50 protein-coding genes, 3 tRNA genes and 1 pseudogene (1 of these 54 cut by a window edge) are annotated in these 57,226 nt (G+C 70.9%); 38 read left to right on the top strand and 16 right to left on the bottom strand.

What is annotated here, in order from left to right; translation table 11 throughout:
* Positions 1-4,230: the 5' portion of an nSTAND1 domain-containing NTPase gene (locus tag ACLBXX_RS17495; protein WP_447659068.1), read on the bottom strand. It extends 6 nt beyond the left edge of the window; only the first 4,230 of its 4,236 coding nucleotides appear in the window; its start codon is at positions 4,228-4,230; the stop codon falls past the left edge of the window.
* Positions 4,231-4,239: 9 nt separating this feature from the next.
* On the opposite strand from ACLBXX_RS17495, the gene ACLBXX_RS17490 reads away from it, so the two are divergent.
* The 8 genes from ACLBXX_RS17490 (at position 4,240) to serA (ending at position 12,433) form a co-directional block, all read left to right on the top strand.
* Positions 4,240-4,635, top strand: coding sequence for a hypothetical protein (locus tag ACLBXX_RS17490; protein ID WP_447659067.1), 396 nt, complete (start codon positions 4,240-4,242; stop codon positions 4,633-4,635).
* An 82-nt stretch (positions 4,636-4,717) separates the two neighbouring features.
* Positions 4,718-5,434: a copper homeostasis protein CutC gene (locus tag ACLBXX_RS17485; RefSeq protein ID WP_447659066.1), complete on the top strand. Its 717-nt coding sequence runs from the start codon at positions 4,718-4,720 to the stop codon at positions 5,432-5,434.
* Positions 5,435-5,513: 79 nt separating this feature from the next.
* Complete coding sequence (locus tag ACLBXX_RS17480) at positions 5,514-7,448, top strand: lamin tail domain-containing protein (RefSeq protein WP_447659065.1); 1,935 nt, start codon at positions 5,514-5,516, stop codon at positions 7,446-7,448.
* Positions 7,449-7,472: 24 nt separating this feature from the next.
* Positions 7,473-8,762, top strand: coding sequence for a metallophosphoesterase (locus ACLBXX_RS17475; protein WP_447659064.1), 1,290 nt, complete (start codon positions 7,473-7,475; stop codon positions 8,760-8,762).
* 80 nt (positions 8,763-8,842) lie between these two features.
* The gene (locus tag ACLBXX_RS17470; RefSeq protein ID WP_387136789.1) at positions 8,843-9,697 is read left to right on the top strand and encodes a peptidoglycan-binding domain-containing protein; all 855 of its coding nucleotides are present in this window, start codon (positions 8,843-8,845) and stop codon (positions 9,695-9,697) included.
* 75 nt (positions 9,698-9,772) lie between these two features.
* Positions 9,773-10,318, top strand: coding sequence for a DNA polymerase III subunit gamma/tau (locus tag ACLBXX_RS17465; protein WP_447659063.1), 546 nt, complete (start codon positions 9,773-9,775; stop codon positions 10,316-10,318).
* On the top strand, positions 10,315-10,689 hold the full coding sequence (locus ACLBXX_RS17460; RefSeq protein WP_447659062.1) for a bacitracin resistance protein: 375 nt from the start codon (positions 10,315-10,317) through the stop codon (positions 10,687-10,689). Before ACLBXX_RS17465 ends, ACLBXX_RS17460 begins: the two co-directional genes overlap by 4 nt.
* A 139-nt stretch (positions 10,690-10,828) precedes the next feature.
* Complete coding sequence (gene serA, locus ACLBXX_RS17455) at positions 10,829-12,433, top strand: phosphoglycerate dehydrogenase (protein ID WP_447659061.1); 1,605 nt, start codon at positions 10,829-10,831, stop codon at positions 12,431-12,433.
* A gap of 77 nt (positions 12,434-12,510) precedes the next feature.
* Here serA and ACLBXX_RS17450 read toward each other — a convergent pair whose 3' ends face one another.
* Complete coding sequence (locus ACLBXX_RS17450) at positions 12,511-13,056, bottom strand: TetR/AcrR family transcriptional regulator (protein ID WP_387136796.1); 546 nt, start codon at positions 13,054-13,056, stop codon at positions 12,511-12,513.
* 63 nt (positions 13,057-13,119) lie between these two features.
* On the opposite strand from ACLBXX_RS17450, the gene ACLBXX_RS17445 reads away from it, so the two are divergent.
* The 5 genes from ACLBXX_RS17445 to ACLBXX_RS17425 all read left to right on the top strand — a co-directional run bounded on the left by ACLBXX_RS17445 (position 13,120) and on the right by ACLBXX_RS17425 (position 19,065).
* Complete coding sequence (locus ACLBXX_RS17445; protein WP_375871953.1) at positions 13,120-14,661, top strand: MFS transporter; 1,542 nt, start codon at positions 13,120-13,122, stop codon at positions 14,659-14,661.
* A gap of 7 nt (positions 14,662-14,668) precedes the next feature.
* Positions 14,669-15,721 (top strand): 3-isopropylmalate dehydrogenase, encoded by a 1,053-nt coding sequence (locus tag ACLBXX_RS17440; RefSeq protein WP_447659060.1) that lies wholly within the window; start codon positions 14,669-14,671, stop codon positions 15,719-15,721.
* 61 nt (positions 15,722-15,782) lie between these two features.
* Entirely contained in the window at positions 15,783-16,889 is a 1,107-nt protein-coding gene (locus ACLBXX_RS17435; RefSeq protein ID WP_447659059.1) for a branched-chain amino acid aminotransferase, read from the top strand.
* Between the two features lie 114 nt (positions 16,890-17,003).
* A complete protein-coding gene (locus tag ACLBXX_RS17430) occupies positions 17,004-17,771 on the top strand; it encodes a fumarylacetoacetate hydrolase family protein (RefSeq protein WP_310291338.1) in 768 nt (255 codons plus the stop codon).
* Entirely contained in the window at positions 17,764-19,065 is a 1,302-nt protein-coding gene (locus ACLBXX_RS17425) for an MFS transporter (protein WP_447659058.1), read from the top strand. Before ACLBXX_RS17430 ends, ACLBXX_RS17425 begins: the two co-directional genes overlap by 8 nt.
* A 16-nt stretch (positions 19,066-19,081) precedes the next feature.
* Here the strand turns inward: ACLBXX_RS17425 and ACLBXX_RS17420 are convergent, their stop codons facing one another.
* From ACLBXX_RS17420 to ACLBXX_RS17405, 4 genes are all read right to left on the bottom strand, one after another.
* Entirely contained in the window at positions 19,082-20,341 is a 1,260-nt protein-coding gene (locus ACLBXX_RS17420) for an alanine racemase (protein WP_447659057.1), read from the bottom strand.
* Positions 20,341-20,727, bottom strand: a complete 387-nt coding sequence (locus ACLBXX_RS17415) for a RidA family protein (protein WP_387136810.1) — start codon at positions 20,725-20,727, stop codon at positions 20,341-20,343. The genes ACLBXX_RS17420 and ACLBXX_RS17415 overlap by 1 nt, the downstream gene beginning before the upstream one ends.
* Positions 20,724-22,343: an N-acyl-D-amino-acid deacylase family protein gene (locus ACLBXX_RS17410; RefSeq protein ID WP_447659056.1), complete on the bottom strand. Its 1,620-nt coding sequence runs from the start codon at positions 22,341-22,343 to the stop codon at positions 20,724-20,726. The genes ACLBXX_RS17415 and ACLBXX_RS17410 overlap by 4 nt, the downstream gene beginning before the upstream one ends.
* 78 nt (positions 22,344-22,421) lie before the next feature.
* Positions 22,422-23,489, bottom strand: a complete 1,068-nt coding sequence (locus ACLBXX_RS17405) for an aminotransferase class V-fold PLP-dependent enzyme (RefSeq protein WP_447659055.1) — start codon at positions 23,487-23,489, stop codon at positions 22,422-22,424.
* An 81-nt stretch (positions 23,490-23,570) separates the two neighbouring features.
* Here ACLBXX_RS17405 and ACLBXX_RS17400 point away from each other — a divergent pair, with 81 nt between their 5' ends.
* The 3 genes from ACLBXX_RS17400 (at position 23,571) to ACLBXX_RS17390 (ending at position 26,224) form a co-directional block, all read left to right on the top strand.
* On the top strand, positions 23,571-24,542 hold the full coding sequence (locus tag ACLBXX_RS17400) for a LysR family transcriptional regulator (RefSeq protein ID WP_447659054.1): 972 nt from the start codon (positions 23,571-23,573) through the stop codon (positions 24,540-24,542).
* 11 nt (positions 24,543-24,553) lie between these two features.
* Positions 24,554-26,083, top strand: coding sequence for a glutamate--tRNA ligase (gene gltX, locus ACLBXX_RS17395; RefSeq protein WP_447659053.1), 1,530 nt, complete (start codon positions 24,554-24,556; stop codon positions 26,081-26,083).
* 69 nt (positions 26,084-26,152) lie between these two features.
* A tRNA-Gln gene (locus tag ACLBXX_RS17390) sits at positions 26,153-26,224 on the top strand.
* A 63-nt stretch (positions 26,225-26,287) separates the two neighbouring features.
* Here the strand turns inward: ACLBXX_RS17390 and ACLBXX_RS17385 are convergent.
* Positions 26,288-27,208 (bottom strand): aminoglycoside phosphotransferase family protein, encoded by a 921-nt coding sequence (locus ACLBXX_RS17385; RefSeq protein WP_447659052.1) that lies wholly within the window; start codon positions 27,206-27,208, stop codon positions 26,288-26,290.
* A 74-nt stretch (positions 27,209-27,282) separates the two neighbouring features.
* Between ACLBXX_RS17385 and ACLBXX_RS17380 the strand changes: the two genes are divergently transcribed.
* The 4 genes from ACLBXX_RS17380 (at position 27,283) to ACLBXX_RS17365 (ending at position 31,447) form a co-directional block, all read left to right on the top strand.
* Positions 27,283-28,062: a DeoR/GlpR family DNA-binding transcription regulator gene (locus ACLBXX_RS17380; protein WP_447659051.1), complete on the top strand. Its 780-nt coding sequence runs from the start codon at positions 27,283-27,285 to the stop codon at positions 28,060-28,062.
* Positions 28,059-29,000, top strand: a complete 942-nt coding sequence (gene pfkB / locus ACLBXX_RS17375) for a 1-phosphofructokinase (RefSeq protein WP_447659050.1) — start codon at positions 28,059-28,061, stop codon at positions 28,998-29,000. Before ACLBXX_RS17380 ends, pfkB begins: the two co-directional genes overlap by 4 nt.
* A gap of 38 nt (positions 29,001-29,038) precedes the next feature.
* Complete coding sequence (locus ACLBXX_RS17370; RefSeq protein WP_447659049.1) at positions 29,039-31,114, top strand: PTS fructose transporter subunit IIABC; 2,076 nt, start codon at positions 29,039-29,041, stop codon at positions 31,112-31,114.
* Between the two features lie 63 nt (positions 31,115-31,177).
* On the top strand, positions 31,178-31,447 hold the full coding sequence (locus ACLBXX_RS17365; RefSeq protein WP_045297931.1) for an HPr family phosphocarrier protein: 270 nt from the start codon (positions 31,178-31,180) through the stop codon (positions 31,445-31,447).
* Positions 31,448-31,537: 90 nt separating this feature from the next.
* On the opposite strand, the gene ACLBXX_RS17360 is transcribed toward ACLBXX_RS17365, so the two are convergent.
* Entirely contained in the window at positions 31,538-32,176 is a 639-nt protein-coding gene (locus ACLBXX_RS17360; protein ID WP_310291308.1) for an MBL fold metallo-hydrolase, read from the bottom strand.
* 118 nt (positions 32,177-32,294) lie between these two features.
* Between ACLBXX_RS17360 and ACLBXX_RS17355 the strand changes: the two genes are divergently transcribed.
* Together ACLBXX_RS17355 and ACLBXX_RS17350 are read left to right on the top strand one after the other, a co-directional pair.
* A tRNA-Glu gene (locus tag ACLBXX_RS17355) sits at positions 32,295-32,370 on the top strand.
* 42 nt (positions 32,371-32,412) lie between these two features.
* A tRNA-Glu gene (locus ACLBXX_RS17350) sits at positions 32,413-32,485 on the top strand.
* Between the two features lie 77 nt (positions 32,486-32,562).
* Here ACLBXX_RS17350 and ACLBXX_RS17345 read toward each other — a convergent pair.
* Both ACLBXX_RS17345 and ACLBXX_RS17340 read right to left on the bottom strand, forming a co-directional pair.
* A complete protein-coding gene (locus ACLBXX_RS17345) occupies positions 32,563-33,741 on the bottom strand; it encodes a DUF4349 domain-containing protein (RefSeq protein ID WP_447659048.1) in 1,179 nt (392 codons plus the stop codon).
* The gene (locus ACLBXX_RS17340; RefSeq protein ID WP_310291304.1) at positions 33,738-34,295 is read right to left on the bottom strand and encodes an RNA polymerase sigma factor; all 558 of its coding nucleotides are present in this window, start codon (positions 34,293-34,295) and stop codon (positions 33,738-33,740) included. Before ACLBXX_RS17340 ends, ACLBXX_RS17345 begins: the two co-directional genes overlap by 4 nt.
* A gap of 245 nt (positions 34,296-34,540) precedes the next feature.
* On the opposite strand from ACLBXX_RS17340, the gene ACLBXX_RS17335 reads away from it, so the two are divergent.
* From ACLBXX_RS17335 to ACLBXX_RS17305, 7 genes are all read left to right on the top strand, one after another.
* The gene (locus tag ACLBXX_RS17335; protein ID WP_447659047.1) at positions 34,541-35,614 is read left to right on the top strand and encodes a TerC family protein; all 1,074 of its coding nucleotides are present in this window, start codon (positions 34,541-34,543) and stop codon (positions 35,612-35,614) included.
* A gap of 264 nt (positions 35,615-35,878) precedes the next feature.
* Positions 35,879-37,351 carry a 3-isopropylmalate dehydratase large subunit gene (leuC, locus tag ACLBXX_RS17330; protein WP_387136838.1) on the top strand — a complete coding sequence of 491 codons (1,473 nt, stop codon included), beginning with the start codon at positions 35,879-35,881 and terminating at the stop codon, positions 37,349-37,351.
* A gap of 1 nt (position 37,352) precedes the next feature.
* A complete protein-coding gene (leuD, locus tag ACLBXX_RS17325) occupies positions 37,353-37,949 on the top strand; it encodes a 3-isopropylmalate dehydratase small subunit (RefSeq protein WP_387136840.1) in 597 nt (198 codons plus the stop codon).
* Between the two features lie 74 nt (positions 37,950-38,023).
* On the top strand, positions 38,024-39,406 hold the full coding sequence (gene murA, locus ACLBXX_RS17320; protein ID WP_387136842.1) for a UDP-N-acetylglucosamine 1-carboxyvinyltransferase: 1,383 nt from the start codon (positions 38,024-38,026) through the stop codon (positions 39,404-39,406).
* A 4-nt stretch (positions 39,407-39,410) separates the two neighbouring features.
* The gene (locus ACLBXX_RS17315; RefSeq protein WP_387136844.1) at positions 39,411-40,175 is read left to right on the top strand and encodes a lysophospholipid acyltransferase family protein; all 765 of its coding nucleotides are present in this window, start codon (positions 39,411-39,413) and stop codon (positions 40,173-40,175) included.
* Positions 40,165-41,301 carry an NAD(P)H-dependent glycerol-3-phosphate dehydrogenase gene (locus ACLBXX_RS17310; protein WP_447659046.1) on the top strand — a complete coding sequence of 379 codons (1,137 nt, stop codon included), beginning with the start codon at positions 40,165-40,167 and terminating at the stop codon, positions 41,299-41,301. The genes ACLBXX_RS17315 and ACLBXX_RS17310 overlap by 11 nt, the downstream gene beginning before the upstream one ends.
* The gene (locus ACLBXX_RS17305) at positions 41,201-42,316 is read left to right on the top strand and encodes a D-alanine--D-alanine ligase family protein (RefSeq protein ID WP_447659045.1); all 1,116 of its coding nucleotides are present in this window, start codon (positions 41,201-41,203) and stop codon (positions 42,314-42,316) included. Before ACLBXX_RS17310 ends, ACLBXX_RS17305 begins: the two co-directional genes overlap by 101 nt.
* A gap of 9 nt (positions 42,317-42,325) precedes the next feature.
* Here the strand turns inward: ACLBXX_RS17305 and ACLBXX_RS17300 are convergent, their stop codons facing one another.
* On the bottom strand, positions 42,326-42,823 hold the full coding sequence (locus ACLBXX_RS17300; protein WP_387136850.1) for a DUF3515 family protein: 498 nt from the start codon (positions 42,821-42,823) through the stop codon (positions 42,326-42,328).
* A gap of 72 nt (positions 42,824-42,895) precedes the next feature.
* Between ACLBXX_RS17300 and thiL the strand changes: the two genes are divergently transcribed.
* Complete coding sequence (thiL, locus tag ACLBXX_RS17295; protein WP_447659071.1) at positions 42,896-43,876, top strand: thiamine-phosphate kinase; 981 nt, start codon at positions 42,896-42,898, stop codon at positions 43,874-43,876.
* Between the two features lie 37 nt (positions 43,877-43,913).
* On the opposite strand, the gene rsmD is transcribed toward thiL, so the two are convergent.
* Positions 43,914-44,477, bottom strand: coding sequence for a 16S rRNA (guanine(966)-N(2))-methyltransferase RsmD (gene rsmD / locus ACLBXX_RS17290; RefSeq protein WP_447659044.1), 564 nt, complete (start codon positions 44,475-44,477; stop codon positions 43,914-43,916).
* 91 nt (positions 44,478-44,568) lie between these two features.
* Between rsmD and ACLBXX_RS17285 the strand changes: the two genes are divergently transcribed.
* Genes ACLBXX_RS17285 through mutM form a run of 7 tightly spaced genes read left to right on the top strand, consistent with a single transcriptional unit; the run spans position 44,569 to position 50,378 of the window.
* Complete coding sequence (locus ACLBXX_RS17285; protein ID WP_447659043.1) at positions 44,569-45,156, top strand: hypothetical protein; 588 nt, start codon at positions 44,569-44,571, stop codon at positions 45,154-45,156.
* 38 nt (positions 45,157-45,194) lie between these two features.
* Positions 45,195-47,357, top strand: coding sequence for an ATP-dependent DNA helicase RecG (locus ACLBXX_RS17280; RefSeq protein WP_447659042.1), 2,163 nt, complete (start codon positions 45,195-45,197; stop codon positions 47,355-47,357).
* 41 nt (positions 47,358-47,398) lie between these two features.
* On the top strand, positions 47,399-47,896 hold the full coding sequence (gene coaD / locus ACLBXX_RS17275; RefSeq protein ID WP_387136858.1) for a pantetheine-phosphate adenylyltransferase: 498 nt from the start codon (positions 47,399-47,401) through the stop codon (positions 47,894-47,896).
* Between the two features lie 41 nt (positions 47,897-47,937).
* Entirely contained in the window at positions 47,938-48,474 is a 537-nt protein-coding gene (locus ACLBXX_RS17270) for a YceD family protein (RefSeq protein WP_447659070.1), read from the top strand.
* Positions 48,475-48,507: 33 nt separating this feature from the next.
* Positions 48,508-48,717 (top strand): 50S ribosomal protein L32, encoded by a 210-nt coding sequence (rpmF, locus tag ACLBXX_RS17265; RefSeq protein ID WP_310291267.1) that lies wholly within the window; start codon positions 48,508-48,510, stop codon positions 48,715-48,717.
* A gap of 19 nt (positions 48,718-48,736) precedes the next feature.
* A complete protein-coding gene (rnc, locus tag ACLBXX_RS17260) occupies positions 48,737-49,438 on the top strand; it encodes a ribonuclease III (protein ID WP_387136861.1) in 702 nt (233 codons plus the stop codon).
* Complete coding sequence (gene mutM, locus ACLBXX_RS17255) at positions 49,431-50,378, top strand: bifunctional DNA-formamidopyrimidine glycosylase/DNA-(apurinic or apyrimidinic site) lyase (protein WP_447659041.1); 948 nt, start codon at positions 49,431-49,433, stop codon at positions 50,376-50,378. The genes rnc and mutM overlap by 8 nt, the downstream gene beginning before the upstream one ends.
* Positions 50,379-50,402: 24 nt before the next feature.
* On the opposite strand, the gene ACLBXX_RS17250 is transcribed toward mutM, so the two are convergent.
* The 3 genes from ACLBXX_RS17250 to ACLBXX_RS17240 all read right to left on the bottom strand — a co-directional run bounded on the left by ACLBXX_RS17250 (position 50,403) and on the right by ACLBXX_RS17240 (position 52,916).
* Entirely contained in the window at positions 50,403-51,503 is a 1,101-nt protein-coding gene (locus ACLBXX_RS17250; RefSeq protein ID WP_447659040.1) for a GNAT family N-acetyltransferase, read from the bottom strand.
* On the bottom strand, positions 51,496-52,578 hold the full coding sequence (locus ACLBXX_RS17245; protein ID WP_447659039.1) for a GNAT family N-acetyltransferase: 1,083 nt from the start codon (positions 52,576-52,578) through the stop codon (positions 51,496-51,498). The genes ACLBXX_RS17250 and ACLBXX_RS17245 overlap by 8 nt, the downstream gene beginning before the upstream one ends.
* Positions 52,579-52,661: 83 nt before the next feature.
* A complete protein-coding gene (locus ACLBXX_RS17240) occupies positions 52,662-52,916 on the bottom strand; it encodes a hypothetical protein (protein WP_310291252.1) in 255 nt (84 codons plus the stop codon).
* A 492-nt stretch (positions 52,917-53,408) separates the two neighbouring features.
* On the opposite strand from ACLBXX_RS17240, the gene smc reads away from it, so the two are divergent.
* Positions 53,409-56,957 (top strand): chromosome segregation protein SMC, encoded by a 3,549-nt coding sequence (smc, locus tag ACLBXX_RS17235; RefSeq protein ID WP_447659038.1) that lies wholly within the window; start codon positions 53,409-53,411, stop codon positions 56,955-56,957.
* Between the two features lie 137 nt (positions 56,958-57,094).
* Here the strand turns inward: smc and ACLBXX_RS17230 are convergent.
* Positions 57,095-57,226: pseudogene (locus tag ACLBXX_RS17230) on the bottom strand (IS481 family transposase); the annotation flags it as partial.

Below are 57,226 nucleotides of genomic sequence, written 5' to 3'. Positions count from 1 at the left end.
TCCGTCGGTCGTCGCCGCGAGCGCGGCGCAGGTCTCGACCTGCTCCTCGCCCGGGAAGTACGTGGACCATTCGTCCGGGGTCAGCTCGCGTCCGGCCAGCGCGCACGCGTCGGCGGCCTGCTGCGCGGTGCGCAGGTCCCAGATCCGGATACCGCTGCGGAGCGCCTCGATGAGGCGTTCGCCGTCCGCCGTGAGAAAGCCGCCCGCGACGCGGGTCGCGTCCGCAGCACCGTCGACCGGACCCGCGAGGGCGATGTTCCCGGGCAGGTCGTACAGCGTGAGCGTGTTGTTGTACCCGACGTTGAGGAGCGTGCGACCGTCCATGCTGACGGCGATCCGATTGCCGCCGCCCGCCGCCCGGGCGAGCGCCACGACCGGCTCGAGGGTGCGGAGGTCGTAGATCCGTGCGTCGTCCTCCGCGACGCCGACCATGCGGTCGTCGTCGACGGCGAGGCTGCCCTCCAGTCCGAAGAGACCGCGTGCGATGAGGTCGCCGGTCGCGATATCGAAGACCCCTGTCTCGTAAACGGCGCGCGTCGTGTTCCACCAGCTGAGCACTACGCGAGTGGCGTCGGGAGTCTCGCTGACGGACTTCACCTCCGAGAAGCCTTCGGGGATCGTCAGGATGGGGCCGAGGGCCTCGCCCGTCGACGGATCGAAGGCGACGACGCCGTCCGGCCATGCTGCGAAGGCCGGCGCCGGCCAGCCGCCCGGGTAGACGTTGACCGAGTCGGGCAGACCGGGGATGCGGAGCGGGATCTCGTCGCCTGTCGACACCCTCTCGAGCGTCGGGCGACCCCATTGCTTCACATACCGTGCATACAGGGGACCGGGCTCGCGCTCGGCGAAGCGGGCGACGACGCCGCTGCCGAGAGGGACGATGCGCGCCGACTCCTCGCCGACGGGGACGTCGCGATCAATGTCCCAGAGCTGCATCGGTCCACCGCCCGACGGCTGCGTCACGACGAGAGAGCCTCCGGCCTCCGGGCCTTCGAGCAGTTCGCGTCCTTTCGCGACGACGTCCGCGCCCGCCCCGCCCCCGTCGATCCGCCAGCGCAGCCAGACCGCCGGGACCGTGGGGAAGGCGAGCAGGGACTCGTCGTCGATGATCTCGAAGAAGGCCTTGCGGTTGTACTGGACCGGGGCCGCCGCGCCCGTCGGCTCGCCGGTGTCGAGATCGATGAGCGAGAGTCCTCCGTACGATCCGCAGGCGACCGTGTCGGGACTCGCCAGATGCAGCGACACGCAGTTCTTCGTCGGGTCCCCGAATCGGCTCCACGCGACGGATCCGTCCGGGTCGATGCGCGCGTAGCCATCCCACCCGGCGGTCACCAGGCCACCCCGGCCATCGGTGATGACCGCCTCGCTCGACCGGTCGTCGTCGAACGGAATCGTCCGTGCGACGGCGAGCGAGTGCTGGTCGTACACGCGGATCTCGGTGCCCGCGCCGACGGCGACGAGGCGGTCGTCGAGCACCGCGGGGCTCGCCCAGTACGTGACCTGATCTATCGACGGCTGAGGGGCGGGTGCCCAGCCGCTCGATGTCCTCACGGCGCCCGTCGTGGCGTCGATCGCCATGAGTTCGCCGGTGGAGGCGTCGGCCATGAACACCTGGCGCCCGGTCGCGTCCCACGCGGCGGGGGTGGTCAATATCGTGTGGATCACGTCGACCTCGGACCGAGATCGTCCCGTCTCCAGGTCGATCATCGAGAGGCTTGTCCAGCAGCACGGGCCGTCGACGCTCGGATCGGGGTAGACGAACAGGGCTATCGCCGCGGTGGATCCGTCCGGGCTCACCGAGACGGCGCGCTCCGATGAGCCCTCCACTGCAGGCAGCACCGTGTTCAGGGTGCGCACGGACTCTCCGGTCGTGAGGTCGACGATGTCGACGGTGGATGCTGTGGGATCGCCGAGAGCCGCCGACACCCGCAGCGCGGTGTCTGTGCCCGGGATGACGTCCAGCCATGGCACCGACGCGTCGTCGCCGTGGTGGACGGCGACGACTCCTCCGCCGTTCGTCACGACGCCCCACAGCGCCGACCGCGTGCGCGCGTCGTCGGGCCAGCGGCGATACACCTCGGCAGCAAGCAGCGCCGCCGTCTCCCGATCGTTGTCCTGCAGGGAGAGCGAGGTCGCCACGAGCGCCTCGACACTCGCGTTCTCGGCGGCGACCTGCGCCTCTCTGCCCCGCGCCACGGCGAGGCTTCCGCCGACGACTGCCGCCACGAGCAGCACACCCGCGCCACCCACGGCCCACCTCAGCCGCCGGTTGTTCCGCTTCTCGCGTGCGGCGCGCTCGCCGAGCTCGCGCACCTCGTCCTGCTCCCGCTCCGCCGACGCGTCGAGCAGCTCTCGCTCCACGGTGGTGAGGTCGGGCCGCGTCTCGTCCCGCCAGTCCAGCGCGGCCTGCAGTCGTGCGCCACGCAGGAGATCCTCCTCGCGCCGGCCGGACCCGTTCCACAGCTCCGCCGCGGTCGCGACAGCAGACACGAGGCGCGCTCCCTCGGCGTCCTCCTCGAGCCAGCCGTCCAACCGCGGCCATGCCGTCGCGACGGCCTCGTGCGCCACCGTCACCTCGTCGCTGTCGGTGGCGAGCAGGCGCGCCGTGACGAGGCGGTCGAGCACCCGGCGGCGTGCGGGGTCGGCGATCAGCGGCCCCAGCTGTGCGCTGCGCCGCACGGACGCGCCGTCCGCACCGCGGTGCACGAGCCGCAGCATGAGGGAGCGACATGCGTCGGCATCCTCGGGATCGAGCGAGCGGTAGAGGCTCTCGGCCGACTGCGCGATGGCGCCGACGATTCCGCCGGAGGCCTCGTACCCGGCGACCGTCAGGGTCGCGCCCTCCCGCCGGATCCAGGTCTCCACCAGTGCGTGCGAGACATGCGGCAGGGTGGCGCGACGGTCGTCGGCGTCCCTCACGATCACTTCCACGAGTCCGGGCTCGAGCCGGAGGCCAGCACGGGTGGCCGGGCACTCGATTGCCTCCCGCAGCCCCTCGAGCGTGAGTGGCCCGATTGCGTAGACGCCGCGGCCGATCAGCGTGCCGATGTGAGGGAGCCCTGTCGCGTGGTCGAGGAAGTCGCTGCGGAGCGTCATGACCACCGCTGACCCGGAAGCGAGGACGCCGGCGATCAGCGTGCACAGTTCGTCCCGCTCCTGCGCCGGAAGCTGGAACACGGCTTCTGATTGGTCGACGACGACGAGGTCGGCGGCGCCGCGCTTCTCGATCCTTCCGCGCAGCCGAGGCGCGGCTTCGCGTCCCGCTGTGACGACGGCCACTCGGCGGCCTTCCGAGGCGTGCGGGAGCAGTCCCGCGAACACCAGTGACGACTTCCCCGAACCGGACGCACCCACCACCGCGGTGAGCGTTCCTGGCCGCACGCGCTGCAGGAGCGCATCGATGTCGCCCTCTCGCCCGAAGAATTCGTCGGCGTCGGCGATCGAGAAGGCCGCAAGGCCCCGGTACGGACAGGCGTCGCTCACACGATACAGCGCCTTGACGAGGGTGAGCGACGGATCCTGCTGCAGCATCGACGCCTCGAGCTCGCGCAGCCGCTGCCCGACGTCGATGCCCAGCTCGTCCGCGAGCCGCGTGCGCGCGGCGCGCACGGTGGCGAGCGCCTCCGCCTGGCGCCCGGCGCGATAGTTCGCGATCGCGAGGATCGCCCAGCGATCCTCGCGGAGCGGAGCGGCGCGCACGAGGCGCTCCGCGTCGGCGATGACGGCGCGATGCTCGCCCTCCGCCAGCCGCGCTTCGAGCAGCTCCTCCTGGGCGCTGTCGCGGATCTCGATGAGGCGCTCGGCCTCCACCGCCGCCGGCTCCCAGTCCGCGAGTTCGACGTACGGCTCGCCGCGCCACAGCTCGAGCGCCCGCCGATACGCGTCGACCGCGCGATCGTGCTCGTCGTGCAGCGCGTGCTGCCGCGCACCCGAGACGAGCCGCTCGAACTCGAACGCGTCGATCGTCGCGGGGTCGATCCCGAGGGTGTACTCGGAGCCCCGCGTCACGATCGTTGCGCTTCCGAGCCCGGCGCGGATGCGCGCGACGCAGGTCTTGACCTGCTGCGACCACGTGCGCGGCGGATCCTCGCCCCAGCACGCCTCCGCGAGGTCGCCCGGCGCGACAGTGCGTCCCGCTCGCACGATGAGTGCGGCGAGCACCACCCGCTCCCGCGGGCTCAGGGTCTGCTCGGTCCCCGTGTCGAGCGGCCCCAGAACCCTGATGGCCATGGATGCAGTGTGATCTCCGCGGAAACGAGCGTCAACGGCATCCGTTCCCACCAGTACCGGACCAGTACCGTGCGCAGCCGAGTCCGATACCGGATACGGCGACGCTGTGTTCACGGCCTGGCGTATCACGGCGCCGCGACCGCCACTCACATCACACAACCCTCGCCAACCCGGGCGAGCTTCATGAAAGGAACGGCCATGGACGGGAGCACCCTGACCTTCACGGCCGACCGGCTCGATCGCGAGCGGGCGGCCGCCCTGGATCGCGAGAACGAGATTCTCCGCAGCATCGCCGACCGCGGCGCGACGATCACGCCGGAAAGCCCGGCGTCGCATGTCGTCTCCGGCATCGGCGTGTGGTTCCGGCACCTCTTCGCGAGGCCGCGGCAGCTGCGATTCTCTTGAATCCGTCGAGACCCGCCGCCCGGGAGCGCGGCGGGTCTCACCATGTCTGCGGCCAGGCGCACCGCCGGACTAGGCTCACGGCATGTCCGCACCGCGCCCCGTCGAGATCGCCGTCCAAGACCCCGCCGGGGCCCGCTCCGCGATCGCGGCCGGGGCCGCGAGGCTCGAGCTGTGCCAGGCCCTCGACGTCGGCGGGCTGACGCCGTCGCTCGCGACGCTCGAAGCCGTGCTCGCGGCCGTCGACCCCAGGATGGTGAACGTGCTCGTGCGCCCTCGCGGAGGCGGCTTCGTCTACGACCCCGAGGAGGTCGCGCTCGTCGCGGCTGACATCCGCGCGTGCGTGGATCGCGGCGCGGGCGGCGTGGTCGTCGGCGCGCTGACCTCCGAGGGCGGCCTCGACGTCGACACGCTGCGTCGATGGCGGGATGCTGCGGGCCCAGCGACGCTCGTGTTCCACCGCGCCGTCGACGCCGCGGCCGACCCGTCGGCCGTCTTCGACGCGCTGGTGGCCGAGGGCGTCGACCGCGTGCTCACCTCGGGCGGTGCGCCGCGTTCGATCGACGGCCTCGCCATGCTGGCGGCGTTCGCGGAGCGCTCGGGAACTGTCGAGGTGATGGCGGGCGGGGGCGTGCACCCGGCCGATATCCCGGCGCTGTTCGCGGCCGGGGTCGATGCGGTGCACCTCTCGGCGCGCGCCCGCGCGGGCCACGGTGCCCCATCCGGGCCGGGCGGCGGCTCGCCCGGCCACGATGTCACCGACCCTGCGGTCGTGGCGGAGGCCGTCGCCGCCGCCGGCTGAGGGAAGCGTCCCGCGGCCGTACACCGGATGATCGCCGCCGCGCCCGTGCCGGTTCACCTCGCCGGGTCACCGTCGAGGCGTGCGCGCCACGAAACGTGTGACCACATTCCTTGCGGCATCCGTGCTCCTCGTCGGGATCGCGGCCTCGGTCGGCGGTCCCGCCGGTGCGGCGGAATCGCCCCGAATCGCCACGTCGACGGGCGCGGTGTCGCTCGTCGAGGTCGCACCGGCAGGGGTCCGGGGCTCGGCTTCCGGGTTCTTCGAGCTCGAGAATCCCGGTGATCGCCCGGTCGATCTCACGGGGTACGCGGTCTTCCGCTGCGACGACGAGGGCCTGCGGTCTCGCCCGTCGGATGCCGAGGCGGATCTGGCGGGAGTCATCCTCGGGGCAGGGGAGCGGCGGGCGTTCCCGACGGCCCGTCTCTCGGAGCGCGGGTACGGACTGATCGTCATCGCCCCGTCCGGCGAGACCGTCGACGCTCTCGCGGTGTACTCGGACGATCCCGCGCCGACGACGTCGGAATGCGGTGGAGGCGTCGAGCTGCCGGTGACCACCGCGGCGGCGCTCGGCGAGAGCTGGCAGCGGGCCGGTTCGTCCGACGACGGGCGCTGGGTGCGCGCCGTCGCGACTCCGGGTGAGCCGAACGGGCTGGCGATCGCCGCCGACGAGCCGGTGCGGGTGTCCGAGATCGCCGCGGCAGGCCCGGCCGGGCGCGGCGACGACTTCGTCGAGCTCGTCAACGACGGCCCGGGGGTCGTGGATCTCGGCGGCTGGCGGCTCTACCGCTGCACCGCCACCGGCGCCGCGCCGACCGAGGCGCTCCAGCACGTGTTCGCGGAGAGCACGGCGCTGCGGCCAGGAGAGCGCCTGGTGATCGGGAGTCCCGGATTCGCGCAGAACGCGGACATCCGCGTCGAGACGTCGCTGGCCGACCTCGTGCACGGCGTGCTCCTCGTCGATGCCGACGGACGCCGGGTCGACGGAGTCGGGGTGTCTTCGCGCGAGGACACCGCCTGTCAGACCGGACGCGACAAGCTGCCCTCGACGCTGGACTACCGCACGGGAGAGAGCTGGCAGCGGCAGGCCAACGGCGGCTTCGCGATCGCGAGCCGCACGCCGGGCACCCCGAATGCGGAGCGATCGTCCGCGGCGACCTCCTCCATCGCGACGGCGTTCGCGTACGACGACCGACCGGGGGTGGCGGTGAGCGAGATCGCGACCGACCCCGAGATCGACGGGATGTCTCGGAGCAACTTCGTCGAGCTCGCGAACTTCGGTGCACGCGAGGTCGACATCTCGGGCTGGACGCTGATCGCGTGCGGTGCCGACGGCTTCCGCCGGTTCGACGACCTCGCCGTCGTGGGCCCGGGCACGGTGCTGGGTCCCGACGACACGTGGACGGCCGCCCTCGAAGGAACACCGGCGGCCGGCGCGGCCGACGCGGCGTACGCCGAGCCGCTCGAGCTTGCGGGCGCGGGGGTGTGGGTGCAGGACGCCGAAGGGCGCCGCGTCGACAGTGTCGGCATCTTCCACCGCAACGAGATGGACAGCAGCGTGGACGTCCCCAGCCCCTGCACGAAGGGACTCGCGCTGTCGACCTTCGCCGTCGACCGGCTGCGCGGCGAGACGATGCAGCGCGCCGCGTTCACCGGCGATGACGCGAGCGACTTCGTCCCCGCCGCGGCGACCCCGGGTGTGCTGGCCGCGCACCGCGCGCCGTCCGCGGACGACCTGATCGAGCGCGCACTCGACGGCGCCCGATCGGACGCGGCCGATGCGGCCACGGGCCAGGCCGCCGCCCTCGCGGTCGCGTCGCAGGACGATGACGGCACCCCGCTGGAGGTGCTGGCAGCCCACGCCGGTTCCTGGCCCTCGCCGCTCACGAGCAGGACCGCGCCGGGCGAGCAGGAGGTCTCTGCCGCAGAACTCACGGCGCGCGACGACGGGTACGACCTGCCATACGTGCGGATGCGCGTGCGGCTGCCCGACGACGGCGGCACCATCTCGTGGTAGGGCCGCACCGTCGGGCGGGCCGAGGTGCGGCTGTCGGTCTGGTCTCCCGCCGCCGGCGCCACGGGCCGGGCGGGATGGCGCGCCCTCGACGAAGCCGCCGGCGCGGTGACGGCAGCGGATGCCGCAGCCACCGCATCGGTACGGCTCGAGGGAGTCGTGCGGGGCGAAGAGGTCGTCGGCGGCACGGTCGACCTGCTGGTGCAGGTGGTGCCGAGGACAGAGTCGGCCGCGGCCGACGCGGACGGGCTCGCCGACCCCGCTGACTACGACGTGGCGCTCGGGCACCTCACCGACACCCAGTACTACTCGGAGACGTACCCCGAGGTGTACGCGGGAGAGGTGGCGTGGCTGGCGGAGAACGCCGACGCGCGAAAGCTCGCCTTCGTCACCCACACGGGCGATCTCATCCAGAACTGGGTCGATCCGGGCCAGACGGAAGAGCGTGCCCGCCGCGAGTACGAGGTGGCATCGCGGCTGCAAGGCGTGCTGGATGCGAAAGGAATCGCGAACAGCGTGCTTCCGGGCAACCACGACAACAAGCGCGGCGTGAGCAACGACCTCTTCAACGAGTACTTCGGGCCGGAGCGATATCGCGACCAGCCGTGGTTCGGCGGCTCGCTGACCGCGGACGACAACAGCGCGAACTGGTCGTCGTTCGCGGCGGGTGGCGCGCGGTTCGTGATGATCTCGCTGCCGTACGCGTACGGCGAGCGCGAGATCGCCTGGGCGCAGGACGTCGTCGCCGCCCACCGGGACGCGAACATCGTCATCTCGACGCACGAGCATCTGACGCCGGCGACCGCCACCGACGACGCGGAGCGTTCGACCACCTCGCGGTGGGTCTCGCACGGCGACCTGCTGTGGGAGCGGGTCGCCGCACCGAACCGCAACGTCGTGCTCGTGCTGTCGGGACACTTCCACGGGCTCGGCGCGATCGTCACCGAGAACGCCGGCGGGATCCCCGGGCACACCGTGCTCGAGGCGCTCGCCGACTATCAGGAGTTCCGCACGCCGACGGGGGAGCGGGCGACGGGCTTCCAGCGGCTGCTCCAGGTCGATCTGGCCGCGGGACTGCTCGCGGTCGACACGTTCTCCGTGCCGCTCGGCGCCACGGCGAGTCATCCGTACGACTACACGCAGTTCCTTCCCGACGACGGCGACGACGCGACGCCGGCGAACGAACGGCCCTGGCGCATCCTTGCGCAGGGACTCCAGCACCGCTACACCGAAGAGGACGACGCGTTCGCGGTGCCGCTGGCGCTGCAGTACGCGAAGGCGGTGGAGACGGATGCCGTCTCCCTCGTGCGGGACTGAGGTATCAGCGCGCTCCGGGGACGCCTCGGAAGCGTGAGGGGCGGCACGCCCCGCAATCGATCGAGAACTGAGGAGCCGTCATGAACGTCGAACCGTGGAGCACCGTCGGACCGGGATCATCGGCCGCGATCGTCCCCGGCATCCAATACCTCCTGCGAGCGCACGGCCATGCTGTCGTCGTCGACGGCGACTACGGGCCCGCGACCGCGGCCGCGGTCTCCGCCGTCCAGACCGCGCAGGGCGTGCCCGCCGACGGCATCGTCGGGCCCGTCACCTGGCCCAAGCTCGTCATCGCGGTGCAGCAGGGGTCGACCGGCGACGCCGTGCGAGCCGTTCAGCAGTTCGGGCTCGTGCGATCGCCGGGGGAGGACCCGCTGGTCGTGGACGGGGACTTCGGCCCCATCACGAAGGAGCGGGTCGAGTTCTTCCAGGAGTCGTGGGGCCTCACTCTCGACGGCGTCGCCGGCCGCGAGACCTGGTCGTTCTTCAGCACGTTCATGCCGGGCGACCGGCCGTGGGCGCTCGTGAAGCAGGGGTCGTCGCAGGCGACGAACTGGCGCGTCCTCGCCGCGCAGCATCTGCTGCGTGCGCATGGCGCGACCATCGCGGCCGACGGTGCGTTCGGGCCTCAGAGCGGCCAGGCCGTCAAGACCTTCCAGCAGACGCTGCGCGCCGTCGAGATCTCGACCACTCTCGGGCAGCTGGACTGGCCGAGCCTCATCATCACCGTGAAGCAGGGCGACGGCCCGGGCGGGGCTAAGGGCGAGGCCGTGCGCGGCGTACAGACGCTCCTCGCCGGACTCACGGTCGACGGCGACTTCGGTCCGGCCACCGACGCCGCGGTCCGTGAGTTCCAGCAGCTCTTCGCGCCGCCGGCAGACGGGATCGTAGGCCCGGTCACGTGGCACACCCTGATGCTGCGGCTCTTCGACTGAGCGACGCGAGCCCGGGTGCCGCGCCCATCGCGGGTGGCACCCGGGCCTGCCGAGTCGCGGCACTACGCTGAGAATGTGACGACCGGACGCGACGACGACGCCCTCAGCTGGGACGGCGACGACGATCCCACGCTCGACCACGGCGCGGCCGCAGAGCCGGAGGACGAGCGCGATACGCCGCCCTCGTCGACGCCGCCGGAGCTCCCGAAGGGCTTCACCGCCGTGGGCAGGGGCAGCGAGACGCTGGGCGGCGCCGACGCGCCGGCGGTGGAACCGGCTCCCGAGAGGTCATCCGAGGCGCCTGCCGTCACTGCCGACCGCCAGCCGATGGGCAACGGCGCGCTGATCGCGTTCGGTGTGCTCGGCGGCGTGTACGCGCTATATGCGATCGGCTGGCTCATCGGCGGCCTGCGCCTGCAGGGGAGGGCTCAGTACCTCGTGACCGACGTGATGTACCAGGGAAGCCTGTGGCTCGCCGTGCTGGCCCCCCTGCTCTGGTTCGCCACCACCCTGCTGCTGACCCGCGCCTCGCGCGCGTGGCTGCGGTTCACGTGGCTCGCGGCCGGAGTCGTGCTGCTGCTGCCCTGGCCGTTCGTGATGATCGGGGCGATCGGACAATGAGCGAGAACGCGATGGATGCTGCGCCCTCGGCCGCGAAGCGCGGCAAGACGCCCACCTGGCTCGTGGCGACGATCTCGGGCGCCGTGGGCCTGTTCTACGCCTACGCGGTCTGGAACGCGATCGGCAACCTGGTGATCACGCTGCAGACGTTCGGGGGCGCGGGCGTCTCCCTCAACGCCCTCGGCTGGTTCATCTGGATCTTCGCTGCTGTCTTCCCGCTGCTGGTGTGGGGCGGGGCGTTCGCGATCGGCCACCGGCGGGCACCGCACGAGCTCCTCCTCGTGATGCTCACCGGCCTCGCGCTGGTGGCGGTGTTCTGGCTGAACGTCGTCGCGTACACGACGCTGAACTCGGCGTCCTTCCTGGGCTGAGCCTGTCGCCGGCCGTCACACGGTCGGGCGCCTCGCCGCGCGGGCGGTAGGCTGGCACAGGCCTCGCCCCCCGACGGCGTGCGGCGCGGCATCCGGTTCTGCTCCGCGCGTTCGCGCACCGCCCCACTAAGGAACACCCGTGCCGAAGCCTGTCGTCCTGATCGCCGAAGAGCTCTCTCCCGCCACGATCGATGCCCTGGGTCCCGACTTCGACGTGCGCAACGTCGACGGCACCGACCGCCCCGCCCTCCTGTCGGCCCTCGCCGACGCCAACGCGGTGCTCATCCGCTCGGCGACGAAGATCGACGCCGAGGCGATCGCCGCGGCGCCCGTCCTCAAGGTCGTCGCCCGCGCCGGCGTCGGGCTCGACAACGTCGACATCAAGACGGCCACCACCGCCGGCGTCATGGTCGTGAACGCGCCGACCTCCAACATCATCTCGGCGGCGGAGCTCACGGTCGGCCACATCCTGAGCCTCGCGCGTCGCATCCCCGCCGCGCACGCCTCGCTCTCGGGCGGTGCGTGGAAGCGCAGCTCGTACACCGGCACCGAGCTCTTCGAGAAGACGGTCGGCATCATCGGCCTCGGCCGCATCGGCGCCCTGATCACGGCCCGCCTCCAGGCGTTCGACGTGCGCGTCATCGCGTACGACCCCTACGTCACGAGCGCCCGTGCCCAGCAGCTCGGCGTGCAGCTGGTCACGCTCGACGAGCTGCTCGAGCAGAGCGACTTCGTCACGATCCACATGCCGAAGACCCCCGAGACCACGGGCATGATCGGCGCCGAGCAGTTCAAGATCATGAAGCCGACCGCGTACGTGGTCAACGTCGCGCGCGGCGGCCTCATCGATGAAGAGGCGCTCCACGCGGCCCTCACCGCGGGCGAGATCGCAGGCGCCGGGCTCGACGTCTTCACATCGGAGCCCCCGGCGGAGGGCGGGAGTGCCGCGGCTCTGCTCGACCTCCCCAACGTCGTGGTCACCCCGCACCTCGGCGCCTCCACCGAAGAAGCACAGGAGAAGGCGGGCGTCTCGGTCGCGAAGTCCGTGCGCCTCGCGCTCGGCGGCGAGCTGGTTCCGGACGCCGTGAACGTCGCGGGCGGCGTCATTGACCCGTACGTGCGTCCCGGCATCCCGCTCGTCGAGAAGCTCGGCCAGATCTTCTCGGCGCTCGCCCGATCGCCGCTCACGAGCCTCGACGTCGAGGTGCACGGCGAGCTGCAGGGCTACGACGTCAGCGTTCTCAAGCTCGCTGCGCTCAAGGGCGTCTTCACGAACATCGTCAGCGAGACCGTGTCGTACGTGAACGCTCCGCTGCTCGCCGAGCAGCGCGGTGTGGAGGTGCGCCTGCTCGTCGACGACGACAGCCCCGAGTACCGCAACGTCATCACGCTGCGCGGCGCGCTGTCGGACGGCTCGCAGCTCGCGATCTCGGGCACGCTCACCGGCCCGAAGCAGGTCGAGAAGCTGGTCGGCATCAACGACTACGCGATCGAGCTGCCGATCGAGACGAACCACGTCGTCATGCTCTACACCGATCGGCCCGGCATCGTCGCGATCTACGGCCAGAAGTTCGGCGAGGCGGGGATCAACATCGCCGGCATGCAGATCGCGCGCCAGACGGCCGGCGGGCAGGCGCTGTCGGTCCTCACGGTCGACTCGCCGGTGCCCGACGCCCTGCTCGACGAGGTGAGCACCGCGATCCAGGCCGACCTGTTCCGCCAGATCGAGATCACCGAGTCCTGATTCCGCGACGGATGCCGCGTCCCTGAGCCCTCACGAGTGCTCGGTGGCGCGGCATTCGTGCGCCGTGACCCCGCGCGTCAGGGGCGCGCGGCGCGTTCCACGAGCGCGACCAGCGCGTCGAGCGCCTCGCCGCGGGGGACCGGGCCGGGGATGGAGCCGCCCGCGAGGGCGTTGTTGAAGTAGAGGCCGTCGCTCACGAGCATCACGAGATCGAGCGCGGTGGCGTCCTTCGTGTGGGGCCGAAGCACGGCGGCCCAGTCGTCTCTGATGTGCCGCAGCGCGTCGCTCGCCGTCGCGTCGCCTCCCTGTGCGAGTCGTGATGTCGCGAGGATCGCGCGGTCGATCGGGTCGTTCGCCATCACCGACGTGTGCAGGAAGTAGGCGATCGGGCCCTCCGGCGCGGACGACATCAGATCGACGTCCGCCTGCACGAGCGCTCGCAGCCGTTCGATGAGCGCGGCTTCGAGAGCCTCCTTCGTGCCGAAGTGGTAGAGCAGGCCGCCCTTGGAGACCCCCGCGGCCTTCGCGGTGGCGTCCATCGTGGCCGCACGCTCGCCCTCCTCGATGAGGATCTGCTCGAAGGCATCGAGCACCTTCTCGCGGGCGAGGGGAGGGCGACTCATGGCCTCGATGGTATCGACAGGTGTCGGCGCATCCTGTTACTATACCGGCTGGACGGTATAGAAATGATGACTCTCACTCAAGAACTCTCGCTCGCCGACGCCCAGGGCCGGAAGGTCGGCTGGCGCGGCTGGGCGGCGCTGGTCGTGCTCATGCTCCCGGTGCTGCTCGTGTCGGTCGACAACACGGTGCTGAGCTTCGCGCTGCCGTCGATCGCCCTCGAACTCGGGCCCTCGAGCGCCCAGCAGCTGTGGATCATCGACGCGTATCCGCTCGTGCTCGCGGGCCTGCTCGTCACGATGGGCACGCTCGGCGACCGATTCGGACGACGACGGATGCTGCTCATCGGCGCGACCGGCTTCGCCGCCGTGTCCGTGCTCGCGGCTTTCGCGCCGAGCGCCGCGTGGCTCATCGCAGCCCGCGCGGCGATGGGCGTGTTCGGCGCGATGCTGATGCCGTCGACGCTCTCGCTGCTGCGCAGCATCTTCACCGACCGCGATCAGCGGCGCCTCGCGATCGCGGTCTGGGCATCGATGTTCTCCGCGGGAGCAGCGCTCGGCCCGATCGTGGGCGGACTGCTTCTCGAGCACTTCTCGTGGGGCTCGGTGTTCCTCATGTCGGTGCCCGTGCTGATCCCTCTTCTGGTGCTCGCGCCACTGCTCGTGCCCGAGAGCCGCGACCCGAAGCCCGGCCGCATCGACCCGCTCAGCATCGCGCTGTCGATGGCGACGATGATCCCGGTCGTCTACGGCATCAAGGAACTCGCGGTGCACGGGTTCACCGTCGCCGCGTGGCTGCCGATGCTCGTCGGACTCGGCTTCGGCGTGCTCTTCGTACGACGCCAGCTCCGCGCCAAGACCCCGATGCTCGACATGCGGCTGTTCGGCCTCGGCACGTTCAGCGGTGCGCTGCTGGTGAACCTCCTCAGCGTGATAGCGCTGGTCGGCTTCCTCTTCTTCGTCGCGCAGCATCTGCAGCTCATCGTCGGGCTGTCGCCGATGCAGGCCGGTCTCGCACTCGTCCCAGGCCTCGCGATGATGATCCTGGCGGGCCTCGCGGTCGTGCCGATCTCGAAGAAGTGGCCTGCGCGGATCGTCGTCCCGGTCGCGCTGGTGTTCTCGGTCGCGGGCTACATCGCGGTGGCGTTCGCGACCGGGCCCGACAGCATCGGCACGCTGGTGGCGGCGTTCATCTCGCTCGGCATCGGAATCGGCGCGGCCGAGACCGTGTCGAACGAGCTCGTGCTCTCGAGCGCACCACCAGCCAAGGCGGGCGCCGCGAGCGCCGTCTCCGAGACCGCGTACGAGCTCGGTGCTGTTCTCGGCACGACCGTGCTGGGCGGCATCCTGACGGCTCTCTACCGCACGAATCTCGTCGTCCCGGACGGTGTTCCGGATGCTGCGGCCGCGGCGGCGTCCGAGACCCTGGCGGGTGCGGTGCACGCGGCCGACCAGATCGGTGGAGCGTCCGGCGAGGCGCTCTTCGAGGCGGCGGCCACGGCGTTCGACGCCGGCGTCACGGTCACTGCGCTGATCGGTGCGGCCCTCGTGGTCGTCGCGGGGGTCATCGCGGCCACTACCCTGGGAGGGTCCCGCCAGAAGTCGTAGGAGCACCATGTCGCGTGTCGTGAAGCTGGCCGTCATCCCGGGTGACGGCATCGGTCCGGAGGTCATCGCCGAAGCGGAGAAGGTGCTCGACGCCGCGACCGCGGGCAGCAGCATCCGTTTCGAGAAGACGCGGTACTCGCTGGGGGCCGCCCGCTTCCTCGAGACCGGCGACACGCTCACGGACGACGACCTCGACGCGATCAAGACGCACGATGCGATCCTCCTCGGCGCTGTCGGGGGAGTGCCCGGCGACCCGCGGCTGAAGCACGCGAACATCGAGCGCGGGCTGCTGCTCAAGCTGCGGTTCGAGCTCGACCACTACGTCAACCTGCGTCCGTCGAAGCTGTACCCGGGCGTGCCGGGGCCGCTGGCCGAGCCGGGCGACATCGACTTCGTCGTGGTCCGCGAGGGCACCGAGGGGCCGTACGTCGGCAACGGCGGCTCGATCCGCACCGGCACGCCGCACGAGGTCGCCAACGAGACCTCGGTGAATACCGCCTTCGGTGTCGAGCGGGTGGTGCGCTACGCGTTCGACCTGGCGGAGCGCCGCTCGAAGCGCGTGACTCTCGTGCACAAGACGAACGTGCTCGTGCACGCCGGGGGCATCTGGAAGCGTCTGGTCGACGAGGTGGCGCGGGAGCACCCCGACGTCGCCGTAGACTATCTGCACGTCGACGCGGCAACCATCTTCCTGGTCACGAACCCGGGCCGTTTCGACGTGATCGTCACCGACAACCTCTTCGGCGACATCCTCACTGACCTGGCCGGCGCCGTGACCGGTGGCATCGGCCTCTCAGCCTCGGGCAACATCAACCCCGACGGCGCGTTCCCCTCGATGTTCGAGCCCGTGCACGGATCGGCGCCCGACATCGCAGGACAGCAGAAGGCCGATCCCACGGCCGCAATCCTCTCCGTCTCGCTCCTGCTCGATCACCTCGGGCTGACCGACGAGGCACAGCGCGTCGCCACGGCTGTCGAAGAGGACATCGCGAACCGGGGCACCGCAGCGCGCACCACCGCCCAGATCGGCGACGCCATCGCCGGCCGGCTCCCGGCGTAACCTGGAACCGGCAAGCGCCTCTCCATCCAGCGGCTCGACCGCACGAAAGCACAGGCTCGTCATGACCCTCATCGATTCCGATCCCGACACCGGACTCGCGCCTCTCGAGTTCACCGTCAACCGCAACCTCCAGGCGAAGAGCGCCGAGCAGCGGGAGCAGATCCTCGCCAACCCCGGCTTCGGCACGAGCTTCACCGACCACATGGTCGACATCTGCTGGTCGGTCGGCGGCGGATGGCACCGACCGCGCGTCCAGCCGTACGGCCCGCTCTCGCTCGATCCCGCGGCGGCGGTGCTGCATTACGGCCAGGAGATCTTCGAGGGCATCAAGGCCTACCGCCACGCGGACGGCTCGGTCCACACCTTCCGTCCCGATCAGAACGGCCGCCGGCTGCAGCGCTCCGCCCGTCGCCTCGCGCTGCCCGAACTGCCGGTCACGTACTTCATCCAGTCGCTGCGCGAGCTCATCGCCGTCGATGGCGCGTGGGTGCCGTCGGGCGATGACCAGAGCCTGTACCTGCGCCCCTTCATGTTCGCCAAGGAGGCGTTCCTGGGCGTCCGTCCCGCGCACAAGGTCGGCTATTACGTCATCGCCTCGCCCGCCGGCGCCTACTTCAAGGGCGGTGTGCAGCCGGTGTCGATCTGGCTCAGCGAGGACTACGCCCGCGCCGGCAAGGGCGGCACGGGTGCGGCCAAGACGGGCGGCAACTACGCCGCGAGCCTGCTGCCGCAGTCCGAGGCGTACGAGAACGAGTGCGACCAGGTCGTCTTCCTCGACCAGGACCGCAACGTCGAGGAGCTCGGCGGCATGAACGTCGTGTTCGTCTACAAGGACGGCACGATCGTCACTCCGCAGTCCGACTCGATCCTCGAGGGCATCACGCGCGACTCGATCCTGCAGCTCGCCGCCGACCGCGGCCACAAGGTCGAGGGTCGTGCGGTGTCGTTCGACGAGTGGCGTCAGGGTGTGGCATCCGGCGACATCGTCGAGGTGTTCGCCTGCGGCACGGCCGCCGTGGTCACCCCGATCGGCGTGCTCAAGGGCAAGGACTTCCTCGACGAGCAGCCGACCGGCTCGCTCGCCCTCTCGCTGCGCGAGGAGCTCACCGACATCCAGTACGGCCGCCGCGAAGACAAGCACAACTGGCTCGTGCGCCTCGACAGCTGAGCGGCGCTCACACCGAACCTTCTGGAGCGGACGGATGCTGCGGCATCCGTCCGCTCCGTCGTTGCGGTCCACGCCACCGGGGCCGGCGACGGCGCTTCTCGCTAGGCTGAGCGGGTGAGGATCGCGCGCTTCAGCCACAACGACGCCATCAGATTCGGAATCGTCGACGAGGGCGAGCTGGTCGTCCTCGCGGGCGACCCGATGTTCGCCGGCTACGAGACGACGGGGGAGCGCGTGCCGCTCGCCGATGTCGCGCTGCTGGCGCCCGTGATCCCCCGCTCCAAGATCGTGGCGGTCGGCCGCAACTACCGCGACCACGCTGCCGAGCTGGGCAACGACGTGCCGACGTCGCCGATGCTGTTCTTCAAGCCGAACACGTCGGTGATCGGCCCCGGCGACGCGGTGGTGCTGCCAAAGGGGTCGGATTTCATCAGCTTCGAGGGCGAGCTCGCCGCCGTCATCGGCCGCATCGCCAAGAACGTCTCGGCCGAGAACGCGCTCGACTACGTCTTCGGCTACACGATCGCGAACGACCTCACGGCGCGCGATTGGCAGAAGTCGGACGGCCAGTGGGCGCGCGCCAAGGGCTTCGACACGTCCTGCCCGCTGGGTCCGGCGATCGAGACCGACTTCGACGTGAACGGCCCCGCGGTCATCACGACCCGTCTCAACGGCGAGGTCCGCCAGCAGGGTCCGATCAGCGACATGATCTTCTCGCTCGCCGATGTCATCGCCTTCGCCTCGGCCGCCTTCACACTGCTGCCGGGCGACGTCATCCTCACGGGCACCCCCGCCGGCGTCGGCCAGATCAGCGCGGGTGACACCGTCGAGGTCGAGATCACCGGGCTCGGGACGCTCCGCAATCCCGCCCGCGATGCCTGAGACCGGATCAGAACCGGCGGTCGACATCGCGCCGACCGCTCACGAGGTCGCGCGCGTCCAGCGACGCACCGTGTGGGTCCTTTCGGGCGGGCAGGTGCTCGGCGGGCTCGCGTTCGGTGCGACGCTGTCGCTGGGCGCGGTGCTCGCGGCCGAGCTGTCCGGCGAAGACGCGTTCTCGGGGCTGGCGGCGGCCGCCGTCACCTTCGGCACGGCGCTGACGGCGGTGCCGCTCGCGGCGATCGCCCGCCGCCGCGGACGCAGGCTGTCACTCACCACGGGTATGGCCGTCGCACTCATCGGCGTCGGCCTCGTGATCTTCGCCGTCGCTCTGCGATCGTTCCCGGTCCTGCTCGCCGGATTCCTCATCATCGGCTCAGGGCAGGCCGCGAACCTGCAGTCCCGCTTCGCCGCGGCGGATCTCGCGACGGATGCGTCCCGCGGCCGTGATCTGTCGATCGTGGTGTGGGCGACCACCGTGGGAGCGGTCCTCGGCCCGAACCTCACCGGTCCCGGCGAACTGATCGGCGGCGCCATCGGGATGCCGCCGCTGACGGGTGCGTACCTGTTCACCATCGTCGCGCAGGGGCTCGCCATCGTCCTCTATCTGGTCGCGATGCGACCCGACCCGCTGCTGCTCGCGCAGCGCGTCGTGGCCTCCGCGAAGGCGGCGAGCCGGGCGATCGCCAAGGCCGACCGGCCCGTGGCCGCGCGCTATGCGATCTTCGCGGTCGCCGCGGCCCACGGCACCATGGTCTCGGTCATGGCCATGACCCCCGTGCACCTGGCGCACCTGACCCACGGGGCGACGGAGGCCGCGACCCTGTCGATCATCGGTCTCACGATCAGCCTGCACATCGCCGGCATGTACGTGCTTTCGCCGGTCTTCGGCATCCTCGCCGACAAGGTCGGGCGCGTCCCGACGATCCTCGTGGGTCAGGCGCTGCTCGCCGCCGCGCTGCTGACGGCATCGTTCGGCCAAGCCTCGACGACGGCGGTCACCGTCGCGCTGGTGCTGCTCGGGCTCGGGTGGAGCGCGTCGACCGTCGCAGGCTCGACACTGCTGACCGAGTCGTCGTCGGAGGAGCTGCGCACCAGGCGGCAGGGGATCAGCGACTTCACGATGAGCATCGTCGGCGGTGTCGGCGCGATCACCGCCGGCGCGCTGCTCGGCTGGATCGGCTACGGCGGGCTCGCGCTCGTCGTGATGGTGCTCGTCGCCGCCTCGGTGGTGCTCTCCCCGCTGGGCTGGCGGGCGTCGACCACGCGGGCTCCGGAGGCCGCGTCGGGCGCCTGACGGCCCGACGGGCCCCTCAGAACCGCGTCTCGACGAGGTCGGTCACGATCGCCGCCTCGAGATCCTCCACCGAGTCGACCACCGGCACGAGCCGCCACTTGTCGAGCATCGTGCACGGGTGCGAGAGTCCGAACACCACGAGATCGCCCACGGACAGCGGCGAATCGCGCCCGGTGCGCACGAAGCCGTGCTGATCGCTGAGCTTGGTGGTCTCGGCGCCGGTCAGCGGCATCCGCTCACCGTCACTCGTGATCGCGTACAGCGGCGTCGGCAGTCCCTCGTCGTACGGGAAGTCGCGCTTGCCGGCATCGACGATCGCCGTGTCGGCGTCCTGTCGAGATACGACTCGTGCGACCCCGCGCGCCGCGGGGCGCAGTCCCGCGCCCTCGAACGGCGAGTTCTGGCGGTAGTAGCCGTGGTCGTGCACGAGGTACGCCCCCGAGCGCAGGACGAAACGCGCGCGGTCGCCCCCGACGGCTGCGGCGGCGAACGCCGTCCCGACGACATCCGGGTAGGCGCTGCCGCCGGCCGATACCAGCACGTCGCCGTCGTCGTAGAGCTCGGCCACTGCGTCGTGGACCGCGAGCAGCTCGTCGATGTACGCCCTCGCCGACGCCAGTGCTTCCTCGCCGCGCCCGTGCGCGACGGAGCCCTCGTACCCGGTGACGCCGGCGAGGCGCACGGCCCGCGAGGCCGCCGCGCGTTCGGCCACCGCGACCGCCGCCTCGAGCGATCGGGCGCCCGTGCGGCCACCGGGACGGCCCACATCCACGAGAACCTCGAGCGGACGCTCCACCGGCTCGCCGAGGGCACGCTCGATCGCCTCGATCCCGGCGACGTCGTCGACCCAGCTCCAGATCCTCCTGCCGGTCGCGACGGCGTCGGCGGTCCACCGGATCGCCTCCGGCTGCACGAGCTGGTTGGCGAGCATGATCGCCGGGATGCCGGCATCCACCGCGACGCGCAGCTGCGAGGGGTTCGCCACGGTGATGCCGGTGGCTCCCGCATCGAGCTGCCGATGCCACAGCTGCGGCGCCATCGTGGTCTTGCCGTGCGGCATGAGCTCGAGCCCACGCGCGGCCACCCAGCCGGCCAGGAACGCGATGTTGTCGTCGAGCATGCGGTCGTCGAGCACGACGAGGGGCGTCCACAGGTCGGCGAGCCGTGGCCCGCGCGCCAGGAATTCGGCGACGGTCAGGCCCACGGCATCCGACGGCAGCCCCTTGTCGGCCCCGTCGAGCACGCGATCGGCGACGCCGCCCTGTGGGGCTGACATCACTCGCCAGGGAGGACCGCGACGACGTCGATCTCGACGAGGATGTCGTACAGGTCCGAGCCGACCGTGGTGCGCACCGGATAGGGCTCGGTGAAGAACTCGGCGTAGGCGCGGTTGTACTCGGCGAAGTCGCGCTTGAGGTGCTGCAGGTGCGCCGTCACCTTCACGACGTCGTCGAACGAAGCGCCCTTGGCGGCGAGCACGCTGCCGACGTTGCGCAGCACCTGCTGCGTCTGCTCATAGACGCCGCCCGGCACGACCTCGCCCGTCGCGGGGTCCTGCGGGCCGAACCCGGCGGTGAACAGCATGCCCGCGGCAGCGACGCCGTGGCTGTAGGGCCCGGCGGGCTTCGGAGCGTTCTCGATGAGGACGGCTTGCTTGGTCATGGGTTTCCTTTCGAGGGGGAGGATGAGGGGACAGGGGAGCGGCGGAGTCCGCGCCCGGCGAGGGCGCCGGTGAGCTGTCCGCCACGCAGGACGTGCGTGCCGTTGACGAACACGTCGTCGATGCCGCGCGCGGGCTGCTGGGGGTCGTCGTAGGTGGCGGCATCCGCGGCGGTCGCCGGGTCCACGATGGCGATATCCGCCGCAGCGCCAGGACGCAGGATGCCGCGATCGGCCAGTCCGAACCGCTCGGCGGTGCGCGCGGACAGGTGGACGGCGGCACCCTCCCACGTGAAGGAGCGGCCGACGTAGGTGCCCAGGAACCGGCCGAACGCGCCCCACGCGCGGGGGTGCGGCACTGCCCCGATGAAGATGCCGTCGGAGCTGCCGGTGTGCCCGGGGTGCGCGAACAGCTGTGCCAGGTTCTCGACCGGGCGCTCGTCTCGCACCGCCATGACCGCGTTGACCTCCATGCGCCCGGCGACGAGAAGGTCGAGCGTCGCCTCTTCGACCGAGCTCTGCCGACGATCGGCGATCTCGGCGAGTGTCCGTCCGGGCGCCCAGGCCCAGTCCTTCGCGGGCGTGTGGCCGACGCGGATCATCGAGGGCCAGTCGGGTCCGAGACTCGGCTTGTGCGCGACGGTGGGGAACCACTCGTCGCGCAGCCGCGCGCGCTGGGCGGGATCCGACAGTCGGGTGATCGCCTCGTCGACGTCCAGCGCGCTGTACTCCGGCGGAAGCACCGCCATAGAGACCAGCGTGCAGCCTCGGGTGTACGGGTACATGTCGAAAGAGAGATCGGCTCCGGAGGCTGCGGCCTCCGCCAGCAGCAGCCCGGCGTCGTCGGCGTCGACGTGAAGGTGCGAGACGTGTCCGCGGACGCCGTCGTGCGCGTCACCCGCCGCGCAGATGGCGACGACCTCTTCGAGGCCGGCCGCGGTGTTGGTCTCGTAGCCGCCCCGCATGTGCGTCACGTAGAGCCCGCCCACCGCGGCCAGAGGAGCGCACAGATGTGCGAGCTCGTCCGTGTCGGCGAAGATGCCGGGCACGTAGTCGAGCCCGGTCGACAGCCCGAGCGCGCCGGCGTCGAGACCGTCGGCCACGAGTCGCTGCATCCGGGTCAGCTGCGCAGCATCCGCTCGTCCCGTCGCCATGCCCATGACCTCGTGACGCACGGTGCCGGCAGGTACGAGGTAGCCGACGTTGAGGGGCGTGGTCTTGTCGTAGGTGCGGAGCAGCTCCGCGACGCCGCCGCCCGCGTAGGTCGGGTGCGCGCCGTTGATCGCCGCGAAGTACCGGCTCGCCCAGATGCCGTCCCCGGGGGCGTACGAGACGCCGTCCTGCCCGCAGATGACGGTCGTGACTCCCTGGCGCAGCAGCGCGAGCTGCACGTCCGACCGGAAGACGGCTCCGTCGGCGTGCGTGTGCGCGTCGACGAAGCCCGGCATCACGAGGCGTCCGCAGCAGTCGACGACGTCATCGCCTTCTCGCGCCGGGATGTCGCCGATCACGCCGATCCGATCGCCGGCGATCTCGACGTCCGCCTCGCGGGAGTCGCCTCCCGTGCCGTCGACCACTCTGCCGCCGCGCAGCACCGTGCGGTCGGGGTGGGCGGTCATGCGGCCTCCGTCGTGCGGGGCCCGGCTGACCCGCGTTGGCAGTCTACGCAGTCGCCCGGATGCCCCGAGGGCGAGCTGTCAATGACCCAGCGCCGCGAGGGCGAGGTCGACGTCGTCGGCGTCGTTGAACACGTGGAACGCGACGCGCGCGCGGCCCGATCGACCGGATGCGGTGATCCCCGCCGCCGTCAGCCGCCCGAGATCGCACCCCTCGGCGTCGTCCCACGTGACGATCGCCGACGCGTGCTCCGGCTGTGCGAGGCCGAGGCTCGTGCGGAACGCCGCAGCGAGGCCGGTCGCATGCTCATGTAGCTCCGCGGGCTCCAGCGACGCGAAGAGCTCGAGTGCCGGGGCGGCGCCGATGAAGGCCTGCCACGCCGGCGACACGTCGAAGCGGCGGGCGTCGGGTGCGAGCTCGACGTCCGTGCCGTAGCACGACGACCAGGGGTCGTCCCCGGCGTACCAGCCGGCGTTGAGCGGCGTCATGCGCGCCCCCAGACGGTCCGACACCGTCAGGAACGACACGCCCCGCGGTGCGCACAGCCACTTGTACGCGTGGCACACGACGGCGTCGAAGACGGATGCCTCGACGCGAAGCCACCCGACGGCCTGGGTCGCGTCGCACAGCGTGAGGGCGTCGTGCGCGGCCGCTGCGGCGGCGATCGCCGCGGCATCCGCCACCTCCCCGGTCGCCGACTGCACCACGGAGAAGGCGACGAGCGCCGTGGTCGGACGCACGTGCGCGGCCAGGTCGGCCAGCGGTGCGGTGCGCACGACGAGCTCGCGGCCGGAGTGGACGAACGGCAGCACGAGCGACGAGAACTCGCCCTCGGGCACGAGGACCTCGGCGCCGTGCGGGAGCGCGGAGGCCACCATTCCCGCCGCAACCGAGGTCTGCGAGCCGATGGCCACCCGTTCGGCCCCGACGCCCACGAGCGAGGCGAACAGCGCCCGTGAGCGCTCCACCGCCGCGCAGTAGGCGGCGAGGTCGGGACGGCCCGATGTGGAGGCGTCGAGGTCCGCCAGCACGGCGCGGCGCGTCGCCCGGCTCGGCAGGCCCACCGTGCACGCCGCGAGGTAATCGCGGCCGCCGGCGAACTCACGCCGTGCGGCGTCGAGGGCGGAGGAAGGAGCGATCGCGGGCATGCATCCAGAGTGACGGTGGCGATTGCTCACGTCTACGGCAGGTGTTCCATGCTGGACATAACAGACGCTTATGATTCAGGCATGACCGATGCGTGGGACGACGACCCGGGCTTCGACGCGCGCGAACTGCGCGTGGTGAAGGCGATCGCGGATGAAGGATCCATCACGGGCGCCGCGCTCGCCCTGGGTTACAGTCAGCCCGCGGTGAGCCAGCAGCTCAAGCGCCTCGAGCAGCGCCTCGGGGTCGCCATCGTCGAACGCGTCGGTCGCAGCGTCCGCCTCACCGATGCCGGCCGCATCCTCGCGCGGCACGCTCCCGCCGTGACGACGGCATTGGATGCTGCTGCCGGCGAGCTCGCCGAGCTCCGCGGTCTCCGCGCCGCGCGTGTGCGCCTCGTCGGCTTCCCGTCCGCCTCGCCCACGATCGTGCCGCGCCTGCTCGCGGACCTCGCGCAGCGGCATCCGGGAATCTCCCTCACCTACGTCGAGGCGGAGCCGCCGGAGGCCGTCGAGGCGGTGCGCGAGGACCGCACCGACATCGCCCTCACCTTCAGCTACCCGGGCGACCGCGACGACCCGCACGGCTCGAGCGCCCGCGGCCTCGCCGTGCAGACGGTCGGCGCCGACGAGCTTCTCGCGGTGCTTCCCGCTGAGCACCCGGCGGCGACCGCGGAGGTCATCGACGTCGCGACCCTTGCCGACGACGACTGGATCGCCGGGTGCCCGCGCTGCCGGGGTCACCTGCTCGAGCTGTGCGGGCGCGCAGGGTTCGCCCCGCGCATCGCGTTCGAGACCGACAACTTCGTCGCCGTCGAGGGGCTCGTCGCGCAGGGGATCGGCGTCGCGACGCTGCCCCGGATGGCGGTCGAGTCGTTCCCGCAGCTGCCGGGGGTGGCGGTGGTGCCGCTGCCGGCGGGGGAGCAGCGCCGCATCCACACCGTGACGGCGCGCGGCGCGGACCGCGTTCCCGCGGTGCGCGCGACGCTGGACGCCCTCGCACGGCTCATCGCCCAGCCCCTGGCCGAGCCTGGTTCCGCGGCATCCCGCAACTAGACTCAGGGGTGATGTCTTCTTCGCCTGATCCCCGCACCACGACCGCCACCGGCACCGACGTCCGCGTCCGGTTCTGCCCCTCGCCGACCGGTCTTCCGCACGTCGGTCTCATCCGCACGGTGCTGTTCAACTGGGCGTACGCGCGTCACACCGGCGGCAAGCTCGTGTTCCGCATCGAAGACACCGACGCCGCGCGCGACAGCGAGGAGAGCTACCAGCAGCTCCTGGACGCCCTGCGCTGGCTCAAGATCGACTGGGACGAGGGGGTCGAGCTCGGCGGCCCGCACGCCCCGTACCGCCAGTCTCAGCGCCACCACATCTACCGCGAGGTGCTCGACAAGCTCATCGCCGCCGGAGCCGTCTACGAGAGCTACTCGACCGCGGAGGAGATCGACGCCCGCAACGAGGCGAACGGCCGCGCGAAGCAGCTCGGTTACGACAACTACGACCGCGACCTCACCGACGAGCAGAAGGCGGCCTTCCGCGGCGAGGGCCGCGAGCCCGCCTGGCGCCTGCGCGTGCCCGACGAGGACCTCACCTACGTCGACCTGATCCGCGGCGAGGTGACCTTCCCCGCCGGGTCGTTCCCCGACTTCGTGCTCGTGCGTGCCGGCGGCGTGCCGCTGTACCCGTTCGTGAACCCCGTCGACGACGCGCTCATGGGCATCACCCACGTCATCCGCGGCGAGGATCTCATGCCCTCGACCGCCCGTCAGCTCGCGCTGTACAGCGCACTGGTCGATGCCGGTGTCACGACGTTCGTCCCGCGCTTCGCGCACATGCCCCTCGTGCTCGGCGAGGAGGGCAACAGGAAGCTCTCCAAGCGCGACCCGAAGGCCGACCTCTTCCTGCAGCGCGACAAGGGCTTCATCCACGAGGGGCTGCTCAACTACCTGGCGCTCCTCGGCTGGTCGATCGGCCCCGACCGCGACGTCTTCTCGCTCGAGGAGCTCGTGGCGGCGTTCGACATCGTCGACGTCAACCCGAACCCGGCGCGCTTCGACCAGAAGAAGGCGGAGTCGATCAACGGCGACCACATCCGGATGCTGCAGCCCGGAGACTTCGCCGATCGCCTGGTGCCGTACCTGGCCGCTGCCGGAGTGGTCGCCGAGAACCCGACGCCGGCGCAGGAAGCCATGCTCGTCGCTGCCGCCCCGCTGGTGCAGGAGCGCATGCAGCTGCTCGGCGACGCGCCGGGCCTGCTCGGCTTCCTCTTCTCCGACGCGGTCACGTACCAGGACGACGCCCTCGCCTCCCTGCCGGCGAACGCCAACGAGGTGCTTGTCGCCTCGGTCGGCGCCCTCGAGCTCGTGCCCGACACCGAGTTCACCGCCGCCGCGGTGCAGGACGCCCTCGCCGGCGCCCTGATCTCGCCCGTGGAGGAGGGTGGCCTCGGCCTCAAGCCCCGCGTCGCCTACGGCCCCCTCCGCGTCGCGCTGAGCGGCCGCCGGGTGTCGCCGCCGCTGTTCGAGTCGATGGAGCTGCTCGGCAAATCCGAGTCGATCCGCCGCCTCGGAGCACTGCTCGACGCGCGCGGGTGACGGCTCGGTTTGGAGCACGTGCCCGCGTCGCGTAGACTCATTCCTCGGCACCGCTTCGGCTGAAAGCCTTGGGGTATGGTGTAATTGGCAACACGGCTGATTCTGGTTCAGTTGTTCTTGGTTCGAGTCCAGGTACCCCAGCAAGACGAGAAAACCCCCGCTGAGCGGGGGTTTTCGTTTTCCTGGACAGTGGATGCCGCGGCCTCAGGCGTCTGCGAGGACCGCGGCGGCAGCATCCCGTCCCAGCGCGAAGTAGGCGGGGTTGTCGTCGCTGTGGGCGAGCAGCATGAGCACGACGGCGGCAGCCCAGGCGCGCGCCCGGACCCAGACGTCGGCGTCGTAGTTTGAGCCCGCTGCGGCGATGAACCGCGCGCGCCCCGCGGCGTCGAAGGCCAGCCAGGCGACCGCCAGGTCGTAGGCGGGGTCGCCCGCGGTGACGTCGCCGAAGTCGATGATCGCGGCGAGAGTGCCGTGGCGTGTGACGAGGTTGCCCGGGTGCAGGTCGCCGTGGATCCACACCGGCGTGCGATCCCACGGCTCCGCCGCGAGTCCGGCCTCCCACAGTCGGTGCACGGCATCCGCAGTGGGGTCGTCGAGGATGCCGCCGGCGCGCAGCGTCCGCAGTCGCTCTTCGACGGCGTCCGTGCGCGCGGCGAGGGGGACACCGCGGAACGGATTGACCGGATGATCGTCGGGGGCGTCCGCGTGCAGAGCTGCGAGCGCACGAGCGAGCGTGTCGGCCCACTCGCCGCGCTCGGCGAGCGGCTGGTCGAGAGCCGAGACGCCGTCGATCCACGGCACGACGGACCATGCCCACGGGTAGCCGTGGCCCGCCACACCGTCGACCACGGGCGCCGGAACGCGCAGGCCGACCGGTGCGAGCCGCTCGGCCACGCCCGGCAGCACCGCCTGCTCGTGCAGGACGAGGGGTGCGGCGAGAGCGCGTCGGGGGAGTCGCACGGCGTACTCGTCGCCGAGCCGCCACACCTCGCTGTCCCAGCCCTCGGCGACCTTGCGGAGGGGCAGGCCGGTGGCGTCGGGGATGATCGCGCCCGCCTGGCCGCCGAGCAGCCGGCGGATGAGTGCGATGTCGATCGAGATCTCGGCGGCGGGCTTGTCGGGCACCGTACGAAGATACTCTCTTGCGATTATGTGGGAATGTGTTGTAATGTGTGGGAATCCAACGGAGGGTTTCCCACATGTACGCGACGGAGCGCCACGAGCAGATCGAGCTCCTGCTGGCCGCACAGAGCCGCGTGAGCGTCGTCGAGCTCGCCGAGCGCTTCGACGTCACGACCGAGACCATCCGCCGCGATCTCGACCACCTCGAGTCGGCCGGCGCGCTGCGCCGGGTTCACGGGGGAGCGGTGAGCCGGGAGCGGGCCAGCACGCGCGAGCCCTCGCTCGCCGAGCGGCTCGAGCACCACGGCGGCGCCAAGGCCGCCATCGGTCAGCGCGCCCTGGACGCCCTCGGCGCCGACTTCACCGGATCCGTCTTCCTCGATGCCGGCACGACCACGGCGGCCGTGGCCTCAGCGCTGATCCCGCGCCTCTCCACCGCGCGGATCGAGGTCGTGACGCACTCGCTGACCCTCGGCAACACGCTGGCCGGCGTCCCGGGCGCCTCGCTCTCGCTCGTCGGGGGTCGCGTGCGCGGACTCACCGCCGCGGCCGTGGGCGCCGACACGGTCCGCGCCATCGGCGCCCTGCGTCCCGACGTCGCCTTCGTCGGCACCAACGGCGTGTCCGCGACCTTCGGTCTCAGCACGCCCGACCCCGACGAGGCGGCTGTCAAGCGCGCGATCGTCGAGTCGGCGCGTCGTGTGATCGTCGTGGCCGACGCCGAGAAGCTCGGCGCGGAGCTGCTCGTCGGCTTCGCGCCGCTGTCCGACATCGACGTGCTGGTGACGGATGCCGCACCCGACGCAGAACTCGCGTCCGCGCTCGCGGACGCCGACGTGGAGGTCTGGCTCGCATGATCGTGACGCTCACCGCCAACCCGTCCCTCGACCGCACCGTGATGCTTCCCGCCCCTCTGCAGGTCGGGGACGTGCAGAGCGCGGCCTCCACACGGGAGGATGCCGGCGGCAAGGGGATCAACGTCGCCCGCGCCATTGCGGCTGCAGGCGAGGACTGCAGCGCGGTGCTGCCGCTCGCACCGGGTGATCCGTTCGACGCGGCCCTCCGCGCGGCCGAGGTCGACGCAGAGCGCGTTCCGATCCGCGGAAACGTGCGCGCCAACATCGCGATCACCGACCCGGCCGGGGTCACCACGAAGCTGAACCTGCCCGGCGCGGAGCTCTCGCCCGACGAGGTCTCCGCGGTGATCGATGCGGTGGTGGCAGCATCCGTCGGCGCACGTTGGCTGGTGCTGGCAGGCTCGTTGCCTCCCGGGGTAGCTGATGACTTCTACGTGCGCGTGATCGCCGCCGTTCGCCGGGCGCACGGCGAGAACGCCCCGCTCATCGCGGTCGACACCTCCGGCCCGGCGCTCACGGCCGTCGTCGCCGACGGCGCGCCAGATCTCATCAAGCCGAACGACGAGGAGCTCGCCGAGCTCGCCGGCGTCGCCATCGACGGCGCCGACCCGCGGGCGGTGCTCGACGTCGCGCGCGTTCTCGTCCCCGCACGCGTGCGGGCTGCGCTCATCACCCTCGGCTCCCGCGGTGCCGTGCTCGTCGACGCCGAGGGCGCCTGGGCGGCCACGCCGCCGCCGATCCAGGTCGTGAGCACGGTCGGCGCGGGCGACAGCTCGCTCGCGGGATACGTGCTCGCTGCGACCCGCGGTGCCGACAACGGCGAGCGGTTGCGCCTGGCCGTTCGGTACGGGTCGGCCGCCGCATCCCTTCCCGGCACGAAGGCGCCAGCTCCCGCAGACCTTCCCACCGGCGACGTGCCCGTCACACGTCTCGACTGACACCCACCCACCCCACCCCACGACCGCAGGAGGTCACCGTGTCCGACACCATCACCCCAGGCCTGGTGAGCCTCGACGTCCCCCTGGGCGCCGACAAGGCCGCCGTCATCCGGTCCCTCGCCGCACGCGTGGTCGCGCAGGGTCGCGCGACCGACGCCGAAGCGCTCTACGCCGACGCGTGGGCCCGTGAGGAGAAGGACGAGACCGGGCTTCCCGGCGGCATCGCCATCCCGCACGCCAAGAGCGCCGCGGTGACGACCCCGTCCCTCGCCTTCGCGCGACTGAACCCGGGCGTCGACTTCGGAGCGCCGGACGGCGCCGCCGATCTCGTGTTCCTCATCGCCGCCCCCGCGGACGCCGCCGAGGCGCACCTCGCGGTGCTCTCGAAGCTCGCCCGCAGCCTCATGCAGGAGGACTTCACCTCGGGCTTGCGCGCCGCCTCGTCCGACGACGACGTCGTGGGGTCGGGGCGGGGGCCCGCGGGGGGGGGGGGGGCGGCGCCGCCCCCCGCCGCGCCTGCGGCCGCCGCGGCACCCAGTGCCGCATCGGGCCTCGTCGTCGACGGCCGCCCGGCACGCGTCGTCGCGGTCACGGCCTGCGCGACCGGCATCGCGCACACGTTCATGGCCGCCGACGCCCTCACCGCGGCCGGCAAGAAGGCCGGCATCGACCTCGTCGTCGAGCCGCAGGGCTCGAGCGGGTATCAGGCGCTTCCGTCCGACGTCATCCGCAACGCCGACGCCGTGATCTTCGCCACCGACGTCGACGTGCGCGAGTCGCAGCGGTTCGCCGGCAAGCCGGTCGTGCGGTCGGGCGTCAAGCGCGGCATCGAGCAGCCTGACCAGCTGATCTCGGAGGCCGTCGCCGCCGCGAACGACCCGTCCGCCACGCGGGTGGGGGGAGAGGCGGGCGCCGCTGCGGCGGGCCCCCCCGGGGGGGGGGGGGGAGAGGCGCCCGCCGCTGCGGCGGCCCCCGCAGAGACGATGTCGTGGGGTGCCCGCATCCAGCGGATCCTCCTCACCGGCGTCAGCTACATGATCCCGTTCGTCGCGGGCGGCGGTCTGCTGATCGCCCTCGGCTTCCTCATCGGCGGTGTCAACGTCAACGCCGACGACGCGGCATTCACGGTTATCAAGGACAACGCGCTGTGGGCGCTGCCGGAGGGCGGGCTCGCGCAGTACTTCGGGTCGGTGTTCTTCGTGATCGGCGTGACGTCGATGGGCTTCCTGGTGTCGGCGCTGGCCGGCTACATCGCCTTCGCGATCGCGGACCGCCCCGGCATCGCCCCCGGCTTCGTCGCCGGCGCGATCGCAGCCCTGATGGGCGCCGGCTTCATCGGCGGCATCATCGGTGGTCTGCTCGCGGGCTACGTCGCGTGGTGGATCGGGCGATTCAACGCCCCGCGTTGGCTGCGCGGACTCATGCCTGTCGTGATCATCCCGCTCGTGGCGTCGATCGTGGCCTCCGGGCTCATGATCCTGTTCCTCGGCCGGCCCATCGCGACCCTGATGGTCGGGCTGAACGACTGGCTCACCGGCCTCGCCGCGACGGGCGCGATCATCCTCGTCGGCGTGATCCTGGGTCTCATGATGTGCTTCGACCTGGGCGGTCCGGTCAACAAGGTCGCCTACGCGTTCGCGGTCGCGGGCTTGGCGTCCGCGTCGGCGGAGAACACCACGCCGTACCTGATCATGGCCGCGGTCATGACCGCCGGCATGGTCCCCCCGCTCGCGATGGCGCTCGCGTCCACAGTGCTGGCGCGAAACATGTTCCCCCCGGTCGAGCGTGAGAACGGCAAGGCGGCCTGGCTGCTCGGCGCGGCGTTCATCAGCGAGGGCGCGATCCCGTTCGCCGCGGCGGACCCGCTCCGCGTCATCCCGGCGATGATGGCGGGTGGCGCGGTCACCGGCGCGCTCAGCATGGCGTTCGCCGTCCAATCGCTGGCGCCTCACGGCGGCATCTTCGTCCTCTTCGCGATCAACCCGATCTGGGGGTTCCTGATCGCCCTGGCCGCGGGCACGGTCGTCTCGGCCCTCACGGTGATCGCCCTCAAGAAGTGGATCGCCCCGAAGGAGCTCGAAGAGGCCGAAGCGCGCGTACCCGTGGCGGCCTGAGGTCGTCGTCCGCCAGAATCGGAATCGTCGACCGCCGAGGTCCGACACAGACAGGAGAGAACCATGGCAGAACGTCAGGCCACCATCGCCAGCAGTTCGGGACTCCACGCCCGCCCCGCGAAGCTCTTCGTGCAGGCCGTGCAGGCGCAGCCCGTCCCGGTCACGATCGCGGTCGAGGGCGGTGCCGACCTCAACGCCGGCAGCATCCTGTCGCTGATGGGCCTCGGTGCCTCGCAGGGGACCGTCGTGACCCTCAAGGCCGACGGCGACGGCGCGGAAGAGGCGCTGGACGCCCTGGTCGCTCTGCTCGAGACGGACCTCGACGCACAGTAAGCACCGAAGAATGTGACGACGGATGCCGCGGGTCGAAGCCGCTGCGGCATCCGTCGTCCGCGTTCTGCGGCGTCTTCCGGCGCTCCCGGTTCAGATGTCGGTGCTGTCCCCGGGGTTCAGTGCGAGGAGCTCCCCGCCGTCCTGCTCGGCCGCCCAGCCCAGGCGCGCGCGGCCCATGTCGCGGCCCGCGACCGACAGCGTCATGTCGTGCGTGCCGAAGACGCGCCGCGGGGCGACGGCGAGCACGAAGTCCATCGCCTCGCCGATCTTGAGCCATGGGGCGCCGACCGGAGACGCCAGCAGCTTCACCGCTCGTCCCTTCGGGACGGCGTACGAGTCTCCGGGGTAGTAGAACTCGTCGTTCACGAGCACTCCCACGTTGTCGACGACCGGGATCGACTCGTGGATCACCGCGTGCCGGCCGCCGAAGAACTCGAGGCGGAACGGCTCGACCTCGACGACGTCGCCCGGATGGACGATCGTCACGTTGTAACCCTCGGCCGCCTTCGATACGCCCTCGGGGGCGAAGATCGGCGTCCCCGGGAACGTCTGGAGGATGCGGTCCAGGTGGTCCGGTGTCCAGTGGTCGGGGTGCTCGTGCGTGATGACGATCGCGACGACGCCCTCGAGGTCTCCGAGCGGGGCCGTGAACGACCCCGGGTCGATGACGACCGTGCTGCCGGTGTCGACGAGGGTCAGGGTGGCGTGCTCGAACTTCGTGACTCGCATGCGTCGAGTCAAGCGCTACGGCGTCGTCGGAGCAAGCGATGAGGGGGCGGCGCGCCTGTGCCCGCGTCGATTTGGAGAGGGGTTGTGGCCCGTGGCATAATCGAACGGTTGCCTGAACGGCCCCATCGTATAGCGGCCTAGTACGCCGCCCTCTCACGGCGGTAACGCGGGTTCGAATCCCGCTGGGGTCACCAGTCAGGCAACAACGTCGCAACCTCGGTTGCGGCGCGCTGTACGGCCCCATCGTATAGCGGCCTAGTACGCCGCCCTCTCACGGCGGTAACGCGGGTTCGAATCCCGCTGGGGTCACACGCGTGACAGAGCCCCCGAGTCCACCAGGACCCGGGGGCTCTTCGCTGTACCGGCACACGCCGGCGCCGCAGTGCTCAGCGCGGCTGGTCGGCTTCGACCGACGAGGGAGGCGGGGTCGCAGCACCCGTCCGCCGACGCCGACGCCCGCGCACGAGTCGCACGATGCCCCACACCACGAGGGCGATCACGGCCGCCACGGCGAGCCAGGGCAGGAGGAAGCCGAGCGCCACCACGATGCCGTTGAGCGTGGCGACGAGGCCGTTCCAGCCGGCGGCGAGGCCGTCGCCGAACCCGGCGGGATCGGCGGTCACCGGCTCGACCTCGGGCACGACCGTGACAGACAGCGTCGACATGGCGACCTGGTCGTCGAGCATCTCGAGCTGCTGCTGGTAGGACTCCAGCGTCGCCTGGCGTTCCGAGAGCGCGGACTCCGCGGCGATGAGATCGGCGACGCTCTGCGCCTGTGCCATCAGCTCGGTGAGGCGGTCCACAGACGCCTGTGCCGCATCGATGCGGGCCTCGAGATCCACCGTCTGCTCGGTGACGTCCTGACGGGACAGGTTGGTCGCCGTCACCTCGCCCACGTCGCCGAGCTCGTCGACGACGCTCTGCAGCTGGTCGGCGGGGACGCGGACGGTGATCCACGCGCCGTCCGTCGGATACGGGTAGGGCATGGTGTCGTAGACGATGCCGCCGTCGCTGGGACTCACCGGGTACACCGTGCCGTCGCTTCCGACGCTCATCGACTCGACATAGCCGCTGTGGGCGACTGCCGAGTTGGCGATGGTCCGCGCGGCCACGTCGACCTCCTCGGCGGTGACCGTCGCAGAGGCCGTGGTGATGATGTCGCGATCAGCGGCCGCCGAGCCGGCGGCGGTGTCGCCGGCTGCTCCCGGGGCGACCGTGAGCGGTGCGGATTCGCGCGTGTCGGCACCCGAGGAGTCCGTCGTGTTCGCGCCGGGCCCGGAGTCGGCGGGCGCGACGGGCGCGACGGCGTATTCGTCGCCGACGCCGCCCCCTGAGGGACTGACCAATGAGCCCACCGACGGGGCGATGACGGCCGCGACGGCGATCACCGCGGCTGCCGCGCCGCCGGCGATCCAGAGGCGTCCTCGTCGCGTGCGCCGTGCGGACAGGCGTGCCCGCTCGTGCGCGATGTCGGCGAAGAGAGCGTCCTCGATCTCGTCGATGCGCTCGCTGCTGAGCTCGGGGAGGGATGCGGGGGTCTCGGGACCCGGGGGCTGCGTGCTCATGTGCTCTCCTTCACAACGGTCCGCAGTCGGGTGCGGATGCGGGAGAGACGGTTGCGGACGACGCCGTGCGCGACACCGAGCTCGTCGGCGGCCGCCTGGTACGCGTACCCTTCGGTCGCGCACAGCCGGAAGATCGCCCGATCGAGCTCGCCGAGTCCGGCGACCTCGTGCAGGATCGCCTCCGCCAGGCGGTCGTCGATCACCTGCTGCTCGACGTCGACCGTGGACGGCAGGGTCTCGTCGGCCGCGGCCCCGGTGTGCTCGCGGTCGCGCCGCTGCCGGCGGATGCGGTTCGCGGACTGGAACCGGCAGATCGTCGCGAGCCAGGGCAGGAGCGAATCGCCGACCAGGTCGAGGTCGGGGAGCTTGCGCCAGGCGACGAGGAACGTCTCCTGGGTGACCTCCTCGGCGTCCGCCGGGTTGCCGACGAGCCCGTGCGCCAGCCAGTAGACCGGGCGCACGTACGCCCGGTACAGCGTGCGGAAGGCGTGCTCGCTCCCGCCCGCAGCCAGCACCACGAGTTCGGCGTCGCCCGGCACGTCGTCGTCGGCCATCCCCATCCTCCGAATTGTCTCTCACCGTGTCAGTGTCCGCATCGCCTGGATCGTCTCACGGGCGCTGATCGCAGCCCGCCGAGCCTGTATTCTGTTGCGAGCGAGAGGGAGTATCCCGACACCGCGCATCCGTCATCACGGGTCCCGACACTGCGACCCCGGGTGCGCGCCGCAGGCGGTCAGCCGGCGGGGGAGAGACTTTCGGATTCCGCCGACCCCTCTCACGTCCCTTCGAAAGGCCCTCCATGGACCTCGAACTCCCGCTGTGGTTCGAAATCGGATCACTCGTGATCCTCACCCTGATCCTGCTCGCGGATCTGCTGCTCATCCTCAAGCGGCCCCACATCCCCTCGACGCGTGAGTCCACGCTCTGGGTCGTCTTCTACGTGACCCTCGCGCTCATCTTCGCGGGCATCATGTGGATCGTCGCCGGGCCCGAGTACGCCGGCCAGTTCGTCGCCGGCTGGCTCACGGAATACAGCCTGTCGATCGACAACCTCTTCGTCTTCGTGCTGATCATGAGCCAGTTCGCGGTTCCGCGGCGCTATCAGCAGGAAGTCCTGATGGTGGGGATCATCATCGCCCTCGTGCTGCGCGGCATCTTCATCATGGTCGGCGCCGCCGTCATCGAGGAGTTCAGCTGGGTCTTCTACATCTTCGGCGCGTTCCTCGTGTGGACGGCGTGGCGCCAGGCCTTCCCGGGCGGCGACCACGACTCCGACGTGAAGCAGGAGAACTTCGTCGTGCGCATGCTGCGCCGCACGATCGACATCAGCGACCACTACGACGGCGCGAAGATCCGCACGGTCGTGGACGGCAAGAAGATGTGGACGCCGATGATCATCGTGTTCGCGGCGATCGGCGTGACCGACCTGCTGTTCGCGATCGACTCGATCCCCGCGATCTTCGGCATCACCCAGAGCGCGTTCATCGTGTTCACGGCGAACATCTTCGCGCTCATGGGCCTCCGCCAGCTCTACTTCCTCCTCGGCGACCTCCTCGATCGCCTCCGCTACCTGCACTACGGCATCGCGTTCATCCTGGCCTTCATCGGTCTGAAGCTCGTCTTCCACGCCATGCACGTCAACGAGCTTCCGTTCATCAACGGCGGCGAGCCGATCGAATGGGCGCCCGAGATCTCGACGTGGATGTCGCTCGGCGTCATCATCATCTCGATGCTGGTCGCGACGGTGGCGAGCCTCGTCGCGTCCGCGCGTGAGAAGAAGATGCCGAACGCGGATGCTGCCGCCGCCGTCGTGGCGGACGAGAAGGGCACCCCTCCCACGGTCGATCAGCCCCGTTCGGACGACGCTCGCTGATCTCCTTCCTCAGCCGTATCCCTCGGGCCGCCGACCGCCGTCGGCGGCCCGAGGCGCGGGAGGCGCGGGAGGCGCGGGGGAGACGGCAGATGACGGCGGCGGCACGGGTGCCCGTTTCGGCGGTGGTAGCCTGGGCACGTGCGGATCGCTCGCCTTCTCCTTAGCGGCCGCGACGAGTCCTAGTCCCCAGGCCTCCCTCGTCGCGGAGTTCGTCGCGGGCCCCACCCCTTTCGGGCGCAGTCCCACAGAGGAGAACGACTAGCAATGAGCACGACCGATGCATCCGGCATTCCCGACCGTCCCCGTACCCTCGCCGAGAAGGTGTGGGACGATCACGTCGTCGTCCGCGGCGAAGACGGTCAGCCGGACCTGATCTACATCGACCTGCACCTGGTGCACGAGGTCACCAGCCCCCAGGCCTTCGACGGTCTGCGGGCGGAGGGCCGCCCGGTGCGGCGCCTCGACCTGACGATCGCGACCGAGGACCACAACACCCCGACGCTCGACATCGACAAGCCGATCGCCGACCTCACGAGCCGCACCCAGATCGAGACGCTGCGGCGCAACGCCGCCGAGTTCGGCGTGCGCCTGCACTCGCTCGGCGACAAGGAGCAGGGCATCGTCCACGTCGTCGGACCGCAGCTGGGTCTGACCATGCCGGGCATCACGGTGGTCTGCGGAGACTCGCACACCTCCACGCACGGCGCGTTCGGCGCGATGGCGTTCGGCATCGGCACCAGCGAGGTCGAGCATGTCCTCGCGACGCAGACGCTCCCGCTCAAGCCCTTCAAGACCATGGCCATCACGGTCGAGGGCGAGCTGAAGCCCGGCGTCACCGCCAAGGACATCGTGCTGGCGATCATCGCCAAGATCGGTGCGAACGGCGGGCAGGGCTACGTGCTCGAGTTCCGCGGCAGCGCCATCCGGTCCCTCTCCATGGAGGGCCGCATGACGATCTGCAACATGTCGATCGAGGCCGGCGCCCGCGCCGGAATGGTCGCGCCCGACGAGACCACCTTCGCGTACGTGAAGGGCCGTGAGCACGCGCCGACCGGCCAGGACTGGGACGACGCCGTCGCCTACTGGCGGACGCTCCCCAGCGATGAGGGCGCGGTGTACGACGCCGAGGTGTTCCTCGACGCCGCCGAGCTCGAGCCGTTCGTGACGTGGGGCACCAATCCGGGCCAGGGCGTCTCGCTGAGCGCGTCCGTCCCGTCGCCGGAAGACTTCGCCGACCCCAACGAGCGCGCCGCCGCAGAGCGTGCGCTCGAATACATGGATCTCGTTCCCGGCACCCCGCTCAAAGAGGTGCCCGTCGACGCCGTGTTCATGGGGTCGTGCACGAACAGCCGCATCGAGGACCTCCGTGCGTTCGCGTCGGTCATCGAAGGTCGCAAGAAGGCGGACGGTGTCCGTGTCATGGTCGTCCCGGGCTCGGCCCGGGTCCGCCTCGAGGCCGAGGCCGAGGGCCTCGACAAGGTCATCGAGGACTTCGGCGCGGAGTGGCGCTTCGCCGGCTGCTCCATGTGCCTCGGCATGAACCCCGACCAGCTCGCTCCTGGAGAGCGCTGCGCGTCCACGAGCAACCGCAACTTCGAGGGCCGTCAGGGCAAGGGCGGCCGCACGCACCTCGTCTCGCCGCTCGTCGCCGCGGCCACCGCCGTCATGGGCCGCCTCGCGAGCCCGGGCGACCTTCCCGCGCCCGTCGCGGCCGCAGCCGAGGGCACGGAGGCCTGACATGGAGAAGTTCACGACGCACACCGGCATCGCCGCGCCGCTGAAGCGCTCCGCGGTCGACACCGACCAGATCATCCCGGCCGTCTACCTGAAGCGCGTCACCAAGACGGGTTTCGAGGACGCCCTGTTCGCCAGCTGGCGCCAGGACCCAGAGTTCGTGCTGAACCAGCCGGCCTACGCGGGTGCCAGCATCCTCGTCGCCGGCCCCGACTTCGGCACCGGCTCGAGCCGTGAGCACGCCGTCTGGGCGTTGCGCGACTTCGGGTTCAAGGTCGTGCTGAGCCCACGGTTCGCCGACATCTTCCGCGGGAACGCGGGCAAGCAGGGCCTCGTCGCCGGAGTGATCTCGGAGGCCGACCTCGAGGCCGCATGGGCCGCCATCGAGGCGGACCCCGGCGTGTCGATGACAGTCGACCTCGACGCCCGCACCGCGCGCATCGGCGCGCTGGAGCTCCCTTTCGAGATCGACGATTACACTAGGTGGCGGCTTCTCGAAGGGCTCGACGACATCGGGCTCACGCTGCGCGACGCAGACAGGATCGCGCAGTTCGAGGCTCGCCGAGAGGCGTGGCGGCCGCGGACACTTCCCGTTCCGTAAGCCGGGCCGGGTGCCCAGACCCCGGGCACCCGACCGTCGCAAGCCCCCTCTGCACACCAAGTGAGGACCACCGGATGAAGCCGCTCCTGAACGTCGCCGCCGGCGAAAGCACCACTGCCGAAGCGGAAGAGCAGGAACGGACCGGCGAAGTCCTCGCGATCCGGGGCGGGCGACCGCTGACCGGACGCGTCGAGGTGAAGGGCGCCAAGAACCTCGTCACGAAGGCGATGGTCGCAGCTCTCCTGGGAGAGACCGCCAGCACGCTGCGCGACGTCCCCGATATCAGCGACGTCCAGGTGGTCCGCTCGCTTCTCGAAGTCCACGGCGTCCGCGTCGTGGACGGCGAGGAGGAGGGCACGATCCACCTCGACCCGAGCGGGGCCGTCGCCGCGCACTTCGAGGAGATCGACGCGCACGCCGGGGCCTCCCGCATCCCGATCCTCTTCTGCGGGCCGCTGCTGCACCTCCTCGGCGAGGCGCTCATCCCCGACCTCGGCGGGTGCCGCATCGGGGACCGCCCGATCAACTTCCACATGGACGCGCTGCGCGCCTTCGGCGCCGTCGTCGACAAGAGCTACGAGGGCATCCGCATCACCGCCCCCGACGGCCTGCACGGCGCGAACATCGAGCTGCCGTATCCGAGCGTCGGCGCGACCGAGCAGGTGCTGCTCACCGCCGTGCGGGCGAAGGGCGTGACGGAGCTGCGGAACGCCGCGATCGAGCCCGAGATCATGGATCTCATCGCGGTGCTCCAGAAGATGGGCGCCATCATCTCGTACGAGCCGAACCGCGTCATCTTCATCGAGGGCGTCGATTCGCTGCGCGGGTACGACCACCGCGCGATCTTCGACCGCAACGAGGCCGCCTCGTGGGCGTGCGCGGCGCTCGCGACCGACGGTGACATCTTCGTCGGCGGAGCGCGGCAGCAGGAGATGCTGACGTTCCTCAACGTCTTCCGCAAGGCCGGCGGATGGTTCGACGTCCGCGAGGACGGCATCCAGTTCCGTCGCGGAGGGGCCCTGAAGCCCGTCGTCGTCGAGACCGATGTGCACCCCGGCTTCATGACCGACTGGCAGCAGCCGCTCATCGTCGCGCTCACGCAGGCCGAGGGCACCTCGACCGTGCACGAGACCGTGTACGAGAACCGGCTCGGATTCACCGAGGCGCTCAACCTGATGGGCGCCGACATCGCGGTGCACCGCGACGGGATCGATGCGCCCGGCCGTCGCGTTCCCCGCCGAGCCCTGGAGCAGGCCGCCGTGATCAACGGCCCGACACCGCTTCACGGCGCCGACGTGGAAGTCCCCGACCTGCGCGGCGGATACAGCTACGTGATCGCGGCACTGGCCGCCGAAGGGGAGTCGGTCGTCCGCAACGTCGGGATCATCCGTCGCGGCTACGAGAAGTTCTTCGCCAAGCTCGACCAGCTCGGCGCCGACTTCGACGTCATCGGATAACCCGGTGGCCACCGATCGTCCGCGCGCGTCGGCCGAGAAGACGCGACCGAGCGCCTTCTGGCCGCTGGCCGGCCTCCTCGTGCCGCTCCTGAGTCTGCTCTTCAAACTGGAGATCGAAGACGGCAGGAAGCTCCCGCGCGACGGTGCGTACGTCCTCGCTCCGAACCACATGAGCGAGATCGATCCGCTCGTTGTCGCCCTCGCCGTGTGGCGGCTGGGCCGTGCGCCCCGGTTCATGGCGAAAGAGAGTCTGTTCCGCGTGCCGGTGCTGGGGTGGGTCCTGCGCATCACGGGGATGGTGCCGGTCGCTCGTGCGACGTCGGCCGCCGCGGCTCGCGCCACGCTCGAGGCGTCGCAGACGCTCGTGGAGCACGGTCGCGGAGTGATCGTCTACCCGGAGGGCTCGCTCACCCGCGAGCCGAACCTGTGGCCCATGCGCGGCAAGACCGGAGCCGTCCGCCTCGCGCTGGCCGGAGGCATCCCGGTCATCCCCATGGCGCAGTGGGGCTCGCAGCAGGTGCTCCCGCGCTACGGGAAGCTCAAGCTCTGGCCGCTGCGCCGCCGCGTGCGCGTGATCGTGGGCGACCCGGTGGACCTGTCGGCGTATGCCGGGTCGGCCTCGTCGCAGACGGCGCTCGTCGAGGCGACGGACGCCGTGATGGCCGACATCTCAGGCCTCCTCTCGCAGCTGCGTGGCGAGCCCGCACCTGCGGAGCGCTGGAACCCGGCCGATCACGGCCAGAAGGAGACGGGGCGCCTTGAGCCGTAGGCAGGATGCCGCGCGCCCGCGCGTCGCCGTCGTCGGCGCGGGCAGCTGGGGCACGACGTTCGGCAAGATCCTCGCCGACGGCGGTGCCCACGTCACGATGTGGGCACGTCGCCCCGAGCTCGCCAGCGAGATCCAGGAGGGCAAGCGCAACAGCGAGTACCTCCCCGGCATCAACCTGCCGCGCGACATGCACGCCACCCACCACCTGTCGGAGGCGCTCGAGGGTGCCGAGCAGATCTATCTGTCGATCCCGAGCCAGGCGGTGCGCCAGAACCTCAAAGCGGTCCGCCCGCTGATCGCGCAGAGCGACGCGCCCGTCGTGTCGCTCATGAAGGGCGTCGAGCGGCGCACGGGCCTGCGCATGAGCCAGGTGATCGAGCAGGAGCTGCACTGCGACCCCGCGCGCATCGCGGTCGCCTCCGGCCCCAACCTCGCCCTCGAGATCGCCCGCGAGCAGCCGACGGCGGCCGTCATCTCGTCCACGAGCCAGGAGACGGCCGAGGCGGTCGCCCGGCTCGCTCGCAACAAGTACTTCCGCACGTTCGTCAACACCGACGTGATCGGCACCGAGTTCGGCGGCGTGCTCAAGAACCTCATCGCGGTGGCGATCGGCATCGTCGACGGCGTCGGCTACGGCGAGAACACGAAGGCCTCGATCATCACGCGCGGCCTGGTCGAGATGACGGACTTCGCGGTGGCGTTCGGCGCCCAGCACGAGACGCTCCAGGGGCTCGCCGGGCTCGGCGACCTCATCGCGACGTGCCAGTCGCCGCTCAGCCGCAACAACACCGCCGGGCGACTGCTCGGCCAGGGCTATCGCTTCGACGATGTCGTCAAGCAGATGAACCAGACGGCGGAGGGGCTCGCGTCCGTCGCGCCCATCCTGCAGCTGGCGCGGGAGGTGGGCGTGCAGATGCCCATCGTCGAGCAGGTGAAGATGGTGCTCGACGGCACCATGAACCCTCGCGACATCGCGCCGCACCTTACGACCGACGACGACACCCCCCAGGGCGAGAGGACGACGAATGGACAAGCCGGCGGTGGCGGTGCTCTTTGGCGGTCGATCCAGCGAGCACTCGATCAGTTCCGCAACGGCGGGCGGGGTGCTGCGGGCGATCGACCGTGACGGCTACCGCGTGATCCCCGTCGGGATCACGCGCGACGGGGTGTTCGTCCTCGAGGACGACGACCCCGACAAGTTCGCCCTCGACGCGGAACGGCTTCCGGAGGTCGTCGACAACGGCACCCGTGTGCTGTGGCCCGAGGTCGGGGAGCGCGAACTGCGCGTCCGTCGCGCCGACGGGACCGTCGACGACCTGGGCGCCCTCGACGTCGTCCTCCCGATCCTGCACGGCGTGCACGGCGAGGACGGAACGATCCAGGGCTATTTCGACACGCTGGAGATCCCGTACGCCGGCGGCGGTGTGCTCGACTCCGCGCTGTGCATGGACAAGCACTTCATGAAGATCGTCCTGCAGGCGGCGGGCGTGCCCGTCTCTCCCTGGGTCACCGTGACGCAGGAGCGCTGGGACCGCGACCCCGAGGGCGTGCGAGCGGATGCTGCGGCCCTCGGTGAGCCGTCCTTCGTGAAGCCCGCGCGCGCCGGGTCGAGCGTCGGCGTCTCGAAGGTCCACGATGCCTCGGAGCTCGATGCGGCGCTCGCCCTCGCGTTCGCCGAGGACGACAAGGTGCTCATCGAGTCGGCGATCGTCGGCCGCGAGGTCGAGGTCGCGATCCTCGAAGGACGCGGCGGTGCCGCCCCGCGCGCGTCGCTGCCCGGCGAGATCGTGCTCACGACGCGCGAGTTCTACGACTTCGAAGGCAAGTACCTCGGTGGCGACGGTGCCGAGGTCGTCTGCCCCGCGGACCTGACGGACCGCGAGATCGCGGCGATCCAGGAGCTCGGCATCCGTGCCTTCCAGGCAGTCGACGGCAAGGGTCTCGCGCGCGTCGACTTCTTCCTCGCCGCGGACGGGCTCTACGTCAACGAACTCAACACCATGCCGGGGTTCACACCGATCTCGATGTTCCCGAAGTGCTGGATCGCGTCCGGGATGTCGTACCCCGAGCTCATCACGGAGCTCATCGACACGGCACTCGAGCGCGCCCGGCAGACGGTCTCCGTCCGCGCGGTTCGCTGAGTCGGGGACTCAGGGAGCGGGGGTCGCCTCGCCGCGATCGAGGCACTGGCCGTCGACGGGCAGCACGCTGACGATCGGCGACAGGGCGTCGAGCACATCGCGGCTCGACACGCCCTCGCCGTTCTCGTCCGCGGTCGTGTCGAGGTAGATCTCCACGGCGGGGGTGCGGCCGAACGTCGTCACACGGAAGCGAGGCGCGTCGGAGTCGTCGATGATCCAGTCGACGCCCGCGACGTCCTGGCAGGGGAGGGTGGTCGGCCCCGGCGGCTCGACGCCGCACGTGAGCAGCACCGTGGCCGGATCGCCCCACGCCCCGGTGGCCTGAGCGTCGGTCCACCGGCGCGCCTGTCCGCTGACCGTCCCGGGGAGGTTCGAGGTGACCTCCGCACAGAGCGGGTCGTTCGCGGCTTCCGCGGGATCGAGGTCGACGGTGGTGGTGCACCCCGTCAAGCCGACGGCAGCCACCATCGTGAGCCCGAACGCAACCAGGGAGGGGAGAACACGCACCGTTCCAGGCTAACCCGGCGGCGCGGTGGGGATCGTCGGCACCGGTAGCGTGGTCGTGTGGTCGACGAGCGCATGGATCCGACGGTGGGCGAGCTCAGCGAGGGGCGCATCCTGCGGCGCATCCTGGAGCGCCTCGGCGAGTCGAACGCCCTCGTCGGACCGGGCGACGACGCCGCCGTGATCGCCGCCGCGGACGGCCGGGTGGTGGCGACGGTCGACACTCTCGTCCACGGTCCTGACTTCCGCCTCGCATGGTCGAGCGCGTTCGACCTCGGGTACAAGGCGGCTGCCGTCAACCTCGCGGACGTCGCCGCGATGGGTGCGACCCCGACCGCCCTGCTCGTCGCCCTCGCCATGCCCGATGCGACACGGCTCTCCTTCGTCACCGGCATCGCCGACGGGCTGCGCGCGGCCTGCCGCGACCTCGCGCCCGGCTGCCGCGTCGAGGGCGGCGACCTGACGGTGTCCGACACGCTCACGATCGCGGTCACCGCGCTGGGTGCGCTGGCAGGTCGCTCACCGGTGCTGCGCTCCGGCGCCGAGCCTGGCGACCTCGTCGCCGTGGCGGGCGAGCTCGGACGCGCGGCGCGCGGCCTCGGCATCCTCTTCGAGCGATTCACGGATGCCGCGGGCCACCCGGTCCCGGTCGACGAGAGTCTGCTCGATCATGCGGAGCTCGCCGATCTCGCGGCGCAGCTGCGTCCGTCGCCTCCCGTGTGGCTCGGTCCCGAGGCGGCCGACGCGGGTGCGACGGCGATGATGGACGTGTCGGACGGCCTCGTGCTCGACGCGTCGCGCATGGCCGCGGCATCCGACGTCACCATCGCCCTCGAGTCGACGGCGCTGGGATCGGACGTCGCATCGGCCCTCGCGGGCGGTGAGGATCACGCGCTGCTCGCGACGTTCCCGGCGAACCGATCGCTGCCGCACGGGTTCGTCCGCGTGGGCGTGGTGCAGGCGCGGGGCCAGGACGCCGTGCTCGTCGACGGGAGGCCTCACGATGGCCGCGGCGGCTGGGACCCCTACCGTGATTGGGACGCGGGCACCGGCTGATCCGGCGTCGGAGCGACGCTTCTCAGCTCTCCGTCGATCAGTCGGCGGTGGTCGCCCACCACATCGCCGTGTCGCCGTAGCGCTTCGAGCGCGTGGCGACGAGGCCGTGGGGCAGGTTCGGCTCGGGGGAGCGCGTCGCGCGCTCGATCACGACGTCCGCGCCGGCGGCCAGGACCGGCACGAGCAGCGCCAGGGTCGACGACAGCTCCGTCTCGCCCAGGTCGTAGGGCGGGTCGAGGAAGACCAGATCGAAGGGTCCGCGGGCCGACCGCAGGAAGGCGTCGGCCGATGCACGGTGCACTCGGATCGTGCTGCCGGTCCCCACGGCCTTCGTGACCCGGCCCGCGTTGCGCTGGACGATGGTCGCGGCGCGCGGGGACTTCTCGACGAGGTCGGCGGAGGCCGCACCGCGACTCACCGCCTCGAGCCCGAGTGCGCCCGAGCCGGCGTAGAGGTCGAGCACGGCGGCGTCGCGGAGCGCGTCCGCGGACTCCAGCGCGCCGAAGAGCGACTCGCGCACGCGATCGCTCGTGGGCCGGGTGCCGGCGTCCGGCACATCGAGCAGGAGCGAGCCCGCACGGCCGGCGATGATGCGCGTCACGCTCCCACGATATCGGCCAGCCGCTGTGCGGCCCGGTCGCGGCCGCCCCTATGATCGCGAGTGGGGGAGTCCGGAATCGACGGGGGTCGAGATGAATCGCAGCGGCATCAGGGTTTCATCGGCGGTGATCGCGTTCGTCGCGGCCGTACTCGTGCTGACGGGTTGCGCGAGCGGCGGCGGTTCTCCGACGACGTCGCCGACGACGTCGGCATCGCCCTCGGAGTCTCCGAGCTCGACGCCGACACCGACACCGACCTCGTCCGCAGCCGTCACGCTGCCGACGGACTGCAACAACCTCGCGACGCCCGCGACGTGGCAGGCCGCGGTCGGTGACATGACGCTGCAGAGCAACGGTGAGGGCTTCGTGCGCCCGGCTCCCGAGGGCGCGACGCTCGCGCTGGGCTGCGACTGGATCGTCGGCGACGCGACCGGGATGCTGCTGCTGATCAGCACCGCGACGCCGGAGGCGGTCACCGCCGCGGTTGCGGACCTTCCCGCGCAGGGCTACACCTGCCAGGTGTCGGATGACTTCGGCGCCGACTTCTGCGTGCTCCCGGGACAGGGGACCGACACCGAGGAGATGATCGTCGCGCGCGACGGGGTGTGGATCTACCTCTCCACGGTGAACCGGAACGGGCGTGCGTTCCTGTCCGAGATCGTGGAGTCCATCTTCGGCTAGCGCAGCGGCACGTCGCGGGTCGCTCCTAGACTCGTGGCGTGGCCTCCTTCACCCTCGACTCGAGCCTCGGCGGCGCGATCGGCGGCAAGACGGCGGCGGCGCTCGAGCGCGCGTTCGGCATGACGACGGTCGGCGATCTGCTCGTCCACTATCCCCGCCGCTACGCCCGCCATGGCGAGCTGACGCCGATCTCGACACTGCCGCTCGGCGAGCCGGTAACGATCGTCGCCGAGGTGCGCCGTGTCAGCGAACGGCGGATGAAGAACCGCAACGGTTCGCTGCTCGAAGTCGTGATCAGCGACGGCAACGGCGAGATGTCGCTGACCTTCTTCAACCAGTCGTGGCGGGTGCGCGATCTGCAGCCCGGGCGGCAGGGCATCTTCGCGGGCAAGGTGGGCATCTACAAAGGGGCCCAGCAGCTCGCGCACCCCGACTACGAGCTGTTCGAAGATGCCGACACGGCGCGGCTCAAGGTGCAGGCGAACGCCAACCTTCCCATCCCGATCTACCCGGCGACGAGCACCGTCGCGAGCTGGCAGCTGCAGAAGATCGTCGAACTCGTCCTCGACGGACTCGGCGAGGTGCCCGAGCCGCTCACCGACGAGCTGCGCGCACGGCACGGCCTCATCGAGGCCAGGTCCGCCATCGAGCACATCCACCGCCCGACCGACTTCGAGCAGATCGACCCGGCGCGCGCCACACTGCGCATGCAGGAGGCCTTCGTCCTCCAGGTCGCGCTCCTGCAGCAGCGCCAGTTCGTGCGTGCGCTGTCGGCGACCAAGCGCGCTGGGGGAACGCTGCTCGAGCGATTCGACGAGGCCCTGCCGTTCCCGCGGACGCCCGACCAGATCACCGTCGGCGACGACGTCGCGCGCGACCTGCAGGGCGATTGGCCCATGAACCGCCTCGTCCAGGGCGAGGTCGGCTCGGGCAAGACGCTCGTCGCGCTGCGCGCCATGCTCCAGGTCGCGCAATCCGGCGGTCAGTCCGCCCTCATCGCGCCGACTGAGGTCCTGGCGGCGCAGCACGTGCGGTCGATCGCACGGATGCTGGGGCCGAAGCTCGCCCCCGAGCTCATGCCCACGCTCCTCACGGGGCAGCTCGCCGCGGCGGAGCGCCGCAAGGCGGCGCTGCGCGCCGCGTCCGGACAGGCGCTCATCGTCGTCGGGACGCACGCGCTCCTGAGCGAGAGCACGACCTTCGCCGACCTCGGTCTCGTCGTCGTCGACGAACAGCACCGCTTCGGTGTCGAGCAGCGCGAGTCGCTGCGCGCCAAGGGATCGTCACCGCACGCGCTCGTGCTGACCGCCACCCCCATCCCGCGCACCGTGGCGATGACGGTGTTCGGCGATCTCGATGTGTCGACGATTCGCACCATGCCCGCCGGCCGGGCGGGCATCGAGACCTTCGTCGCGCCCCTCGCGGAACGTCCGGGCTGGTTCGCGCGAGTATGGGAGCGCGTCGCGGAAGAGGTCGCACAGGGGCGTCAGGCGTTCGTCGTGTGCGCCGCCATCGACGCCGAGAAGCTCACCAAGGACGACACCGCCGACGAGCCCGCCGGCGACACGGGGGGCGAGGCGGCCCGGACCCGCTGGGGCGTCGTCCAGGTCGCGGACCTGCTGTTGCGGCATCCGTCGTTCTCGAACATCCGCGTCGAGGTCCTCCACGGCAAGATGCCGTCGGACGAGAAGGACGCGATCATGCAGGCGTTCGCCCGGGGCGACATCGACGTGCTCGTGGCGACGACCGTGGTCGAGGTCGGCGTCGACGTGCCGAACGCCTCGACGATGGCGATCCTCGAGGCCGACCGGTTCGGTGTCTCGCAGCTGCACCAGCTGCGCGGACGCGTGGGACGCGGCGGAATCCCGGGGCTCTGCCTCCTGGTGACCGAGGCGCCGCTCGGCACACCCGCCCGCGAGCGTGTGGAAGCCGTCGCGTCGACCCTCGACGGCTTCGCCCTCGCGGAGACCGACCTCGAACTGAGGGGTGAGGGCGACGTGCTCGGCGACGCGCAGTCCGGGGCGCGCTCGTCGCTGCGACTGCTGCGGGTCGTGAAGGACGCCGACATCATCTCCGAGGCACGTGTGGCGGCCGAGCGGCTGCTCGCCGAGGACCCCGCGCTGCTGCGGCATCCCGGGCTCGCCGCCGCCCTCGAGCGCAACGTCGGCATGGCGGAGCGCGCCGCCCTCGCCAAGAACTGACGCGTCCGAGGGCCTTCGGACGGCCCACTAGGCTGGACCGCATGAGCAGCCGGATCGCCGTCGTCCCGGGATCGTTCGATCCGCCGACCCTCGGTCATCTCGACGTGATCCGCCGCGCCGCCTCGCTGTACGACCAGCTTCACGTGCTGGTCGTGCACAACCCCGGCAAGGAGGCGATGCTCCCCATCGCGCAGCGCCAGTCGCTGCTCGAGCAGTCCATCGCCGAGGCCGAGATCGAGGGCGACGTGATCGTCGCCTCGTGGAGCATGGGCCTCCTGGTGGACTACGCGACGGATGTCGGAGCCGGCGTCCTCGTCAAGGGCATCCGATCGCAGGTCGACGTGGCATACGAGACGCCGATGGCGATCGTGAACCGTCACCTCGCGCACGTCGAGACGGTGTTCCTGCTGCCTGATCCGGCGCACGCGCTCGTCTCGAGCTCGCTGGTGCGGCAGGTCGCGTCGCTCGGGGGCGATGTGTCGCCGTTCGTGCCGCCCGCCGTGGGGCGATTCCTCGACACCGGCGCGCGCGGCATCTGACCAGAAACCGCGGCTAGGCTGGAGCCGTGGTCAGAAAGCATGTGACGGGTCCGTTCGTCCTCCCGGTCCGCGACATCGCCCACCGTTCCGGAGAGATGCGCGAGCACACCCTCGAGGTCCCCGCTCCTGAGAAATGGGGCGAGGGGCTCGTCGCCGTCGCCCAGGGTGAGCCGGTCGTCCTTGACGTTCGCCTCGAGTCGGTTCACGAGGGCATTCTCGTGTCCGGAGAGGTCGACACCGAGTACAGCGGCATCTGCAGTCGTTGCCTCATCGACATCGCCGAAGGGCTCAAAGTCGAGTTTCAGGAGCTTTTCGCGTATCCTGGGGAGGAAGAAACTGACTTCGAGGTTCAAGACGACCACGTGGATCTTGAAACTCTGGTCAGGGAAGCGGTCGTCCTGTCGCTTCCGTTTCAGCCGGTGTGCCAGCCGGATTGCCCCGGACTCGATCCGGTCACGGGTGAGCGACTGGCCGAGAACACCGGAACGCCGCAGAGCGAGCCTCTCGATCCACGATGGGCCGCGCTCCAGGACTTCACCACGAGCCACGACGACGATGCACCGCGCCCCCGCGGTTGACAGCGGCGTCGAGAACACAGAAGAGAGCTAGCCATGGCAGGTAACCCCCCGAAGCGGAAGGTCTCCCGCTCCAACACTCGCTCGCGTCGCGCGCAGTGGAAGGCCGAGGTCCCCACGCTCGTCAAGACCGTCGAGAACGGCAAGACCGTCTACAGCCGTCCGCACCAGGCGAAGGTCGTCACCGACTCGCAGGGCACCGAGCTGTTCCTCGAGTACAAGGGCCGCAAGGTCGCCGACGTCTGATCGTCGCGCACGGTCTGACGTGACAGACGTCGCAGCGGAGCGGAACACGCTCTCAGACCTCACACAGAAGCTCGGAGTCGATATCGACCCCGAGCTTCTGTCGCTGGCGCTGACGCATCGTTCCTGGGCGTACGAGAACGGACAGGCTCCGCACAACGAGCGCCTCGAGTTCCTCGGGGACTCCGTGCTCGGCCTGGCGGTGACGGTGCGCCTCTTCACGGGGCATCCCGAGCTCGAAGAGGGCGCACTCGCGAAGCGGCGCGCCAGCGTCGTCTCCACGGTGGCCCTCGCCGAGATCGCCCGGGGCATCGGCCTGGGCGCGCATCTCAAGCTGGGCCGCGGCGAGATCCTCACCGGCGGGCGCGACAAGGACTCGATCCTCGCCGACACCATGGAGGCGATCTTCGGGGCGACCTATCTGTCGACCGGATCCGACGCCGCGACCGGACTCGTGCTGCGGCTCGTGGAGCCGCTGCTCGCCGACCCCGAGCGCTACGGCGCGGCCATGGATCCGAAGACGGCGCTGCAGGAGCTCGCCGCGCACGCCGGCATGCTGCCTCCCGCGTACGAGGTCACCTCGACGGGACCCGACCACGACCGACGCTTCACTGCGATCGTGACGGTGGGCGAACTCTCGGCGGAAGGCGCGGGCACGAGCAAGAAGCACGCCGAGATGGCCGCCGCGCTCACGGCGTGGCGCGCACTCAGCGGACGTGCCTGAGCTTCCCGAGGTCGAGGTCGTCCGCGCCGGCCTCGCCCCAGCCGTCACCGGAGCGCTCGTGGTGGGCGTCACCGTGCTCGACGAACGGGCGCTGACGCGGCACGCCGGCGGCGGCTCGGACTTCGAGTCACGCCTGACCGGGCGCGTCGTCAGCGCCGCCGCCCGCCGCGGCAAATTCCTGTGGCTTCCGCTGGAGGCCGACGCGGAATGCGCTCCCTCCGAGGAGGCGGTCATCGGCCACCTCGGCATGAGCGGCCAGATGCTCCTGCGTGCGCCGGGCGCGGCGCCTGAGCGTCACGAGCGCGTGCGCATCGACCTCGCACATCCGGTGCACGGCGAGCTCTCGGTCGTCTTCGCCGACCAGCGCACATTCGGCTCGCTCGCGATCGACGACCTGATCGCCACACCCGACGGGGCGCCCGGGGGTCACGGATGGGACGAGGCATCCGTCCCCGCGCAGGTGGCGCACATCGCGCGCGACCCGCTCGATCCGGCGTTCTCGGATGCCGGGTTCCGGCGTGCCCTCGCGCGCAAGGACTCGGCGATCAAGCGCGTGCTGCTCGACCAGACGGTCGTCAGCGGGGTCGGCAACATCTACGCTGACGAGTCGCTGTGGGCCGCGCGCATCCACCCCGAGACGCCCGCCCGCGCGCTGCCGACCCGCGCCGTGAACCGCCTTCTCGTCGAGGTGCGCCACGTGCTCGACAAAGCGCTGGCCGAAGGCGGCACCAGTTTCGACGCGCAGTACGTCAACGTCAATGGGCAGGCCGGATACTTCGCGCACTCGCTCAACGCGTACGGCCGCACCGGGGAGCCGTGCCCCCGATGCGGCCGTCCGATCGTGCGCGTGTCGTTCACGAATCGCTCGAGTCACTTCTGCGCGCATTGCCAGCGGGTGCCGCGCTCGGGTGTGGACGGACCGAGCGCGGCACACGTCTGAGTGACCTCCGGTGCGGGCCGCAGATCAGTGTTCGAGCACCTTCTTCCACGCCCCGGCGTACGACGCCGGCACGAAGCCGATGGTCTCGTTGATGTCGAGCATGTGGCGGTTCTCCTCGGCGTTGAACGTCGAGACCCTCGGCGACTGGGGCACGAGGTCGCGCCAGCGGAGCAGATTCGCGCACTTCACGATCGTTCCCAGGCGGTGGCCGCGGTGTTCCTTCACGACGAGCGTGCCGTACTGCTGCGTCGCGCCGGAACGGTCCTCGCCGATCACGAGCTCGTTGTACGCGGCGACCCGGCCCGTCGGCACGTGGAGCACGGCCGCGACCGAGACGGTGAGACCCTGTGCCTTCAAGCGTGCGTCGCGGCGTTCGACTCGCGCTGCGTCCCAGTGCTGCTCGTCGATGACGAGACCGCCGGCCGGCACATCGGTCGACATGCGTGACAGCGCGTAGGCGAACCCGTCGACGTACTCCGGCGGCGTCGGCGACGTCCACTGGATCGGCCGGTACTCCTCCCCGGCGACCGCGACGGCATCCGCGAGCATGCGCTGCACGAGGGCGAAGTCGCCGGTCAGATCGAAGACGCTGTTGCGCTCCACCTGCTCGAGCGTGAAGCCGCTCGCCAGCTGGAACTTCGTCTGCGCGTCGTCGGCAGGGACGGCGCCCCAGCCCGTGGAGGGCTGAAGGCGCGGGCCTGCAGCATCCGGTCGATGAAGTGTCCACGTCTGGATCGTGGCGAGTCCGCGCTCGCGCGCCTCTCGCTCGACCTCCGCGAGGAGCAGCTCCTCGAGACCGCGACCGCGGTGCGGCGGATCGACCATCAGGTCGAACTCGATCGTGCTGGCATCCGACTCGTTCGAGATCATCAGCTTCACGGCCCCGAGCACCTCGTCGGCCCGCAGCACGGCGAAGCCGAGCTGCGTCCAATCGGTCTGGTCCTGCCAGAACCCGAGCATCTCGTCGGGCTCCTCGCGGAGGTAGTCGTGTCCGGCGTCCTCGAGGCAGACCGCGTTGGCGATCCGCACCATCTCGAGGAACACGCGGGCGTCGGCGGCGTCCGCCGTCTCGGGGACGACGATCCGCTCGACGGTCACGACGTCGTTTTCGGCCAGGTCAGTCATCGAGCACCTTCTTCCATGCACCCTCGTACGCGATCGGCGCGAAGCCGATCGCCTCGTTGATGTCCAGCATGGGACGGTTCTCCTCTGCGTTGTAGGTGATGACGCGCGCCGAGTCCGGCGCGATCTCGCGCCAGGACAGGAGCCCCGCGCACTTCACGAGCGTTCCGAGCTTGTGCCCGCGGTGCTCCTTGAGGACCAGGGTGTCCTCCTGATGCGTCGCCTCGGTGTGATCCTTGCCGATCACCAGCTCGTTGAACGCGCACAGCTCACCGGTCTCGATGTGCTGCGCCGCCGTGACCAGGATCGTGCGCCCGGACGAGGTGTACCGCCCGTCGTGCTCGGCGATGCGTGCGGCATCCCACGTCTCCTCGTCGAATTCGAGAGCCGCGGCCGGGGCATCCGTCGACATGCGGGACTTCATCCAGGCGTAGCCGGCAACGTACTCCTCCGGCGTCGGCGCGGACCACTGGACGAGGCGATAGGCCGGCGATGCAGCCTGCGCCTCGGCGAGGAGTCGCTCGACACCGGCGAACGAGCCCGTCAGGTCGAAGGCGCTGTTGCGCTCGACCTGTTCGAGCTTGTACCCGTGCCGGAGATAGAACCGGGCGACGTGGTCCTCGGGGATCTCGCCGAAACCCGTGGGCGGTGCGAGCTGCGGTCCCGGCGCGGCCGGGTGCTCGGCCCACGACTGCAGCACGGTGCGACCGTGTTCGCGTGCCGTGCGTTCGACGAGTTCGTAGGCTGCGGAGCCGATGCCCCGGCCCCACGTCTCGCGGAGCAGCTCGATGAGCCAGAACGCGGCGGTCGAGCCGTCCTCGTGCGGGACGTCGAGGCCGATGCGGCCGACGATCGCGCCGTCGTCGACGATCACCCAGCTGAGCCGGGTCTCGTATTCGGAAGGCTGGTAGTGCGGGAGCAGCTCGTCGGCGGTGATCCCGTGGTCGTCGTGCCCCGAGATCTCGCGGTAGATGATGTTGCGCACGCGCACCATCTCGACGAAGTCGGCGGCGTCCGGTGCGTCGATGGAAGCGGGTACGACGAGGGGGCGGAACTCGAGCCCCGTGATGGTGGTCATGTCAGTGCGTCCTTGCGATGTCGATGCGTGTGTTCGAGGGGTGGGGTCCGCCGCCCGCGTGCGGGCGGCGGACCCGGTGGCCGTCACGGCCGGGGTGCGAGGCTGGCCTCGCGGAGGTAGGCGCGTTCGCGCTCTGCAGTGGCCTCCTGGTGCCGGTACGTCTGAGCGTGCCGGCGGCGGTCGTCCGCGAGCCGCGGGGTGCGGGTGCTCCACAGCAGCAGCCACAGACCCAGGTGGAGGGCGAGGCGGTCCAGGAGCGATGTGCGGGTGTCGCGGCTCGGAAGCCGCAGCGTATCGGGAAGGCCCGAGGGGCGCTGCGGCGCAAGGAGAGTATTCATGAGAGTTCTTTCCGGTTGTGGAAGGGATGCCTCGGGCAGGCGCCGGAGGCGGCGGATGCCGTGCCGCAGCACGACGGGACGTTGATGCAGGGGGAGAGCGCTCAGCACCGCGAAGCGGGTGCGGCGCAGCACACGGTCGTCGCCCGAAAACGGGCAGACTCGTCCCCTGCGGGGATCAGATGGCGGCGGGGAAGCGGCCGCTCAGCACAGCGCCGAAGGAGACGGTCCCCGACGCGACGGCACGAATCGCTCCGCCATCACGGGCGGCGATTCCGGTTGGAGTCATCAGCATCATCGGGGGACCTCCTTTCTCGACTTCAGACGCAGAGAGTGACGTTAGCGGGTGCGGGATACCCGCGTCAAGCTTTCTCGCAGATTCGGTGATCTCATGGCGTGTCGCGGCATCCGCGATGCGCTCGGCCGGTCCTCCCGGCAGGGGAGCCGCGCTCCGGTAGCGTAGGCGGGTAAACGACCGGGGTGGAAGGCGTATCCATGCACCTGAAGAGCGTGACGCTCAAAGGGTTCAAGTCGTTCGCCCAGCCGACGACCTTCGCCCTCGAGCCCGGCGTGACCTGCATCGTCGGCCCCAACGGCTCCGGCAAGTCCAACGTCGTCGACGCGCTCGCGTGGGTGATGGGGGAGCAGGGGGCGAAGACCCTCCGCGGCGGGAAGATGGAGGACGTCATCTTCGCCGGCACCGCGACGCGTGGACCGCTGGGTCGTGCCGAGGTGCAGCTCACCATCGACAACAGCGACGGCGCTCTTCCGATCGAGTACTCCGAGGTCACGATCAGCCGCACGCTGTTCCGCAACGGCTCCAGCGAGTACGCGATCAACGGCGAGTCCTGCCGTCTGCTCGACGTGCAGGAGCTGCTGAGCGACTCCGGCCTGGGTCGCGAGATGCATGTGATCGTGGGCCAGGGCCGCCTCGACAGCGTGCTGCAGGCGACACCCGAAGACCGCCGGGGTTTCATCGAGGAGGCGGCCGGCATCCTCAAACACCGCCGCCGCAAAGAGAAGACCCTGCGAAAGCTCGACGCGATGGAGGCGAATCTCACCAGACTCAGCGACCTCGCCGGAGAACTGCGCCGACAGCTGAAGCCGCTCGGCCGTCAGGCGGAGATCGCCCGCGAAGCGGCCACGATCGCCGCGGTCGTGCGCGACGCGAAGGCCCGCCTGTTCGCAGACGAGATCGTGGGACTCCGCGCCGAGCTCGCCTCGCACACGCACAGCGAGCACGAGCGGCACGCCGAGCGCATCGTGCTGCAGGAACGGCTCGACAACGCCCGCGTGCGCATCGAGCAGCTCGAGAGCGACCAGCGCTCCGAGAGCGTGGACCGTGCGCGCCGGGTGGCGTTCGGGCTCGAACGGGTGCAGGAGCGCCTGCGCGGGCTGTACGCGCTGGCCGGTCAGCGACTCGCACTCCTCGGCGACGCCGAGGACGAGGACCGCATCGAGCTCACGACGGTCTCGCAGGCGATGATCGACGAGGCGCGTGCCGAGATCGACGACGTGTCGGACGGACTCGGTGCCGCGCAGGATGCCGCCGCCGAGGCCGCGCGCGGCGTCGTGCGCGCCCGCGCCGAACTGGACGCGCTCGATGTGGACATCGCCGCGCAGAGTGCACTGGTCTCGGAGCACGACATGCGCATCACCGCGCTGCGCGGCACCGCGGAGGCCGCGGCATCCGCTCTCGCTGCCGTGCGCGCGGCCGTCGAACGTCAGCAGAAGGCGCTGGATGCCGCGCTCGCGCGCCGCGCGGAGGCCGAGGCGATCCTTGCCGGTGTCGACCCCGACCTCGTCCCCGAAGAGTCCTCGGCCGATCACGCCGCGGCCTACGACCGGGCGCAGCGCGACGCCTCGGAGTCCGAGGCCACGGTCTCCTCGCTCCGTGAGCGCCTGCATGCCGCGGAACGCGAGCGCGAGGCGCTCACCGCGCAGACGGCGGCGCTGAGCCGGGCACTCGATGTGAAGAACGGCGCCTCATCCCTGATCGCCGAGGGGCGCGAGGGTGTCCGCGGGCTGGTCGGCGACGCCGTGCAGGTCAAGCCGGGGTTCGAGGCCGCGATCGCGGCGGTGTTGGGGCCGGTCGCCGAAGGCGTGCTGGTCGAAGACCGCGACAGCGCGTTCGCCGTAGCGGACGCCGCACGCGATGCCGAAGCGGGCGTCGTCGACATCGTGATCGCCATGGCGGGCGTGATGCATCCGCAGTTCCCGAGCTTGCGGGGGGTGGTGCCGGCACGAGAGGTCGTGACCGCTCCTGAGGGCGTGCTCGGCCTGCTGTCGTACGTCGTGGTCGCCGACGATCTCGACACCGCCCGCGACGCCGGACCCGAGCTGGCGAATGCTGAGCTGGGCGGTCCGATCACACTCGTCACCCGCCACGGCGAGGTGTACACCGAGTACTCGCTGCGCGCGGGCGCGGGGGCCTCGCGTTCGCGGCTGGAGCTCGCGGCGGAACGGGATGCCGCCGCCGACCGCCGTGACGAGATCGCCGTCGTGGCGGACTCGCTGCGTGCTGCGCTGACAGACGCGACGAATGAGCTCGAGTCGGCGCGCCTGCGCACCAAGACCACGCTCGCAACCCTCCGCGAGCACGATGCGGCACTGGCCGCCCACGCTGAGCAGGTCAACCGGGCGACGGTGCGCCATGAGGCCGCGGTCGCGGAGTGCGATCGGCTCGCCGCGGGACTCGCCCAGGCTGCCGCGGCCGTCGAGGAGGCCGAGGGATCGGCGCGGTCCGCCGACGACCAGCTGACCTCGGCGCTCGAAGCTCCCCGTCCGATCCTCGACGCCTCCGCGCGCGAGGGCATGCTCGCCGCGCTCGAAGAGGCTCGCGACGGCGAGATGCGCTCGCGTCTCGACGTCGAGACGCTTCGCGAACGCATCCGTGCGGGCGAAGCGCGCGTGGTCGCGCTCGAACGCCAGCGTGAACGTGAGCGTGACGCGGCGGCGGAGGCAGCGCGCCGCGCCGTGGTCCGTCGCGCGCAGCGCGAGATCGCCGCCGGCGTCGCAGGTCAGCTGCCCGCGGTGATCGACTCGGTCGACCGCTCCCTCGCACAGGCCCGCGCCGAGCTCGCCGCCGCGGAGTCCGAGCGCACGGCGGTGACCGCCGAGCTCGCCGAGCTGCGCACACAGGAGAACGCAGTGCGGGAACGGCTCGCCGGCCTGACGGAGAGCGTTCACAGCCTTGAGCTGCAGATCCACGAGAAGCGTCTCCACGTCACCGGCCTTCTCGAGCGGGTGCAGTCGGAACTCGGACTCGACGAGGATATTCTCGTTTCGGAATATGGTCCGGATCAGCCCGTTCCCGTCGATCCGGTCGCCCAACGGCAGCGAGATGCGGAAGACCCCGAGGGAGCAGCATCCACTCCCTACGATCGCCCGCAGCAGCGCCGACGCCTGCAGGAGGCCGAGCGCAAGCTGGCGCAGCTCGGCCGGGTGAACCCGCTCGCGCTCGAGGAGTTCGAAGCGCTCGAGCAGCGCCACAAGTTCATGACGGAGCAGCTCGCCGATCTCACGCAGACGCGGAAAGACCTGCTCACGATCATCGAAGAGCTCGACGAGCGCATGCAGACGATCTTCCTCGCGGCGTTCGAAGACACCAAGGTGGCGTTCGGAGAGGTGTTCCCGATCCTCTTCCCCGGTGGCACGGGCTCGATCGCGCTCACGGATCCGGACTCGCCCCTCACCACGGGGATCGAGGTGGCCGTGCGGCCCGTCGGCAAGAAGATCGAGCGGCTCTCGCTGCTGTCGGGCGGCGAGCGGTCGCTTGCGGCGGTGGCGCTGCTGACCGCGATCTTCAAGGCGCGCCCGAGCCCGTTCTACATCCTCGACGAAGTCGAGGCCGCTCTCGACGACGCGAATCTCGGACGCCTCCTCGGGGTCTTCGAGCAGCTCCGCGCCTCGAGCCAGCTCATCGTCATCACGCATCAGAAGCGCACGATGGAGATCGCCGACGCGCTCTACGGCGTCTCGATGCGGCAGGACGGCGTCTCGGCCGTGGTCGGACAGCGCATCGCCGAGCGCGTCGCCTCCTGAGCGTTCGGATACCCCGGCGCGCGCGTGCGGTGTAGCGTTCGCGCATGCACACCACCGCGCGCCTCGCGACCGTCGCCCTCGTGATGTCGGGGCTCGTGCTGACCGGATGCGCGCCCGACACCACCGGAGCACGACGTTTAGATGTGATGTCCAGGCAGGTTGTTGAGTCTGCTGATGGGTGCGGCTCCGATGGCGGAGTGTTGCCTGTGGTGATTGTAGAAGTGCAGCCAGTCGGGTAGCGCGTTGCGTCGTTCGGTGTCTGATTCGTA

This window comes from Microbacterium sp. C23T (genome assembly GCF_053345975.1).
The sequence above is the reverse complement of the archived record's forward strand: the minus strand, read 5'-3'. Positions and strand labels throughout refer to the sequence as shown.

Bases quoted from the DNA above. Each gene is read 5' to 3' on its own strand.
- ACLBXX_RS17485 (WP_447659066.1), top strand. From the start codon at position 4,718: ATGTCCGCACCGCGCCCCGTCGAGATCGCCGTCCAAGACCCCGCCGGG.
- ACLBXX_RS17470 (WP_387136789.1), top strand. From the start codon at position 8,843: ATGAACGTCGAACCGTGGAGCACCGTCGGACCGGGATCATCGGCCGCG.
- ACLBXX_RS17460 (WP_447659062.1), top strand. From the start codon at position 10,315: ATGAGCGAGAACGCGATGGATGCTGCGCCCTCGGCCGCGAAGCGCGGC.
- ACLBXX_RS17450 (WP_387136796.1), bottom strand. From the start codon at position 13,056: ATGAGTCGCCCTCCCCTCGCCCGCGAGAAGGTGCTCGATGCCTTCGAG.
- ACLBXX_RS17445 (WP_375871953.1), top strand. From the start codon at position 13,120: ATGATGACTCTCACTCAAGAACTCTCGCTCGCCGACGCCCAGGGCCGG.
- ACLBXX_RS17440 (WP_447659060.1), top strand. From the start codon at position 14,669: ATGTCGCGTGTCGTGAAGCTGGCCGTCATCCCGGGTGACGGCATCGGT.
- ACLBXX_RS17435 (WP_447659059.1), top strand. From the start codon at position 15,783: ATGACCCTCATCGATTCCGATCCCGACACCGGACTCGCGCCTCTCGAG.
- ACLBXX_RS17425 (WP_447659058.1), top strand. From the start codon at position 17,764: ATGCCTGAGACCGGATCAGAACCGGCGGTCGACATCGCGCCGACCGCT.
- ACLBXX_RS17420 (WP_447659057.1), bottom strand. From the start codon at position 20,341: ATGTCAGCCCCACAGGGCGGCGTCGCCGATCGCGTGCTCGACGGGGCC.
- ACLBXX_RS17415 (WP_387136810.1), bottom strand. From the start codon at position 20,727: ATGACCAAGCAAGCCGTCCTCATCGAGAACGCTCCGAAGCCCGCCGGG.
- ACLBXX_RS17410 (WP_447659056.1), bottom strand. From the start codon at position 22,343: ATGACCGCCCACCCCGACCGCACGGTGCTGCGCGGCGGCAGAGTGGTC.
- ACLBXX_RS17405 (WP_447659055.1), bottom strand. From the start codon at position 23,489: ATGCCCGCGATCGCTCCTTCCTCCGCCCTCGACGCCGCACGGCGTGAG.
- ACLBXX_RS17400 (WP_447659054.1), top strand. From the start codon at position 23,571: ATGACCGATGCGTGGGACGACGACCCGGGCTTCGACGCGCGCGAACTG.
- gltX (WP_447659053.1), top strand. From the start codon at position 24,554: ATGTCTTCTTCGCCTGATCCCCGCACCACGACCGCCACCGGCACCGAC.
- ACLBXX_RS17380 (WP_447659051.1), top strand. From the start codon at position 27,283: ATGTACGCGACGGAGCGCCACGAGCAGATCGAGCTCCTGCTGGCCGCA.
- pfkB (WP_447659050.1), top strand. From the start codon at position 28,059: ATGATCGTGACGCTCACCGCCAACCCGTCCCTCGACCGCACCGTGATG.
- ACLBXX_RS17365 (WP_045297931.1), top strand. From the start codon at position 31,178: ATGGCAGAACGTCAGGCCACCATCGCCAGCAGTTCGGGACTCCACGCC.
- ACLBXX_RS17360 (WP_310291308.1), bottom strand. From the start codon at position 32,176: ATGCGAGTCACGAAGTTCGAGCACGCCACCCTGACCCTCGTCGACACC.
- ACLBXX_RS17345 (WP_447659048.1), bottom strand. From the start codon at position 33,741: ATGAGCACGCAGCCCCCGGGTCCCGAGACCCCCGCATCCCTCCCCGAG.
- ACLBXX_RS17340 (WP_310291304.1), bottom strand. From the start codon at position 34,295: ATGGCCGACGACGACGTGCCGGGCGACGCCGAACTCGTGGTGCTGGCT.
- ACLBXX_RS17335 (WP_447659047.1), top strand. From the start codon at position 34,541: ATGGACCTCGAACTCCCGCTGTGGTTCGAAATCGGATCACTCGTGATC.
- leuC (WP_387136838.1), top strand. From the start codon at position 35,879: ATGAGCACGACCGATGCATCCGGCATTCCCGACCGTCCCCGTACCCTC.
- leuD (WP_387136840.1), top strand. From the start codon at position 37,353: ATGGAGAAGTTCACGACGCACACCGGCATCGCCGCGCCGCTGAAGCGC.
- murA (WP_387136842.1), top strand. From the start codon at position 38,024: ATGAAGCCGCTCCTGAACGTCGCCGCCGGCGAAAGCACCACTGCCGAA.
- ACLBXX_RS17305 (WP_447659045.1), top strand. From the start codon at position 41,201: ATGGACAAGCCGGCGGTGGCGGTGCTCTTTGGCGGTCGATCCAGCGAG.
- thiL (WP_447659071.1), top strand. From the start codon at position 42,896: ATGGATCCGACGGTGGGCGAGCTCAGCGAGGGGCGCATCCTGCGGCGC.
- ACLBXX_RS17285 (WP_447659043.1), top strand. From the start codon at position 44,569: ATGAATCGCAGCGGCATCAGGGTTTCATCGGCGGTGATCGCGTTCGTC.
- coaD (WP_387136858.1), top strand. From the start codon at position 47,399: ATGAGCAGCCGGATCGCCGTCGTCCCGGGATCGTTCGATCCGCCGACC.
- rpmF (WP_310291267.1), top strand. From the start codon at position 48,508: ATGGCAGGTAACCCCCCGAAGCGGAAGGTCTCCCGCTCCAACACTCGC.
- ACLBXX_RS17250 (WP_447659040.1), bottom strand. From the start codon at position 51,503: ATGACTGACCTGGCCGAAAACGACGTCGTGACCGTCGAGCGGATCGTC.
- ACLBXX_RS17245 (WP_447659039.1), bottom strand. From the start codon at position 52,578: ATGACCACCATCACGGGGCTCGAGTTCCGCCCCCTCGTCGTACCCGCT.
- ACLBXX_RS17240 (WP_310291252.1), bottom strand. From the start codon at position 52,916: ATGAATACTCTCCTTGCGCCGCAGCGCCCCTCGGGCCTTCCCGATACG.
- smc (WP_447659038.1), top strand. From the start codon at position 53,409: ATGCACCTGAAGAGCGTGACGCTCAAAGGGTTCAAGTCGTTCGCCCAG.